Annotated in this window: 52 protein-coding genes, 1 pseudogene and 1 riboswitch (1 of these 54 running past the window's edge); of the genes and pseudogenes, 27 read left to right on the forward strand and 26 right to left on the reverse strand. The window is 69.4% G+C overall.

Annotated elements, in window-relative coordinates; all coding sequences use genetic code 11:
• Positions 1-188 precede the first annotated feature (188 nt).
• On the forward strand, positions 189-740 hold the full coding sequence (locus tag ACFV4K_RS06345) for a C40 family peptidase (protein ID WP_379272547.1): 552 nt from the start codon (positions 189-191) through the stop codon (positions 738-740).
• Positions 741-746: 6 nt separating this feature from the next.
• Here ACFV4K_RS06345 and ACFV4K_RS06350 read toward each other — a convergent pair whose 3' ends face one another.
• Positions 747-1,160, reverse strand: coding sequence for an organic hydroperoxide resistance protein (locus ACFV4K_RS06350; protein WP_379272548.1), 414 nt, complete (start codon positions 1,158-1,160; stop codon positions 747-749).
• Positions 1,161-1,272: 112 nt separating this feature from the next.
• On the opposite strand from ACFV4K_RS06350, the gene ACFV4K_RS06355 reads away from it, so the two are divergent.
• Positions 1,273-1,812: a TetR/AcrR family transcriptional regulator gene (locus ACFV4K_RS06355; RefSeq protein ID WP_379272550.1), complete on the forward strand. Its 540-nt coding sequence runs from the start codon at positions 1,273-1,275 to the stop codon at positions 1,810-1,812.
• Here ACFV4K_RS06355 and ACFV4K_RS06360 read toward each other — a convergent pair.
• Positions 1,809-2,843 (reverse strand): hypothetical protein, encoded by a 1,035-nt coding sequence (locus ACFV4K_RS06360; protein ID WP_379272551.1) that lies wholly within the window; start codon positions 2,841-2,843, stop codon positions 1,809-1,811. The genes ACFV4K_RS06355 and ACFV4K_RS06360 overlap by 4 nt on opposite strands.
• Before the next feature lie 55 nt (positions 2,844-2,898).
• Between ACFV4K_RS06360 and ACFV4K_RS06365 the strand changes: the two genes are divergently transcribed.
• A complete protein-coding gene (locus ACFV4K_RS06365) occupies positions 2,899-3,345 on the forward strand; it encodes a MarR family winged helix-turn-helix transcriptional regulator (RefSeq protein ID WP_379272553.1) in 447 nt (148 codons plus the stop codon).
• 41 nt (positions 3,346-3,386) lie between these two features.
• Here the strand turns inward: ACFV4K_RS06365 and ACFV4K_RS06370 are convergent, their stop codons facing one another.
• Positions 3,387-4,472 (reverse strand): alpha/beta hydrolase, encoded by a 1,086-nt coding sequence (locus ACFV4K_RS06370; RefSeq protein ID WP_379272611.1) that lies wholly within the window; start codon positions 4,470-4,472, stop codon positions 3,387-3,389.
• A gap of 196 nt (positions 4,473-4,668) precedes the next feature.
• Positions 4,669-5,547 (reverse strand): UTP--glucose-1-phosphate uridylyltransferase, encoded by an 879-nt coding sequence (locus ACFV4K_RS06375; protein WP_379272555.1) that lies wholly within the window; start codon positions 5,545-5,547, stop codon positions 4,669-4,671.
• A gap of 230 nt (positions 5,548-5,777) precedes the next feature.
• Between ACFV4K_RS06375 and ACFV4K_RS06380 the strand changes: the two genes are divergently transcribed.
• From ACFV4K_RS06380 to ACFV4K_RS06390, 3 genes are all read left to right on the forward strand, one after another.
• Complete coding sequence (locus tag ACFV4K_RS06380) at positions 5,778-7,100, forward strand: DNA polymerase IV (protein WP_379272613.1); 1,323 nt, start codon at positions 5,778-5,780, stop codon at positions 7,098-7,100.
• 174 nt (positions 7,101-7,274) lie between these two features.
• Entirely contained in the window at positions 7,275-7,775 is a 501-nt protein-coding gene (locus ACFV4K_RS06385) for a hypothetical protein (RefSeq protein ID WP_379272556.1), read from the forward strand.
• Between the two features lie 92 nt (positions 7,776-7,867).
• A complete protein-coding gene (locus ACFV4K_RS06390) occupies positions 7,868-11,167 on the forward strand; it encodes an arabinosyltransferase domain-containing protein (protein WP_379272558.1) in 3,300 nt (1,099 codons plus the stop codon).
• Positions 11,168-11,300: 133 nt separating this feature from the next.
• On the opposite strand, the gene ACFV4K_RS06395 is transcribed toward ACFV4K_RS06390, so the two are convergent.
• On the reverse strand, positions 11,301-12,014 hold the full coding sequence (locus tag ACFV4K_RS06395; RefSeq protein ID WP_379272560.1) for a hypothetical protein: 714 nt from the start codon (positions 12,012-12,014) through the stop codon (positions 11,301-11,303).
• Positions 12,015-12,153: 139 nt separating this feature from the next.
• Positions 12,154-12,210, reverse strand: a pseudogene (locus ACFV4K_RS06400) (hypothetical protein); the annotation flags it as partial.
• 958 nt (positions 12,211-13,168) lie between these two features.
• On the opposite strand from ACFV4K_RS06400, the gene lspA reads away from it, so the two are divergent.
• Genes lspA through ACFV4K_RS06415 form a run of 3 tightly spaced genes read left to right on the forward strand, consistent with a single transcriptional unit; the run spans position 13,169 to position 15,450 of the window.
• A complete protein-coding gene (gene lspA / locus ACFV4K_RS06405) occupies positions 13,169-13,828 on the forward strand; it encodes a signal peptidase II (RefSeq protein WP_379272561.1) in 660 nt (219 codons plus the stop codon).
• A complete protein-coding gene (locus ACFV4K_RS06410; protein ID WP_357095098.1) occupies positions 13,825-14,751 on the forward strand; it encodes an RluA family pseudouridine synthase in 927 nt (308 codons plus the stop codon). Before lspA ends, ACFV4K_RS06410 begins: the two co-directional genes overlap by 4 nt.
• A 12-nt stretch (positions 14,752-14,763) precedes the next feature.
• A complete protein-coding gene (locus ACFV4K_RS06415) occupies positions 14,764-15,450 on the forward strand; it encodes a hypothetical protein (protein WP_379272563.1) in 687 nt (228 codons plus the stop codon).
• Between the two features lie 477 nt (positions 15,451-15,927).
• On the opposite strand, the gene ACFV4K_RS06420 is transcribed toward ACFV4K_RS06415, so the two are convergent.
• A complete protein-coding gene (locus ACFV4K_RS06420; RefSeq protein WP_379272565.1) occupies positions 15,928-16,521 on the reverse strand; it encodes a pyridoxamine 5'-phosphate oxidase family protein in 594 nt (197 codons plus the stop codon).
• Complete coding sequence (locus tag ACFV4K_RS06425) at positions 16,521-17,315, reverse strand: acyl-[acyl-carrier-protein] thioesterase (RefSeq protein ID WP_379272566.1); 795 nt, start codon at positions 17,313-17,315, stop codon at positions 16,521-16,523. Before ACFV4K_RS06425 ends, ACFV4K_RS06420 begins: the two co-directional genes overlap by 1 nt.
• A gap of 219 nt (positions 17,316-17,534) precedes the next feature.
• Between ACFV4K_RS06425 and ACFV4K_RS06430 the strand changes: the two genes are divergently transcribed.
• Positions 17,535-18,446 carry an ADP-ribosylglycohydrolase family protein gene (locus tag ACFV4K_RS06430; RefSeq protein WP_379272567.1) on the forward strand — a complete coding sequence of 304 codons (912 nt, stop codon included), beginning with the start codon at positions 17,535-17,537 and terminating at the stop codon, positions 18,444-18,446.
• An 8-nt stretch (positions 18,447-18,454) separates the two neighbouring features.
• Here ACFV4K_RS06430 and ACFV4K_RS06435 read toward each other — a convergent pair whose 3' ends face one another.
• A complete protein-coding gene (locus ACFV4K_RS06435; protein ID WP_357095111.1) occupies positions 18,455-19,282 on the reverse strand; it encodes a PhzF family phenazine biosynthesis protein in 828 nt (275 codons plus the stop codon).
• Between the two features lie 138 nt (positions 19,283-19,420).
• Complete coding sequence (locus tag ACFV4K_RS06440; protein WP_379272569.1) at positions 19,421-21,892, reverse strand: HAD-IC family P-type ATPase; 2,472 nt, start codon at positions 21,890-21,892, stop codon at positions 19,421-19,423.
• Positions 21,893-22,223: 331 nt separating this feature from the next.
• Between ACFV4K_RS06440 and rarD the strand changes: the two genes are divergently transcribed.
• A complete protein-coding gene (gene rarD, locus ACFV4K_RS06445; RefSeq protein ID WP_379272614.1) occupies positions 22,224-23,150 on the forward strand; it encodes an EamA family transporter RarD in 927 nt (308 codons plus the stop codon).
• A 49-nt stretch (positions 23,151-23,199) separates the two neighbouring features.
• Here rarD and ACFV4K_RS06450 read toward each other — a convergent pair whose 3' ends face one another.
• The gene (locus ACFV4K_RS06450; protein ID WP_379272570.1) at positions 23,200-24,252 is read right to left on the reverse strand and encodes an ABC transporter substrate-binding protein; all 1,053 of its coding nucleotides are present in this window, start codon (positions 24,250-24,252) and stop codon (positions 23,200-23,202) included.
• 3 nt (positions 24,253-24,255) lie between these two features.
• Positions 24,256-24,672: an ABC transporter permease gene (locus tag ACFV4K_RS06455; protein WP_379272572.1), complete on the reverse strand. Its 417-nt coding sequence runs from the start codon at positions 24,670-24,672 to the stop codon at positions 24,256-24,258.
• Here ACFV4K_RS06455 and ACFV4K_RS06460 point away from each other — a divergent pair.
• The 3 genes from ACFV4K_RS06460 (at position 24,662) to ACFV4K_RS06470 (ending at position 27,248) form a co-directional block, all read left to right on the forward strand.
• Complete coding sequence (locus ACFV4K_RS06460; RefSeq protein WP_379272574.1) at positions 24,662-26,026, forward strand: ATP-binding protein; 1,365 nt, start codon at positions 24,662-24,664, stop codon at positions 26,024-26,026. The two genes, ACFV4K_RS06455 and ACFV4K_RS06460, sit on opposite strands and share 11 nt — an antisense overlap.
• A complete protein-coding gene (locus tag ACFV4K_RS06465; protein WP_379272575.1) occupies positions 26,008-26,691 on the forward strand; it encodes a response regulator in 684 nt (227 codons plus the stop codon). The genes ACFV4K_RS06460 and ACFV4K_RS06465 overlap by 19 nt, the downstream gene beginning before the upstream one ends.
• Before the next feature lie 152 nt (positions 26,692-26,843).
• Positions 26,844-27,248 carry a VOC family protein gene (locus ACFV4K_RS06470; protein ID WP_379272615.1) on the forward strand — a complete coding sequence of 135 codons (405 nt, stop codon included), beginning with the start codon at positions 26,844-26,846 and terminating at the stop codon, positions 27,246-27,248.
• A 3-nt stretch (positions 27,249-27,251) separates the two neighbouring features.
• Here the strand turns inward: ACFV4K_RS06470 and ACFV4K_RS06475 are convergent, their stop codons facing one another.
• Together ACFV4K_RS06475 and ACFV4K_RS06480 are read right to left on the reverse strand one after the other, a co-directional pair.
• Positions 27,252-27,866, reverse strand: a complete 615-nt coding sequence (locus ACFV4K_RS06475) for a class I SAM-dependent methyltransferase (protein ID WP_379272577.1) — start codon at positions 27,864-27,866, stop codon at positions 27,252-27,254.
• Between the two features lie 71 nt (positions 27,867-27,937).
• Positions 27,938-29,332 (reverse strand): alpha/beta hydrolase family protein, encoded by a 1,395-nt coding sequence (locus ACFV4K_RS06480; RefSeq protein WP_379272578.1) that lies wholly within the window; start codon positions 29,330-29,332, stop codon positions 27,938-27,940.
• 168 nt (positions 29,333-29,500) lie between these two features.
• Between ACFV4K_RS06480 and ACFV4K_RS06485 the strand changes: the two genes are divergently transcribed.
• A complete protein-coding gene (locus ACFV4K_RS06485) occupies positions 29,501-30,745 on the forward strand; it encodes a serine hydrolase domain-containing protein (protein WP_379272579.1) in 1,245 nt (414 codons plus the stop codon).
• Positions 30,746-30,926: 181 nt separating this feature from the next.
• Positions 30,927-34,478, forward strand: coding sequence for a DNA polymerase III subunit alpha (gene dnaE, locus ACFV4K_RS06490; protein WP_379272580.1), 3,552 nt, complete (start codon positions 30,927-30,929; stop codon positions 34,476-34,478).
• A gap of 60 nt (positions 34,479-34,538) precedes the next feature.
• On the opposite strand, the gene ACFV4K_RS06495 is transcribed toward dnaE, so the two are convergent.
• Both ACFV4K_RS06495 and ACFV4K_RS06500 read right to left on the reverse strand, forming a co-directional pair.
• A complete protein-coding gene (locus tag ACFV4K_RS06495; protein ID WP_379272582.1) occupies positions 34,539-35,156 on the reverse strand; it encodes an MspA family porin in 618 nt (205 codons plus the stop codon).
• 87 nt (positions 35,157-35,243) lie between these two features.
• Positions 35,244-35,465, reverse strand: coding sequence for a hypothetical protein (locus tag ACFV4K_RS06500; protein ID WP_379272583.1), 222 nt, complete (start codon positions 35,463-35,465; stop codon positions 35,244-35,246).
• Positions 35,466-35,552: 87 nt separating this feature from the next.
• Between ACFV4K_RS06500 and ACFV4K_RS06505 the strand changes: the two genes are divergently transcribed.
• The 4 genes from ACFV4K_RS06505 (at position 35,553) to ACFV4K_RS06520 (ending at position 39,736) form a co-directional block, all read left to right on the forward strand.
• Positions 35,553-35,990 (forward strand): nitroreductase family deazaflavin-dependent oxidoreductase, encoded by a 438-nt coding sequence (locus tag ACFV4K_RS06505; protein ID WP_357095143.1) that lies wholly within the window; start codon positions 35,553-35,555, stop codon positions 35,988-35,990.
• A 110-nt stretch (positions 35,991-36,100) separates the two neighbouring features.
• Positions 36,101-37,426, forward strand: coding sequence for a threonine ammonia-lyase IlvA (gene ilvA / locus ACFV4K_RS06510; protein WP_379272616.1), 1,326 nt, complete (start codon positions 36,101-36,103; stop codon positions 37,424-37,426).
• Positions 37,427-37,697: 271 nt separating this feature from the next.
• Complete coding sequence (locus ACFV4K_RS06515; protein ID WP_379272584.1) at positions 37,698-37,991, forward strand: hypothetical protein; 294 nt, start codon at positions 37,698-37,700, stop codon at positions 37,989-37,991.
• Between the two features lie 74 nt (positions 37,992-38,065).
• Positions 38,066-39,736, forward strand: coding sequence for a serine/threonine-protein kinase (locus tag ACFV4K_RS06520; RefSeq protein WP_379272585.1), 1,671 nt, complete (start codon positions 38,066-38,068; stop codon positions 39,734-39,736).
• A gap of 18 nt (positions 39,737-39,754) precedes the next feature.
• Here the strand turns inward: ACFV4K_RS06520 and treY are convergent, their stop codons facing one another.
• Genes treY through ACFV4K_RS06545 form a run of 5 tightly spaced genes read right to left on the reverse strand, consistent with a single transcriptional unit; the run spans position 39,755 to position 47,008 of the window.
• Complete coding sequence (gene treY, locus ACFV4K_RS06525; RefSeq protein WP_379272618.1) at positions 39,755-42,118, reverse strand: malto-oligosyltrehalose synthase; 2,364 nt, start codon at positions 42,116-42,118, stop codon at positions 39,755-39,757.
• A 56-nt stretch (positions 42,119-42,174) separates the two neighbouring features.
• On the reverse strand, positions 42,175-44,286 hold the full coding sequence (glgX, locus tag ACFV4K_RS06530) for a glycogen debranching protein GlgX (RefSeq protein WP_379272587.1): 2,112 nt from the start codon (positions 44,284-44,286) through the stop codon (positions 42,175-42,177).
• Between the two features lie 10 nt (positions 44,287-44,296).
• Positions 44,297-44,437 (reverse strand): hypothetical protein, encoded by a 141-nt coding sequence (locus ACFV4K_RS06535; protein WP_379272588.1) that lies wholly within the window; start codon positions 44,435-44,437, stop codon positions 44,297-44,299.
• 8 nt (positions 44,438-44,445) lie between these two features.
• Positions 44,446-46,371, reverse strand: a complete 1,926-nt coding sequence (locus ACFV4K_RS06540; RefSeq protein ID WP_379272590.1) for an N-6 DNA methylase — start codon at positions 46,369-46,371, stop codon at positions 44,446-44,448.
• Positions 46,364-47,008, reverse strand: coding sequence for a hypothetical protein (locus tag ACFV4K_RS06545; RefSeq protein WP_379272592.1), 645 nt, complete (start codon positions 47,006-47,008; stop codon positions 46,364-46,366). Before ACFV4K_RS06545 ends, ACFV4K_RS06540 begins: the two co-directional genes overlap by 8 nt.
• Positions 47,009-47,312: 304 nt before the next feature.
• On the opposite strand from ACFV4K_RS06545, the gene ACFV4K_RS06550 reads away from it, so the two are divergent.
• Positions 47,313-48,605 carry an adenosylmethionine--8-amino-7-oxononanoate transaminase gene (locus ACFV4K_RS06550; protein ID WP_379272593.1) on the forward strand — a complete coding sequence of 431 codons (1,293 nt, stop codon included), beginning with the start codon at positions 47,313-47,315 and terminating at the stop codon, positions 48,603-48,605.
• A gap of 29 nt (positions 48,606-48,634) precedes the next feature.
• Here ACFV4K_RS06550 and ACFV4K_RS06555 read toward each other — a convergent pair whose 3' ends face one another.
• Positions 48,635-48,928: a hypothetical protein gene (locus ACFV4K_RS06555; protein WP_379272595.1), complete on the reverse strand. Its 294-nt coding sequence runs from the start codon at positions 48,926-48,928 to the stop codon at positions 48,635-48,637.
• Between the two features lie 105 nt (positions 48,929-49,033).
• Between ACFV4K_RS06555 and ACFV4K_RS06560 the strand changes: the two genes are divergently transcribed.
• From ACFV4K_RS06560 to ACFV4K_RS06580, 5 genes are all read left to right on the forward strand, one after another.
• Entirely contained in the window at positions 49,034-50,188 is a 1,155-nt protein-coding gene (locus tag ACFV4K_RS06560; protein WP_379272596.1) for an 8-amino-7-oxononanoate synthase, read from the forward strand.
• On the forward strand, positions 50,185-50,874 hold the full coding sequence (bioD, locus tag ACFV4K_RS06565) for a dethiobiotin synthase (protein ID WP_379272598.1): 690 nt from the start codon (positions 50,185-50,187) through the stop codon (positions 50,872-50,874). The genes ACFV4K_RS06560 and bioD overlap by 4 nt, the downstream gene beginning before the upstream one ends.
• An 80-nt stretch (positions 50,875-50,954) precedes the next feature.
• Positions 50,955-51,542 carry a sensor histidine kinase gene (locus ACFV4K_RS06570; protein ID WP_379272600.1) on the forward strand — a complete coding sequence of 196 codons (588 nt, stop codon included), beginning with the start codon at positions 50,955-50,957 and terminating at the stop codon, positions 51,540-51,542.
• A 31-nt stretch (positions 51,543-51,573) separates the two neighbouring features.
• Positions 51,574-52,041 (forward strand): SRPBCC family protein, encoded by a 468-nt coding sequence (locus ACFV4K_RS06575; protein ID WP_379272601.1) that lies wholly within the window; start codon positions 51,574-51,576, stop codon positions 52,039-52,041.
• Between the two features lie 95 nt (positions 52,042-52,136).
• A complete protein-coding gene (locus ACFV4K_RS06580) occupies positions 52,137-53,288 on the forward strand; it encodes an alpha/beta fold hydrolase (RefSeq protein ID WP_379272603.1) in 1,152 nt (383 codons plus the stop codon).
• 34 nt (positions 53,289-53,322) lie between these two features.
• On the opposite strand, the gene ACFV4K_RS06585 is transcribed toward ACFV4K_RS06580, so the two are convergent.
• The 4 genes from ACFV4K_RS06585 to ACFV4K_RS06600 form a co-directional block, all read right to left on the reverse strand.
• Entirely contained in the window at positions 53,323-54,342 is a 1,020-nt protein-coding gene (locus ACFV4K_RS06585) for an ABC transporter substrate-binding protein (RefSeq protein ID WP_379272605.1), read from the reverse strand.
• A 16-nt stretch (positions 54,343-54,358) separates the two neighbouring features.
• A complete protein-coding gene (locus tag ACFV4K_RS06590) occupies positions 54,359-55,174 on the reverse strand; it encodes an ABC transporter ATP-binding protein (protein WP_379272607.1) in 816 nt (271 codons plus the stop codon).
• Positions 55,171-56,202 (reverse strand): FecCD family ABC transporter permease, encoded by a 1,032-nt coding sequence (locus tag ACFV4K_RS06595; RefSeq protein ID WP_379272608.1) that lies wholly within the window; start codon positions 56,200-56,202, stop codon positions 55,171-55,173. The genes ACFV4K_RS06590 and ACFV4K_RS06595 overlap by 4 nt, the downstream gene beginning before the upstream one ends.
• Positions 56,203-56,235: 33 nt before the next feature.
• A riboswitch (cobalamin riboswitch) is annotated at positions 56,236-56,370 on the reverse strand.
• 41 nt (positions 56,371-56,411) lie between these two features.
• The gene (locus ACFV4K_RS06600) at positions 56,412-56,996 is read right to left on the reverse strand and encodes a TetR/AcrR family transcriptional regulator C-terminal domain-containing protein (RefSeq protein WP_357095181.1); all 585 of its coding nucleotides are present in this window, start codon (positions 56,994-56,996) and stop codon (positions 56,412-56,414) included.
• A 110-nt stretch (positions 56,997-57,106) separates the two neighbouring features.
• On the opposite strand from ACFV4K_RS06600, the gene bioB reads away from it, so the two are divergent.
• Positions 57,107-57,671: the 5' portion of a biotin synthase BioB gene (gene bioB, locus ACFV4K_RS06605; RefSeq protein ID WP_379272610.1), read on the forward strand. 473 nt of this gene lie beyond the right edge of the window; the window shows 565 of its 1,038 coding nt (coding positions 1-565); its start codon is at positions 57,107-57,109; its stop codon lies off the right edge, out of view.

Genomic DNA, 57,671 nt, shown 5'->3' on the forward strand with positions numbered 1-57,671 from the left:
CTCTTCTTGTTATGTGGGGTCTGGATCGATTGACCAGGAGTTTCTTTGGGGGAGGCATCAGCGGTTCGAGACACGCCAGCCCTGGTTCCCTTGTGGCTGCTGTGGCAGGTGCGATAGAACGGCTATCAGCTAGCTAACCTATCTTGTCCACAGCTGTTCCCGCGGTACCACCGATGAAGGGGCGCCCCATGGCTCGCAAGCGACTCGGCAGGCTCAGAACCTTGGCCACGACGGTGGCCGCGATGGCGATGACAGGGGCGATGTGGGCGGGCGTCGCGCACGCCGACACCGGGTCGGGAGGCTCGGGCTCCGCGTCCGGATCCTCCTCCGGCAGTGGAACCGGATCGTTCTCCGGAAGTGCCAGCGGCTCGGCGCAATTGCCGATCGCGAGCCCACGGGCCATGGCCGCGCTGGCGCTGGCCGGCACCCAGACCGGCAAGCCCTACCAGTGGGGCGGTACCGGTCCGGATGCCTGGGACTGCTCGGGATTGGTGCAGTGGGCGTTCCGCAGCGTCGGCATCAATCTGCCGCGCACCACCTGGCAGCAGGCCGAGGTCGGCCTCGAGGTGCCGTTCGGGGCGCTGCAGCCCGGCGATGTGCTGATCCTCAACGATGACGCCTCCCACGAAGGGATCTACGCGGGCGGCGGCAATGTCTTGAACGCGTACAACTGGGGTGTGCCCGTCGGACTGACGCCCCTGAGCGAGTTCGACATCTACACCATTCGCCGATTCTTCTGAATCGCCTTACTCGACAACCAGTTCCACGGGGATATTGCCCCGGGTGGCCTTGGAGTACGGGCACACCTGGTGGGCGGCCTCGACCAGCGCGTGGCCCTGCTCGTTCTGCAGCTCCGCGGGCAGTTCCACGTGCAGCACCACGGAGATGCCGAAACCGGTCTCGTCGTCCTTGTTCAGGGTGACGTCGGCGGTCACCGAGGTGTCGCCGAGCTTCACGCCCTGGTTGCGGGCCACCGCCTGCAGCGCGCCGGCGAAGCAGGCCGAGTAGCCCATGGCGAAGAGCTGCTCGGGGTTGGTGCCGTCACCGCTGCCGCCCGCCTCCTTGGGCTGGGCGAGCTTGAGGTCGAGGTAGCCGTCGGAGCTGACCGAGCGGCCCTCGCGGCCGACGGAGGTGGCGGATGAGGTGAAGAGTGCGGGCATTGATATCTCCTAGACAGACTTGTCTGTTCACGTCCGAGCCCCAGGGTAGACAGATCTGTCTGCTATCGTCAATACATAGCCCCGATCAGGGAGAAGGAGAGCAGGTCAAGCCATGAGCGAAGCCCGCGAGCGCCTGCTGGACACTGCGACCCGGCTGTTCTACGCCGAGGGGATCCACACGGTCGGCATCGACCGGATCATCGCCGAGGCCGGGATCGCGAAGGCCACCTTCTACCGGCACTTCAAGACCAAGGAAGATCTCGTCGTCGCCTACCTGGTCCGCGAATACGGCCGTCAGCGCGAGACCTTGGAGGCCATCCCCGGTTCGGGTTCCGAGTCCATCGTCGGCATCTTCGAGCGGCTCGGTGAGCTCAGCCGCGGCCCGGGGTTCCGGGGCTGCCCGTTCCTCAATGCCGCCGTGGAGTTCCCGAACTCCGACCACGCCGTGCGCAAGGTCGTCGACGAGTACCGCGCCTGGTTCCGCGACCTGATGGCCGAGCGGCTGCGCGCCGCCGGGCACCCGCAGGTCGAGGACGCCGCCCGCGCGCTGCTGCTGACCCGCGACGGCGTGACCATCAGCGGGGGAGTGGGCGACGCGGAGACGGTCCGGGTGGGCATCCGGACCGCCTTGTCGCAGTGGGGTATTCGCTAGACCCCGACCGCCTCCTCCATCTCCGCCTCGGCGGCGTCGCCCGCGGCGGGCGCGGGCGCGGCGTGCTCCGGCGCGGCCTGCCGCTGCTCGGCGAGGCCCGCGGCGGCCATGAGCGCCACGCCCGCGGCCAGCCATAGCGCCAGGCTCGCCATCCGGCTGCCCAGTCCGATGCCGTCGAAGTAGAGCAGGCTGCGCGCGCCCTCCACGAATCCCGCGCCGTTCCAGAACCGGTGCAGCGTGCCGAAGAAGTCGTTCTGCAGCCACGGGCTGTAGACGCCGCCGGAGCTGGTGAAGTTCAGCATCACGAACAGCACCATCATGGCCAGGGTGGTCCAGCGCTTCAGGAAGGTGTGCAGGCCGATACCGATGCTCAGGATGCCCGCCGAGTACAGCCACGACATGCCCCAGATCGCGCCCAGATCGTGGTCGACGATGTGGAAGACCGGGCCCGCGAGCGCCAGGCCGATCAGGCTCACCAGCAGTGAGGTGATCAGACCGATGATCCCGCGCTGCCACAGCGGCAGGCCCGCGCCCGCGGCGCTGATGGCGGCCACGCTGCCGTAGGAGCCGATGCTCAGCGCGACCAGCAGGAAGAAGATGCCCTGCGCGGTGGGGTCGCCGGAGCTGGGGGTGGTGACGTCGGTGACGGTGAGCGGCGTGTTCTGCAATCCGGCGACCTGCCCGAACACGGCCTCGGCGGCCATGGCGGTGGTGTCGGATCCGGCCTTGGCGACCAGCAGTTCGGGCTTGTTCGGGTCGGGCACGTACGCCCCGGCCAGCTCGCGGTGGCGCAGCTTGTCGACGGCGTCGCCGCGGGTGGGCACGGTGATCACGTCGAGGGCGTTGCCGCCCTTGTCCTTCAGGGACTGGGCCAGCACCTTGACCTGTGCGTTGTCGCCGACCACGGCCACCGCGAGGTGGTTGGGCTCGGGCTGGTGGAACGCGCCCAGGTAGGCCAGGCCCATGCCGAGGCACATGAGCAGCGGGGTGAGCAGGTGCGCGGCGACGTGCCGGATCTGTTGGGTGGCCATGAAGTCTTCTCCAATAGTTGGTAAATACAACCAAGCGAGGTTGTAGTCTACAACCATGAAGAGTGAATCCGCATTCCCCGGCCGCGCCGATGCGATCGAGGTCATACAGCGCGAGCTCACCGCCTTCGCCCGCCGCGCCCGCGGCCGGGCCAGTGAACTCCACCCGGAACTGTCGCTGGTGGCCTCCAGCATCCTGGACCTGGTGATCGAGCGGAACGGCTGCCTGGCCGCCGATCTCGCCGGGCACTTCCACCTCGACAAGTCCACGGTCAGCCGCCAGGTGGCCGCCCTCGAACGCGACGGCTACCTGGAACGCGAAGTGGATCCGACGAACCGCCGCAACCTGGTGCTGCACGCCACCGCCGAGGGCCGCCGGGTGGCGCGCGCGGCGGCCCGCAGCCGCGCCGCCGCCTTCACCGAACGCTTCCAGGACTGGGACGACGCCGATGTGGAGCGGCTGGCGGGATACCTGGTGCGCTACAACGCCGCCGACGCGGGCTAGGCCCGAACCCGGTCCGGCTCAATCGGTTCCGTCGGAGTACCTCAGTTGGTTCCGTCCGAGCGCGCGGTCTCGGGCGCCCATTCCTCGTCCGGCAGGCCCATGCCCTTGGCGAGCACCGGCCACGAGGAGCGCAGCGCGTCCTGCCAGTACCCCCAGGAGTGCGTCCCCGCCTGGGTGATGTCGAAGGTCGCGGGAATGCTCATGTCCCGCAGCCGCGTCCGCAGATTCCGCGCGCACCAGTCGCTGGCCGCCTCCAGGATGCCGCCCACCAGGATCTGCTGCGGCAGACCGCCGTCGGCCGGGCCCAGGCTGCGCACATCGGCCACATTGTCGTGCTTGCCGGGCAGGCCGCTGCCATTGGAGACGTAGATCTCCATGCCGCGCAGGGCTTCCGCGTGCACGTAGGGGTCGTTGGCGGCCCACTCCGGATCGTCCATCGGCCCGTACATGTTCACCGGATTGCCGCCGCCGATGGTGATCACCAGGTTCGCGAACTTCTGCCCGACCGGATCGGAGATCTGCGCGCACCCGCTGTAGGCGGCGACCGCCCGGTACAGACCCGGCGCGGCGATGGCCAGTTGCAGCACCGAGGTGCCCGACATGGACATGCCGGCGATGGCGTGCGTGCCGTCGGTGTCGAGCGCCGCGTCCACCAGCGGCGGCAGTTCCTCGGTGAGGAAGGTCTTCCACATGGGCTGGCCCAGTTTGGGATCGGCGCTGCGCCAGTCCGTGTAGTAGGTGAACGCGCCGCCGATGGGCATCACCACATTCACGTTCTTGTCCATGAAGAACTGGGTGGCGTCGGTATTGCGCTTCCAGGTCGCGGTGTCCTGGCCGCCGCCCGCGCCGTTGAGCATGTACAGCACCGGTCGCGGTCGCGAGGGATCGGCGGGCCGCTGCACCTCCACGGTGATGTCGGCGTCCATGGCGGCCGAGTGCACCAGCAGAGTGAGGTTGCGCGCGTCGTGGATCTCGAAGCTCTCGATCGACGATCCGTCCTCGGACACCGTTGTCGCCGCGAGTGCGGCGCTGCCGGTTATCGGGTCGGGAGGGGCGGCGAAGGCCGGGCCCGCGGGCACGACCGTGGTGAACGTAGTGACAAGAGAACAACTTGCCGCCGCGAGCAGTGCTGCCCGAGTGCCCAATCCGCCTAGCAAAACCGACCTTCGATCCACAGGGTGTCCCGACCCATGCGCATGATCGCCGACTCGTGCCCCAATGTTTCAGGTTTCGACAATATCGGGGTCGGCGTGCTTGTGGCGCACGGCACTTGTGCGCCGGGCTATGCGGATCCGCTGTGGTTCAGTGCGTGTCGCGGTTCTCCTACTCGGCGACCAGGCTGCGCAGCAGCGGACCGTACTCCGGGTCGGCGAGCGCGGTGGCGAATTGCGCGGTCAGGTAGTCGGCCGGGTTACCGGTGTCGTACCAGCGACCCCGGATCACCTGGCCGTACACCGGGTTCTCGGCGGCGAAGATATTGATCGCGTCGGTCAGGTACACCTCGCCGGTGCGGTGGGTGTACCAGAGGTCGACCTGGCGGCGCAGCTCGGCGATGATGCCGGGCGTGACCACGTAGCCGCCGATCGCGGCGAACTCCGACGGCGCGTCGGCGGGCTTGGGCTTCTCCTTGAGGCCGCTGATCCGCATCAGGCCGTTGCCCTCGGTCTCCTCGACCACCGGCACGCCGTAGCGCGAGGATTCGGCCGGGTCCATCGGCATCAGGGCCAGCACCGGCGCGTCGGTCTTGGCGTAGGCGTCGACGAGCTGCTGGGCGCGCGGCACCTCGGCGACGAAGACGTCGTCGGGCCACAGCACCAGCATGGGCTCGTCGCCCAGGTGGCGGGCCGCGTTCAGCACCGGCGTGCCGTTGCCGTAGGGACCGTGCTGGTCCAGGTAGGTGATGTGGCCCGCCCGGCTCAGCTCGCCGACCTCCTCCACCGCGTCGGCGTAGGCGGTCTTGCCGTCGGCGCGCAGCTGCGCGACCAGCGCCGGATTGGGGCGGAAGTGGTCCTGGATCAACGACTTTCCACCGCTGACCACGATGGTGATGTCGGTGACGCCGGAGGCCACGAGTTCGCGGACGGTGTGCTCGATGACCGGCTTGTCGCCCACCGGGAGCATTTCCTTCGGGATCGCCTTGGTCAACGGCAGCAGGCGCGAGCCGATGCCCGCAGCGGGAATCACGGCCTTGCGAATCGTCATGGACGAATTCTCACACAGGTTCCTGCCCGTACCTGTCGGTAGCGGCTTGTAGATTTCCCTCTGTGACCATCTCCGCCGGCCCCGCGAACCCGGGCATCGCGCCTGGTGAGGCCGGTTGTGCTGGGGCGTCGGCGTCGGGCGTCGGGCCGGTGGGGGCCGTGGCGGATTCACGGCAACCCCCCAGGCCCGCGGGAGGCCGGGGCCAGCGGCGCTGGGTGCTGCACATCGATATGGACGCCTTCTTCGCCTCGGTCGAACAGCTCACCCGGCCGACCCTGCGCGGGCGACCGGTGCTGGTCGGCGGCATGGGCGGGCGCGGCGTGGTGGCCGGGGCCAGTTACGAGGCGCGGGTGTTCGGCGCGCGGTCGGCCATGCCCATGCATCAGGCGCGACGGCTGGTCGGCGCGTCGGCGGTGGTGATACCACCGCGCGGCGCGGTGTACGGGGAACTGAGCGGGCAGGTGTTCGAGGCATTGCGGTCGCGGATCCCGGTGCTGGAGACGCTGTCGTTCGACGAGGCCTTCGGGGAACCGGCGGAACTGGCGGGGGCGACGCCGGAGCGGGTGCTCGAATTCTGCGAGGAGCTGCGCACGGCGGTGCGTGAGCGCACGGGGCTGGTGGCCTCGGTCGGGGCGGGCAGCGGCAAGCAGCTCGCCAAGATCGCCTCCGGCCTGGCCAAACCCGATGGGGTGCGGGTGATTCCGGCGGTCGAGCAGGACGGCTTCCTGTCCGCGTTGCCGGTGCGCAAGCTGTGGGGGATCGGCCCGGTGGCCGAGAGTCGTTTGCGCTCCTTGGGAATCGAGACGGTGGGGGCGCTGGCGGCGCTGCCGGAATCGGAGGCGGCCTCGATCCTGGGCGGCAGCATCGGGGTGGCGCTGCACCGGCTGGCCCGCGGTATCGACGACCGTCCGGTGGCCGAGCGCGCCGAGGCCAAGCAGATCAGCGCCGAAACCACCTACGAGACCGACATTCTCACCCTCGCCCAGCTGCGCCCGGCCATCGACGCCATGGCGGCCTCGGCGCACCGGCGGCTGAGCGCGGACGGGCGCGCGGCGCGCACGGTGGTGCTCAAGCTGAAGAAGACCGATATGAGCATCGTGACCCGATCCTCCACGCTGCCCTACGCCACCGAGGACCTGGTCACCCTGACCGCCGCCGCGCAGCGCTCGGCCCTGGACCCGGTCGAGATCGGTCCGATTCGCTTGGTGGGCGTGGGTTTCGCCGGGCTGTCGGAGATTCGGCAGGAATCGCTGTTCCCGGAACTGGATCAGACGGTGGACGCCGACGCGGTCGCCGAGGAGCCCACGCTGTCCGTGCCCGGCGGCCCGGATCCGCTGGTACCGCCCGCGACTCGCTCCTTCGCGATCGGAACCTGGTATCCGGGACTGGATGTCGAGCACCCGGATTTCGGCCACGGCTGGGTGCAGGGCGCGGGGCACGGGGTGGTGACGGTCCGCTTCGAGACCCGTTCCACCGGACCGGGTCCCACACGCACCTTCGCCGCCGCGGATCCGGCTCTCACCAGGGCGGATCCATTGGGCAGCCTGCGCTGAAGGCGTTAAGACCCGAATGCGCGAATTATGAGGATTCGGCCTGAATATGTCGCGCCACCGCCCTCGGAGGCGGTTTCCGCGACCGGGCGTTGGTAGTGTCGCCAGTCGGGCAGCGCCGCCGCGGTGTAGCTGTCACTTGTCGAACGGACCTACTCGAACGCAAAGGACGAGCAGTTGAAGCTTCAGAAGACTGGACGTATCGCGGTCGCCACCCTGGCTGTCGTGACCGTACTCGGGCTGTCGGCGTGTGGCAGCGGTGACAAGAAGGAGACCAAGCCCACCAAGGCCACCACCTCCAAGGTCACCGGCGCGCAGAACAACTACCCGGCGACTCCGTCCGTGGCGGACCTGAATGCCGAGCTGCAGAAGGCGCTGGATCCGAACATCCCGGACGCGCAGAAGCTGGACATGATGCAGGGCGCCAACGCCGACCCGGCCCTGCCCGGCCGCCTGGCCGAGGCCTACCGGCAGAACAACGCGACCATCACCGTCACCAATGTGACCGACCTCGGCAACGGCACCATCACCGCCGACGCCCAGTTCGCCGTCAACGGTGGCGCGCCGCAGCAGGCCGTCGTGCCGTTCGTGGCCGAGGACGGCAAGTGGAAGGTCCAGAAGGACTGGGTCTGCAACGCCCTCTCTCTGGTCAACCAGACCTCCCCGGCCTGCGGCTAGTCGTCTCGAGCGGACCCGGCATCCCCTAGTGGAATGCCGGGTTCGTCCTCTTCTTGGCGGTCGATGATGAGGACCGCTTAGGATCTGCGGTCGTGACGGACGTGTTGGAGAAGGCGGGGCCGGATGCCGCCGGGAGTGCTGGTGCCGAACCCGAGAGACGGACTCGAGGGGGCTGGGCGCGCCCTGTCGCCCTGATCGCCGGCTTGACCGCGGTGCTCGCGGCGCTGGCGGTGCCGTTCCTGCCGGTGCGTGTGGACCACACCACTCTGACCTGGCCGCAGGGCAATTCGACGCAGAGCATCGAAGCCCCGCTGATCACGTACGCGCCGCAGAGCTTCGACGCCACCATTCCCTGCGCCGCCGTGGCCCAGCTGGGCACGAAGGGCGGCACCCTGGCCGCCACCGGACCCAACGGCGCGCCGGACCTCGAGAAGTACGGATTCGTGGCCCGCGTCACCGCGGCGACCACCGCCGACGGCGTCACCACGCCCGGCAAGCTGGAAGCGATCCTGCACCACAAGACGCTGCTCAGCGTGCCCGTGGACCAGCTGGGCGCGGGCTGCGCGCTCACCGTGCACTCGGACTTCACCTCCTCCACCGCGACGCTGACCGGTTCCTCGGTCGAGCCGGTCACCCTCGACGGTGACTACCGGCCGCAGCTGGTCGGGATCTTCAGCGATCTGACCGTCTCCGACGGCGCGAAGGTCACCGCGGCGGTGGACAGCCGTTTCACCTCCACCCCGGGCCCGCTCAAGCGGATCGCCATCTGGACGGCCATCGTCGGCACCCTCGTCGTGCTGGGCGCCCTGTTCCGGCTGGACCGTCTCGACGGCCGCCGCAGCCGCCGCTTCCTGCCCAAGCACTGGTGGACCTTCCAGCCGGTCGACGCCGTGGTGCTGGGCACGCTGGTGCTGTGGCACTTCATCGGCGCCACCACCTCCGACGACGGATACCAGTTCGGCATGGGCCGCGCGTCCCTGCACGCCGGATATATGGCCAACTACTTCGGCTACTTCGGCGTCCCCGAAACCCCGGTCGGCACACCGTATTACGACCTGATCGGCCATATGGCGCAGGTCAGCCCGGCGAGCGTGTGGATGCGCCTGCCCGCGCTGGCGGCGGGCGTGCTGATCTGGCTGGTGCTCAGCCGTGAGGTGATCCCGCGCCTGGGCGCGCGGGTGCGCCGCGACCGGATCGCGGTGTGGACCGGGGCGCTGGGCTTCCTGGCCGTGTGGCTGGCCTACAACAACGGTCTGCGGCCGGAGCCGCTGGTGGCTCTCGGTGTGCTGCTCACCTGGGTGTCGGTGGAGCGGGCCATCGCGACCGGGCGGTTGCTGCCCTACGGCATCGCCGTCAGCATCGGCGCGTTCACCTGTACCGTCGGCCCGTCCGGCATCATCTGTTTCGCTCCGCTGCTGGCGGGCATCCGGCCGATCTGGCGGATTCTCAACCGGCGCGCAACGGAATTGGGCAAGCCGACCCCGCCCGGCGCGAGCGCGCTCACCATTCTGAAGGCCCGCTTCGGCGCGTACCTCGCGTTGGCTGCTCCGGTGGCCGCGGCCGGCGCCGTGGTGCTGGCGGTCATGTTCTGCGATCAGCCGCTGGCCTCGATGTTCGAGATGAGCCGGGTGCACACCGCGGTCGGCCCGGATGTGCACTGGGACGGCGAATACATTCGCTACCAGTACCTTTTCATGCCCACCATCGACGGTTCGCTGGCGCGGCGCTTCGGCATGTTCGTGTTCTGGATCGGCCTGGCGGTGTGCGCGGCGGTGCTGCTGCGCAAGGGCGGCCGCATCCCGTTCACCGCCTCGGGCCCGGCCCGGCGCGTGCTGGGCACCGGCGTCGGCGTCATCCTGCTGATGATGCTGACCCCCACCAAGTGGACCCACCACAACGGCATCTACGCCGGACTGGCCGGTGTGGTCGCGGTGCTCACCGCGGTCGCGGTCGGCCCCCGGGTGATGCGCTCGCCGCGCAACCGGGCGCTGTTCGCGGCGGTGGTGGCGTTCGCGCTGGCCGCCGCGTTCGCCAGCATCAACGGCTGGTGGTACGTCTCGAACTGGTCGATCTCCTGGAACGACAAGCCGGTGGTGCTGGCCGGGTTCCTGGTCTCCAAGATCTTCCTGGGCATCGCGCTGGCCTTGCTCGCGCTCGCCGGCTGGTTCCACGTGCGCGCGCCCGAAAAGCCGGGCCCGCACCGGATCTCGACGCTGGGCTGGCGGTTCATCGCGATCCCGCCGCTGACCGTGGCGGCCGCGTTCATGGTCGTGTTCGAGGTGGCCATGCTCGCCAAGGGCGCGGTCGTGCAGTACCCGGCGTACTCGCTGGCCCGGTCGAATATCGATGCCGTGCTGGGCAAGCCGTGCGGCCTGGCCCGCGACGTGCGGGTGGAGGAGCAGCCCAACGCGGGCATGCTGCCGCCGCTGACCGGCGACGCGCACAGCGCCTTCGGCGCCGAGGCCACCGGCTTCTCGCCCAAGGGCGTCGCCACCGATCTGCGCCCCGACGACGACCTCGACACCGGCGGCAGCGTCGCCAGCGCGGTCAGCGGGCGCAGCAGCGGCACCGCCGACGGAACCACCACCGCGCCACTGCCTTTCGGCCTGGACGCGAGCACCCCGGTGCTGGGCAGCTACAACAGCTCCGAGGCGATCTCCACCCTGACCACCGGCTGGTACATGCTGCCCGCGGCCCAGGATCGCTCCGGCATCATCGCGATCGCCGCCGCGGGCCGCATCCGCTCGGTCGACCAGGACGGCATCGTGACCCCCGGCCAGTCGGTCGAGGTCGAATACGGTGTGCCCGGCGCCGACGGTGTGCCGGTCGCGCAGGGCCGGGTGACGCCGATCGATATCGGTCCCGCCCCGACCTGGCGCAATCTGCGGACGCCACTGAGCGAGATCCCGGCCGCCGCCACCGCGATTCGCGTGGTCGCCACCGATCGCGACAGCGACCCCAAGCAGTGGGTGGCGCTCACCCCGCCGCGCATCCCGCACACGGTGACGCTGCAGGAGTACGTCGGCAGCGCCAAGCCGGTGCTGCTGGATTGGGAAGTGGGCCTGCAGTTCCCGTGCCAGCGGCCCTTCGATCACCTCGACGGCATCGCCGAGGTGCCCGAGTACCGCATCCTGCCCGACCGCGGCGGCGCGGCCATGACCACGCTGTGGCAGAGCCACGACGGCGGCGGCGCGCTGGGCTGGAGCTCGATGCTGTTGCGCCCGGTCACCATCGCCACCTTCCTGGACAACGACCCGCGCCGGGACTGGGGCGAGCTGCAGCGGTTCGAGCGGATCGACAGTTCCGCGCAGACCGCCAAGCCGTCGGTGACCGTCGAGAGTCACACGGGAATGTGGAATCCCGGGCCGATCAATGTGACCGGCTGGCAGTAGCTTCGGCCGTCACATCGTGACCGCGATCCGCCCCCGCTTCCGATCGGAAGCGGGGGCGGTGTCGTTCCGGGGGACTCAGCCCTGCATGGCCGCGGGGCCTGTCGCTCCTGCGCGCCCGCGGACAGGGCGGCACCTAGGGTCCCGCGGCTCCCCGCAGTTTCCGCACCTGGGCCGCGGTCATGGCGCTGAGTTGCTGCGGATCGGGCTCCTTGGCGTCGGAGTAGGCGATCTGCACGACTGTCGAGCCCACCAGCGTGATGCTCACGTCGGTGTAGAGGGTGAGGCCTTCGCTGGTGGTCCGGACCTGGAACGCGGTCGATCCGTCGCCGGCCTGCGGCTGATTCAAACCACCCAGCCGGAACTCGACCCTGGTGTTGTCGGCATCGGTGCCCGAGTACTTCGTGCACCCGGTCAGCAGCGACTGGGCGGCGGAGAAGGCCTGGGCCGCGCCGCCGTTCGCATAGGACGCCGCGTCGATGTCGACGCTGGCGAAGTTCATGCCGCCGAACTGGGCCGCCGCGCGCGCCGCCGCGCCGGGCGCCTGCACCGCGATGGCTTCCAGCACCTTCGCGCACTGCGCGGGATCGGTCTTCGCGCCCGCGCCGCCCGACGCGCCGGGCGGCGGGTCGTCCAGGGCGGTGAACCCCGCGGGCATGGCCGTCAGATCCAGCAGATCCGAGCGCAGCGTGTACTCGTCGAGAACCGGCGCGCCGCCGGGCGACTGCGTGGGCTGCACGGCGGGGCCCAGGCTGGGCAGCGGGTCCCCGGAGTCCTTGCTGTTCCCGCAGGCGGTGGCGGTCAGCGCCAGCGCGCCCGCCAGCAACGCCAGCCGTGTCAGGCTCCCCACTGCACCTCCGTGCGCAGCGTCTGGCGCAGGGTCACCGCGCTGCGCGGGTCGCGGTAGGTCTGGTTGCCGCCGACTTCGACCTGGCCGGAAACCGGCAGCGGCAGGCCCAGATCCACGGCGATGGTGCCGGTGCCGTGCATCAGGTAGTCGACGATCTCGAGCTGGCCCGCCTCGTTGGGCAGATGCCACACCGCGGACTTCGGGCTCTGCACCACGTTCAGTTCGATGGTGAGCTCGTTGCCCTCGCGGGCGGTGAGGGTGCAGGTGGTCACCTGCTCGAGCGGGACGCTCCCGGAAACCTGTTGCCGCACGGTCCATACCGCGCCCACGCCGACGGCCTCGGTCGGGAAGGCGATGGACTGGTACACGGCCTGATAGAACGACTGCTCCAGGGCGGCGCGCGCGGCGTCGGAGGTGGCCGGTTTGGGGGCCAGCTTGAGCGCGGTGATCGCGCCCAGCTCGCTCACGTCGAAACCGACGTGGGAGCCGTCGGCATGGGTGAGCGCCGCGGCCAGGGCCGGGTCGGGGGAGGTGACATTGCCGACGGTCAGTTCGACGCCGTCGGCCCCGGCCTGCGCGGTCAGCGGGATGGTGACCGCGGGCGGGGAGATGTCGCGCTGCGCCTGCTGATTGATCTGCTGCTCGATGTGGTGCTCGGTGCTCAGCGTCACCTGCTGGCTGGTGCCCGGCTCCAGGGTGCGGCGCAGCGGCGAGCGGGGTTCGGCGCCCGGGTTGACGACGGTGGTGGTCACGGCCTCGATGGGCATGGTGACCTCTTTGTTGATGCCCACCGGCTCGGTGCCGTCGCCCTCGGCCGTGGTCTCCGACGAGTCGCTGCAGCCGACGCCGAAGGCGGTCAGGGTGACCGCGAGGACCAGCAGCAGCACCCCGGAACGGTGGCCGCGGGCGCTCCCGCGGCGAGGCGGTCGCGGGGCTCCGGAACAGGGTGCGGTGGCGTTCGCCGAGCTGGGGGAGGAAGACAACACCGTCACGTCGAACAGGTTACGACGGGTTCCTGAAAAACAGCTGGGATCCTGTGCGGCCGCCGTTTCGGTCCGCCCGGGACGGGCCCCGGGTCCGCCCTCGCGGCGGTTCGGAGCCGCCCGGCCCGGACCGTTCGGAGTCCGCGGGCGTGGATAAGGAATGATGTCAGGGTGAGTACCGACCGGCCGCGCGAAACGGGCGCTGAGGAACCAGACAAGTCGCCAGGGGAGACCGTTCCCGCGATCGATGCCGAGGCTTCCCCCGCCGGCGAATCCGCCGAGTCGGGCAGCGCTCCCGCCGAGACCGCGTCGCAGCCGCTGCGCCTGCGCAATCTGCTGGTGCTCGCCGCCGTGGTGCTCGGCCTGGATCTGCTGACCAAGACGATCGTGGTCTCCACCATGACCCCCGGCAAGCCGATCTATCTGATCGGCGACTGGGCGCGGCTGTCCCTGGTCCGCAACCCGGGCGCGGCGTTCTCCATGGCCACCGGCATGACCTGGCTGCTGACCCTGATCGCCGCCGCCGTGGTGATCGGCGTGATCCGGATCGGTCGCACCCTGCGCTCGCTGCCGTGGGCCATCGGCCTGGGCCTGGTGCTGGGCGGCGCGCTCGGCAACCTCATCGATCGCCTGTTCCGCGCGCCCGGCCCGCTGCAGGGTCACGTGGTGGACTTCGTGGCGGTCGGCTGGTGGCCGGTGTTCAATGTGGCCGATTCGGCCATCGTGTGCGGCGCGATCCTGCTGGTGGCGTTGACGGTGTTCGGTTTCGAACCCGACGGCACCCGCATGCACCGCGCGTCCGCGACGACCGCGGAGGGGAAGGCGGCATGAGGGAGACCCGCAGCATGCCCGTGCCCGACGGCCTGGACGGCATGCGTGTCGACGCCGGGCTCTCGCGGCTGCTGGGCCTGTCCCGCACCGCGGTGGCGGCCATGACCGAGGACGGCTCGGTGCAGCTCGACGGCGTCGCGGCCGGAAAGTCGGATCGGCTCACCGCCGGCGCGTGGCTGGAGGTCGAATTCCCCGAGCCCAAGCGCGAACTCACCGTCGAGGCGACTCCCGTCGAGGGCATGAAGATCCTCTACGCCGACGACGACATCGTGGCCGTGGACAAGCCCGTCGGCGTGGCCGCGCACACCGGTGTCGGCTGGACCGGCCCCACCGTGGTCGGCGGTCTGGCCGCGATGGGCTACCGCATCTCCACCTCGGGCGCCCACGAGCGCCAGGGCATCGTGCACCGCCTCGACGTCGGCACCTCCGGCGTGATGGTGGTCGCGCAGTCCGAGCACGCCTACACCCAGCTCAAGCGCGCCTTCAAGTACCGCACCGTCGAGAAGCGCTATCACGCTCTGGTGCAAGGCCACCCGGATCCGTCGAGCGGCACCATCGACGCTCCGATCGGCCGGGCCCGCGGTAATGACTGGAAGTTCGCGGTCACCGCCGACGGCCGCCCGTCGGTCACCCACTACGACACGGTCGAGGCCTTCCAGGCCGCCAGCCTGCTCGACATCCACCTGGAGACCGGGCGCACCCACCAGATCCGTGTGCACTTCTCGGCCGTGCGCCATCCCTGCTGCGGTGACCTCACCTACGGCGCGGACCCGCGCCTGGCCGAACGGCTGGGTCTGGAACGGCAGTGGCTGCATGCCCGCCAGCTGGGCTTCAACCATCCCGCCGACGGCCGCTGGGTCGAGATCACCAGCGAATACCCGGCCGACCTGGAACACGCGCTCGACGTCCTGCGTCAGCACTGATCGGAGCTCCGAGTGGATGCACCGCGGCCCCGCGGCGTGGCGGGCTCGACCCTGCGCCGCGCCGGGATCGCCACGGCGGCGGTGCTTCTCGTCGTTCTGATCCTCGTGCTGGGCTGGGCGAACCCGCCGCGGCCGGGGATCATCGCGACCGACCGGCTGGGACCGGAAAGCGGTGAGCAGGTGGCCGATTACCTGACCCGCGCCCGGAAGTCCTTGGCGGGCAGCGACTCCGGAGGCCACTGGGCCCTGCTGTCCTTCACCGCCGGCGTCACCGCCGACCGCATCCCCGAATTCAGTGCGGGCCTGCGCGTCTCGGAGGTCGACTACCACGTGTGGGTGGACCGGGTCGCGACACCCATCATCGCGATCGGAGTGCCATCGGGCGAGGGCATCGCGGTCGCCTCGGTGAAATCCGCCGCCGCTCAGATGGAATCGACCACCACCTTCGACACCCGCTCCACGCAGGTCAAGGACCTCGTCGCCGCCCGGCTGCGCGCCGACTGCGCGTGCGTCGTGGGCGTCGTCGTCCACGGCTCCCTCTCCCAGCTGCGAACCGTGGCCACCCGTCCCGGAATCCGCGCTGTCGAAGCGCTACCGGCCGACGCTTCCGCCGCTGTCTTCGCCGTCTCGCCGCTCCTGCCCGAGCAACGTGAGGCCGCGGTCCCGGGCCCCGATGACGGCCCCGTCCCCGTCGGCTGACCGGTTCCCGGACGCTCGACTTTGCAGAATCTTCATCAACTAAATCTGCTCGCTCCGTCCGAATTGAATGATAGCCAGGAGTAAGCTCTCACCTGGCGTCGTTCCACATGACGTCCTGTCCGGTCAGGTCGATGCGGTAGCTCTCGGCCGGCCTCAATGCGCGTTCCGATCGGGACGTCGCATGTGCTTTACAAGGACTACTACTTCACCAAGGAGCCAATCGGGTGTCGCAGAGCCGATTCGGCGTGCGACGCGATCGCGGTCAGGTCCGGTAGCTCGGCAACGCAGCCTGGTAGACGCGGACATCACAAAAGCTCGTGGTAAGGAAGCAAAATGTCTAGAAAGATCATGAAAACCGTAGCGGCGACAGTATTTGCGGCGCCCTTGTTGGTCTTGGCCGCTCCCACGGCCGGCGCCGACGCCACTGCCGCGGCGCCGCCGGCGACCTCCGCCACTCCGATCGACGGATCGTTCGGATCAGCTGCGTGGTGCTTCGATCTCGGTAGCGTCTTCTGGTGCATCTGAGTGCTTCTGTGACAACGCCATCCCCCGGTGCGCGAACTGCCAGCGGGTTGCTCCGTGTGGATCGGTCAGCGCCACTCCGACGGCCGAGTGGATGGTGAAGCGGTACAGGTGCCATGGTGCGTGACCCGCACTCTGGGCGCTGTACGGGGCGGTGACCTCGTCTCCCGATCGTTCCGCGGGCCATCCGCCCGCGCGGTAGACAGCCGTGACGCGGTCGAGTTCGGCCGCGCCGGAGACTCGGTGAGCCTCCCCGGAGAGGACCAGGTCCACTCCGGGGAGGCGGAGTGAGAGTGTGCAATTCGGGTTCGAGGCCAGGTTCCGGGACTTCCTGGTGGCCGGTCCGCTCGTGAAGTAGAGGTGGCCGTCGGATTCGACGCAGCCGATACCGGCGGAGCTGGGCTTGCCGGAAGGGCCTACCGTGCTGAGGAATTCGGCCGTCTCGGGGAGGCCGATGGCCATGTCGAGGGCTTTCAGGACTCGGTCCCAGGGCAGGTCGGCCTGGCCGTAGATATTGAGATCCTCGGCGGAAACGGGGGTGGGGAGCATCAGTCGTCCTCCAGCGGGCGGAGTTGGGCGATGGCGCGCGTCTCCTGGTCGACGGTGAACCAGAGCGTGAGCGCGTCGGGGGTGTCGACGGCGTGGATGTCGAGGGGTTCACCGAAGCGGATCGGCTTGTTGTACTCGAGGATGTAGCGGTGCGGGCCGCGGGTGAGTCCGGGTGTGTCGGCGGCGAATTCGTGGACGGCGTGCCAGTACGCGGTATTGGTGATGTGCCGGAAGTGATCGGTGTCGGCGCGCCGGAAGGCGTACCGGCGGCCGTCCGCCGCGGGGGCGGGGGCGTCGAGCCACTGGCGCCAGCGCAGGCGGTGGTCGTCGGTGGTGGTGGCCATGAGGTCGAAGAAGTCGTCGGTGAGTCGGGAGGGGCTCATCGTCGCCTTGTTCATGTGAATCCAGAAGCCCTCGGTGTCGACGAGGCCGCCGGCATCGGAGTCGATGCGGACGCGCATGGTGCACCAGCGCGGGGAGATGCCGGAGCACCAGCGACGGACACGGAGCCGGGTGGGCCAGGCGATCGGGCGCAGCACGTCGATGACGGTGCGCCGCACGATCCAGTGCGGGTGGGATTCGAGCGAGCCGATGTGCATCAGATGGTCGACTCCGGCGTCCTGGAGATGACGGGCGATGCCGTCGATGCGCATGGTCCGGTTCTCGTCCATGTCGACGGTGCTCAGGCGGCGGTCGACGTCGAAGATGTGGCCGGAGCCCGGGACGGGGGCCAGGGGCGCGGACAGCAGCTCCGCGGCGGCCCGGTCGGCATGGCCGGCGAGCTGGTTCTTCATCGGCAGAACCTCCGGATCTTGCATCCGAGTGGCGGGAGGGAGTGCACGGAACAACAGCGGCGGCGACACTGCACCGGAGTGATTCCGAGGGTAGTCCAGAACCCGTGAAGACCGCGGATGCCCGGTTCGGCGTGGCCCCGGGGTGGGTAACGTCGTGGTGGATCGGATACGCGTGGCGGATCGATGCCGACGGCATCGGAGCGGAAGAGGCGATTGCGGATGGAATTGACGCCGGAGCAGGCTGATCGGGCCCGGGGCGTGCTGGTGGGGACCGCGGCGGGGGATGCGCTGGGTGCCGGGTACGAGTTCACCCATCCCGGTCCCGACGCGGAGATCCGGATGAAGGGCGGCGGCGCGTTCCGGTGGGCGCCGGGGGAGTGGACCGACGATACCGCCATGGCAGTCGCGGTGGCCCGCGCGGCGGCGGTGGCGGGCGACCTGTGCGGCCCCGAGGGGCTGGACGCGGTGGCCGCCGAATTCGTGGTGTGGTGGGACTCCAAGCCCGCCGATATCGGGAACCAGACGCGGCAGGTGCTCGAGCACCGCGATCGGACCGGCCGGGCCATGCAGCTGCGGGCGCACGATCTGCCGGGGCTCAAGGCGGGCAACGGGTCGCTCATGCGGACCGCCCCGGTCGCCCTCGCCTACCTCGACGATGCCGAGAAGTGCGGCAAGGCAGCCAAACTGGTGAGCTCCCTGACCCACTATGACATGCAGGCCATGCAGGCGTGCAAACTGTGGACCCTCGCCATCCGCCACGCCGTGCTGTTCGGCACCTACGACGGCCTGCGGGAGGCGCTGTCGCAGGTGGACACCGGCTTCTGGGAACCGTTGCTGGACAAGGCCGAGACCGGCGTCCCGGCCGACTTCGCCAAGAACGGCTGGGTGGTGCACGCCCTGCAGACCGCGTGGTGGGCGATCACCCACGCCGAAACCCTTCCGGCCGCATTGGAACTGGCGGTTCGCGCGGGCGGCGACACCGATACCACCGCGGCCATCGCGGGCGGCCTGCTCGGGGCCCGCTGGGGCGTGTCGGCCGTGCCCGCGGAGTGGCGGGAGATCATGCACGGTTACCCCGGCTACCGGGCCGACGATCTGGACACGCTCACCCGGCAGATCGTCGCGCGCTGACGCGGCTCTCAGTCCGGGATGCGGACGACGCCGTCGAGGTAGCGGCGGCAGCGGCCGGTCAGGCGGACCCGGTCGCCCGTCAGCGTGCAGCGCAGGGAGCCGCCGCGGCGGGAGAGCTGGCGGGCGGTGAGGCTGGTGCGGCCCAGTTCGCGGCTCCACAGCGGGGTGAGCTGGGCGTGCGCGGAACCGGTGACGGGGTCTTCGGGAATGCCCTGGCCGGGGGCGAAGACGCGGGAGACGAAGTCCACCTCGGTGCCCTCGGCGGTGAGGATGGCGGCGCGTTTCAGGTCGGGGAAGGCGGCGAAGTTCGGGCGGGATTCGCGCACTTCGTGTTCGGCGGTGACGACCAGCACCACGTCGGTGCCCTCGAACGCGCGCAGCGGCCGCACGCCGAGCGCCTCGGCGAGCCGGTGCGGAAGTTCCTCCTGCGCATCGATTTCCACCGACGCCACCGACGGCAGGTCCAGCACCAGGTCGTCGCGGTCGCGGTCGACGCGCAGCCAGCCGCTGCGGGTGTAGAAGTGCACCCGGTCGGCGCCGGGGTGCATATCGTCGAGGATCTGGGCGGCGGTGGCCATGGTGGCGTGCCCGCACAGGTCGACCTCCACGGTGGGGGTGAACCAGCGCAGGTGGAAGGCGGGCGAGTTGTCCGGCGGCACACCCGCTTCCACGGGTAGCGCGGAAGTGTAGAAGGCGGTCTCGGCGAGGTTGTTCTCCTCGGCCAGCCGCTGCAGCAGCTCGTCGGGCAGCCACGACAGCAGCGGCATGACCGCAGCGGGGTTGCCGGAGAACGGCGCGTCGGCGAATGCGTCGAGCTGATGCAGCAAGACCTCCATGGGGCACAAGGTACCTGCGATTTCGACCGCTGCCCAGGACGGCCGACCACCCGGCGAGCCAAACCATGCGACCAGTTTGGAAACAGCGGAGCGGCGGCTCACCGTGGGGTGCGCCGCCGCTCCGGAACATTGTGCGATTCAGTCGTTTTCGTCCAGGACCGCTGGTGCGTTGTGCGGAGTGTCGCCGAGATACTTGGCGCTGAGCCACCACGCCACCTCGACCAGCACCACGCCGATCGCGCCGCACACCACCGCCGAGGTGGTCAGCGCGACATTGGACGGATCCAGTTTGAAGAAGTGCCGCGTGAACGGCACCGCGAACAGGATCAGGTATCCCGCAACGGAACCCGCGACCAGCAGGATCTTCCACCAGTTCCACGGCCGGGCCACGATGGCCAGCACCCACACCGCGATGATCAGCAGCGTGATCAGCGCGGTCGTGCCGGCCTGCACCTTCGCGGTCTCCCCGGCGTCGGGTCCCCGGTAGGCGATCAGGTAGGAGATGAACGTCATCACGCCGATCACCACGCCGGACGGGATCGCCAAACGCATGACGCGGCCGACGAATCCGGTGCGGGCGCGCTCGTTGTTGGGCGCGAGCGACAGGATGAAGGCCGGGATGCCGATGGTGAACCAGGCGGCGATCGTCACGTGGCGGGGCAGGAACGGGTAGCCGATCGCCTTGTAGTGGAAGATCTGCGACCCGATGCCCGCGATGCCGACCAGGAACGCCAGCACCACCGAGTAGACGGTCTTGGTGAGGAACAGGTTCGAGACCCGCTCAATATTGCCGATCACCCGGCGGCCCTCGGCCACCACGTACGGCAGGGTCGCGAACTTGTTGTCCAGCAGCACGATCTGCGCCACCGAGCGGGTGGCGGGGCTGCCCGAGCCCATGGCGACGCCGATGTCGGCGTCCTTGAGGGCGAGCACGTCGTTGACGCCGTCGCCGGTCATGGCGACGGTGTGCCCGCGCGACTGCAGCGCTCCGACCATGGCGCGCTTCTGATCCGGGCGGACCCGGCCGAAGACGGTCTTCTCGTCGAGCACGTCCGCGAGCTCGTTCTGGTCGGTCGGCAGCGTGCGCGCGTCGACCGGATCGTCGCCGCCGCTCAGCCCGAGCGAGGACGCGACCGCGCCGACCGACACCGCGTTGTCGCCGGAGATGACCTTGGTCGAAACATGCTGCGAGGCGAAGTATTCGAGGGTGCCCTTGGCGTCGGGCCGCACCTTCTGCTCCAGCACCACCAGCGCCGCCGGGGTGACCTGGCCGGGCGCGTCGGGCGCGTCGACCGGGCGGTCGCTGCGGGCCAGCAGCAGCACGCGCAGGCCCTTCGCCCCGATCTCCTGTGCGGTGGCGGCGATCTCGGTGTCCGGGTCCAGCAGCACGTCGGGCGCGCCCATCAGCCAGTTGCCGTGCTCGCCGTAGGACATGCCGCTCCACTTCTTGGCGGAGGAGAACGGCGCGAGACCGGTGGACTGCCAGCCGGGGGCGTCCGGCAGGGCTTCCTTGATGGCGAGGACGGACGCGTTGGGGCGCGGGTCGTCGGCGGCGAGGGCGGCCAGCACGCGGCGCAACTCCTCGGGGGCCTGGCCGTCGTTCGCCGGGTCCACCGCGCGCCCGCTGTCGTCGACCGGCCGGATCTCGGCCAGCCGCATGCCGTTCTCGGTGAGCGTGCCGGTCTTGTCGGCGCACACCACGTCCACCCGGGCCAGGCCCTCGATGGCGGGCAGCTCCTGCACCAGGCACTTGCGCGCGCCGAGCCGGACCACGCCGACGGCGAAGGCGATGGAGGTCATCAGCACCAGGCCCTCGGGCACCATCGGCACCAGGGCGGCGACCATGCCGTTGACCGCGGGCCGCCAGGACTCCTTGGAGGAGAACAGCTGGTTGTAGATGGACAGCAGGCCCGCCGGAATCAGCAGGTAGGTAATGACTTTCAGGATGGTGTCGATACCGCTGCGCAGCTCGGACTTGACCAGGGTGAACTTGCTGGCCTCGTCGGCGAGTTTGGCGGCGTAGGCGTCCTTGCCGACCTTGGTGGCCCGGTACGCGCCGCTGCCGGACACCACGAAGCTGCCCGACATGATCTGCGCGCCACGGGTTTTGTCGATCGGGTCGGCCTCACCGGTGAGCAGTGACTCGTCGACCTCGAGGAGTTCGGTCTCGATCACCTCGCCGTCGACGACGATCTGGTCGCCGGGGCCGAGTTCGATGATGTCGTCGAGCACGACCTCCTGCGGCGTGACCGCGGTGGCCTGCCCGTCGCGGCGCACCACCGGTTTGGCCTGTCCGACGATGGCCAGCTTGTCGAGGGTGTTCTTGGCCCGGATCTCCTGGATGATGCCCACCGCGCTGTTGGCGACGATCAGCAGGCCGAACATGCCGTCGATGATCGATCCGGTGGCCAGCACCAGGATGAACAGCACGCCGAGGATGGCGTTGATCCGGGTGAAGACGTTCGCCCTGACGATCTCCTTGACCGACCGGCTGGCCCGCTCCGGCACGTCATTGGTCAGCCCGTCCCGCCGCCGCTGCGCCACCTCGGCGGAGGTGAGCCCCAGTGCGGGTGGGCTCGGCGGACTCGCTGCCTGCGCGGTGATCGACATGCCGACCAGGCTAGCCCTTCCGAGCTGTTAACCCAGGTGTAGCTGAAATCGACGGTGTCGAAAATGTGCGCTGTGCCAGGTCAAAGGCAAACTCCGACAAATCGGACATCACGAAGGGGGTGGGCGAGGACACGGACAACCGGGGGACAGGGCGGCGCGTGACATCCGGCGTCGTCGAGGTGCGGGGGCGGTGGGACCGTGCGCGGTGGTGGCGGGGTGCGGCGGGATCGCGGCGAAAGGGACTTGTTGCGCACGCTAACGTAATTGAGTGGCCGAAGGACATCAGCATCCGAAGTCCCCCGCCCCGCACCCGGCCGCGGGCGCCGCGACGGTGACGGCCGAGCGCGGGTGGCGTGGCCGGTTCGCGCGGCACGACGGGGAACGGGACACCGGGATCGCTTTCGGGATCGGCGCGTACTTCCTCTGGGGTCTGTTCCCGGCGTTCTTCGGTTTGCTGTCCTTCGCGAGTGCGGGGGAGGTGCTGGCCGAGCGGATCCTGTGGACCCTGGTCGTCGCGCTGCTGGCGCTGCTGGTCGCCGGGCGGCTCGGGGAACTGCGGCGGATCGACGCGCGGACCTGGCGGCTGGCGGCGGTGGCCTCGGCCGCCATCTCGCTGAACTGGGGCACCTATGTGTACGGGGTCATCTCGCATCACGTGGTGGAGTGCGCGCTCGGCTATTTCATCAACCCGCTGGTGACGGTGGCGTTCGGCGTCCTCATCTTCCGCGAGAAGCTGCGCACCCCGCAGTGGGTGGCGCTCGGGCTGGGCGCGACCGCGGTGATCGTGCTGACCGTCGACTACGGGCGGCCGCCGTGGATCGCCTTGATCCTGGCCTGCTCGTTCGCCACCTACGGTCTGGTCAAGAAGGTGATCCGGCTGGACGCGCTGCCCGGGCTGGCGGCGGAGGGGCTGGCGGCCGCACCGTTCGCGTTGATCGCGGTCATCGTCATCGCGCTCACCGGCAACGCGACCTTCGGCTCCTCGGCCGGGCACACCGGACTGCTCATGCTGACCGGTCCGGTGACCCTGGTCCCGCTGGTGCTGTTCGCGCTGGCCGCGCCGCGAGTCCCGTTGTCCACCATGGGAATCCTGCAGTACCTGACGCCCGCGCTCCAGCTGACCTGGGGCGTCGCGGTCGGCCACGAACCGATGCCCGCCTCCCGCTGGGCGGGTTTCGCGCTGATCTGGCTGGCGCTGGCCATCTTCACCGCCGACGCCCTGCGCCGCTCCCGCCGCGCCGCGAAGACCTCCGCCTAGCGCGGAACCGCACACCCCCTCATGCGGTGTGCGGTTCCGGGCGGCCGGGTCAGGGTCGGCGTGCGCCCTGGGCCTTGCCGACGAACTCGTTGGTGTAGGTGGCGTCCAGGTCGATACGGTCCTTGACGGGCGCCACATTGCGGGAGTATTGGCCGAGGATGCGCAGGACGTTCTCCGCGCCTTCGCGTTTCATCAGGCCGTCACCGTTGAACATGCTGATCGAGTCGGTGATGGACTTGACGTACAGCTTCGGATCGCCGCCCGCGTACTGGGCGGGCATCTCGGCGGCGACCTCCTCGGGGGAGTGGGTCGCGAGCCAGCGCAGCGTCTCCACGAACGCGTTCGCGAGCTTCTGCACGATGTCCGGATGCGCCTGCACGGTCTCGCACCGCATGTACAGCGACGCGGCCGGATACAATCCGCCGAGCGCCGCCCGGGTGCCCTGCTCGTTGCGCATGTCCACCAGCACCCGGGCGTCCCCGGAGGAGACCATCTTGGCGACAGTCGGATCGGTGGTCATGCCCGCGTCGATGCCGTCGTGGTTCATGCCCGCGATGAAGGTCTGTCCCGCACCGACTTTCACCCGCGTGTAGTCGGAGGTCCCCAGCCCGGCCTGCCCGGCCAGCGCCTGGGTGAGGAAGTCGGTGGACGAACCCAGCGACGTGATACCCAGATTCCGACCCTTGAAGTCCGCCGGCGACTTGATGGCGGCGGCGTCGTCCTTGGACACCAGCTCCACCTCGCCGGGCACGTCCGCGAACTGCACCACCGTCTTCAGGCACTGGTCCTTGGCCTGCAGGTCGATGGTGTGGTCGTAGAAGCCGACCACGGCCTGCACGTCGCCGGTGAGCAGCGCGGTCTCGGCGTTCGCGCCGGACTGCTCGCCCAGCAGGTGCACGTCGAGGTCGTTGGCCCGGAAGAAGCCGAGCCGTTCGGTCAGCATGGCGGGCAGGTAGATGACCTTCTCCAGGCCGCCCACCATGATGGTGATCTGCGGCCGCCCGTTCGCGGTCGGAATGGTGCGGGAGTCGCGGCAGCCGGTCGCCAGCAGTAGCGAGCTGACGGCGAGCAGGATCACGGCGATATGCTTGCGGTACTTCATGGCTCAGATCCCGTGTCCCGAACCGGCCTGCGACGGACGCCATTTCAGCAGCCGGTTCTCCGCGAGCCCGATCAGCCATTCGGCGATCAGCGCCACCACGGTGATGATGATCATGCCCGCGTAGATGCCCGCCGCGTCGAACGTGCCCTGGGCATTGCTGATCAGCAGGCCCAAACCCTTGCCGGCGCCGGCGTACTCGCCGACCACCGCGCCGATCAGCGCGAAACCGAACGCCGTGTGCAGCGACGACAGGATCCAGGTGGTGGCGCTGGGCAGCACGATCGAGCCCAGCACCTGACGGCGGCTCGCGCCCAGGATGCGGGCATTGTCGATGACATTGCCGTCCACCTCACGCGCGCCGGTGAAGGTCGCGGGACCGGCCCACCCCGACCGCGCCCGCCTCGGCGAGATGGTCAGCACCGATCCCTCCGGCGCCCTGGGCGGCGGCGAGGTCGTGATCCAGGAACAGGGCACCCTCGGCGAATCGGTCCGGGCGAAAGTTCCGGTCCTGCAACCGGATCCGCAGGGCTCGCCGGGCGGGCAGTCGGGTCCCGGCCGGGTCGTGGGCGAGGTGAGCGTCGGCATCTCGACCGCGGCCGTGCACGAACAGCTGCTGCGGGATCTGCGCCGGGCCGGTCTGCTGGTCGGCGGCGCGCTGCTGGCGGGCATTGCCGGATCGGTGTTGCTAGCCCGTCGCTGGCACGGCCTGACCCTCGGTCTCGAACCCGCCGATCTGGCCGACCTCGTTCGCGAGCAGGACGCCGTGCTGCACGGCATCGGCGAGGGCGTGGTCGCCGCCGACGCGAAATCCCGGATCACCGTCGTCAACGACGAGGCCCGCCGCCTGCTCGGCATCGATCCCGCGCCCGGCAGCGGTATCGACTCCATCGGCCTGACTCCCCGTGTCCTGCAAGCCTTCCGCGCCGCCGACGGCACCCCGGTCCAGGCCGCCGTCGGCGACCGCATCGTGGTCGTCACCGCCCGCACCGTCACCCGCGACACCCGCGCCCTCGGCGCGGTCCTGTCCGTCCGCGACCGCACCGACGTCGAATCCCTCACCCGCCAGCTCGACGCCGTCTCCACCATGGGCACGGTCCTGCGCGCCCAGCGCCACGAATTCGCCAACCGCCTCCACCTCCTCAACGGCCTCCTCCACACCGGCCGCCCCGACGAGGCCGCCCGCTACCTCGAGGAGTTGCTGGGATCCGGACCCCTCGGCACCACGTTGCCAGGCATCGACACCATCGGAGACCCCTACCTGCAAGCCTTCCTGGCCGCCAAGGCCGCCCACGCCCGCGAACAGGGCGTCCACCTGCGCCTCGGCCCCAACACCTGGGTCGACGCGAATCTCGCCGCCCCCGTGGACGTCACGACGGTGCTCGGCAATCTCGTCGACAACGCCATCGACGCGGCGGGCAGCGGCCCGGCCCCCGGCCGCGAACCCGTGGTGGAGGTCGAGTTGGTGCGCGACGGCGACACCTTGCACCTCGCGGTGGCCGACAGCGGGGCGGGTGTACCGCCCGAGCTCGCGGATTCGATCTTCGCCGAAGGAGTCTCGACCAAATCCGGAGGCGGACCCGGCGGACGCGGCCTGGGCCTGGCACTCGCGCGCCAGGTGGCGCGCGCCCGCGGCGGCGAGGTACTGCTCGGCGACCCCGGTGGGGTGGGCGACGATTCAGGGGACGAGGAGTCCCGGCTGCGGGGAGCGGAGTTCATCGCCCGCATGCCGGGCGTACTGACCGAGGAGGAGCCGGCGTGGGCCGAGGAGAACTGACCGTCCTGGTGGTCGACGACGACTTCCGGGTCGCCAACCTGCACGCCGGAATCGTCTCCGCGCTGCCCGGATTCGCGGTCGGAGCCACCGTGAACTCGATCGCCGCCGCCCGCGCCGCACTGGCCGAGGACACCTTCGAGCTGGCGCTGGTGGACGTCTACCTGCCCGACGGCTCCGGCGTCGACCTGGTCCGCGAGCTCACCTGCGACGCCATGATGCTCACCGCCGCAACGGAATCGGCCACGGTGCGGGCCGCGCTGTCGGCCGGTGCCCTCGGCTATCTGGTGAAGCCGTTCGATCATGCGGCGCTCGCCACCCGGCTGGCCGGTTACGCGCGCTATCGGCGACTGCTCTCGGGTCCGGAGGTGACCGCCGCGGATGTCGATGCCGCGCTGGCGGCGCTGCGCCCCGCGGCGTCCCCGGCCGGCGTGTCGACCGGCGCGGCGGTGGCCGCCTCGCCGACGAAAGATCTGGTGCTGCAAGCGGTCCGCGACGCCGACGCGGCCATGTCGGCGGCTCAGGTGGCGGCCGCCATCGGCATCTCCCGCGCCACCGCGCAACGCTATCTGGCGAACCTGGTCGGTGCCGGTGACCTGCGAATGCGGCTGCGCTACGGCAGCACCGGCCGCCCGGAACAGGAGTACTCCGCGCCCCGGCGCGCATGACCGTCCGGGCGCGGACGCCGCGTGTGATGGTCGCCACATCGCCCTTGGTGAATTCTCGGGCATCTGGTTAACGTCGAACCAGTGGCGGTGCTCCTGTCGGCCGACTTGTACCGGTCCAGGGTCGGGATCGCCACGAACACAGGAGAATTCCTATCACTATCCAGTTCAACCACACCATTGTCGCGTGCACGGACAGCCGCGTTTCCGCCGAATTCTGGGCGGACATTCTCGGGGTGGAGGTGGGCAAGCAATGGGGACCGTTCATTCCGATCACCGTGTCGAACGGTGTCACCTTCGACTTCGCCGATCTGCCACCGGATTTCGCGGGTGAGCCGCCGACGCAGCACTACGCCTTCCTGGTGTCCGAGGACGAATTCGACTCGGCCTACGAGAAGATCAAGCGGTACGGGCTCACCTACTGGGCCGATCCGCGCAAGCAGGGTGTCAACGAGATCAACCACAATGACGGGGGCCGGGGGATCTATTTCCTCGATCCCTCCGGCCACGCCATGGAATTGATCACCGTCCCCTACGGCGGCTGGCCGCAGGCGGAGTAACCGTCACGGGGCGACCGCGGTGCCCAGGGAGAACGCCACCCAGGGCTTCGGGCCCTGCTGGTAGTACCGATCGATATCGCGGATCTCGAAACCCGCGCCTTCGATCAATCCGGGGATATCGCGGTTGAGATGGCAGCCACCGGCGATCTTCTGCTCGAGGGGGTCCAGCCGGTGCTGCCATTTCCGGACACCCGGATCCGGCGCCAAACCGTGCTCGACGAAATGGAAAGTGCCGCCCGGCACCAATACCCGGCGCACTTCGGCGAGCGCGGCCTCGACATCGGGAATCGTGCACAGCGTCCACGTCGACAGCGCGGAATCGAAACTGTTGTCGGCGAACGGCAGTGCCTGCCCGTCCAGCCCGGCGCGTTCGACCGGAATCGTCGACGCGGCCACTCGTCCGGCGGCCATCCGCCAGCCGAGATCGGCGGGCTCGACCGCGCTCACCGACTTCACGGTCTCCGGATAGAACGGCACATTGCGCCCGGATCCGAAGCCGATCTCGACGACCCGGCCCTGGAGTCCGGCGCAGACCCGCTTGCGTTCGCCGTTCATGTTCTTCGCGCCGCAGCACAGGTCGACCAGCCGGGGCACGACTCGATCCTCGTAGAATCCCACGACACCACTCTCGCAATCGGTTGGCTCGTCCGCCACTCTTTCGGTCCATACGGGCGATTCGGGCGGGCGGTTCAGTGGCCGGGCGGGAAGCGCTGGGTCAGCCAGCCGGTCACGGTGGTCAGCACCTGCGGGTCGATGGTCGTCTCGATCCGGGCGTACTCATCCGGCGTGCCCTTGTCGGCGGGCTGCATCAGGTGATTGAGACCGTCGAACACCATCACGGTCGCGTCCGGATCCGCGGCCAGCAGCGTCCGCGCCGGGCCCTCGTTCTGGGCCGCCGGCACCTGGAGATCCTTGCCGCCGTAGAACGCCAGCACCGGAACCCGCAGCGCCGACAGCGCCGGGGCCGGGTCGTAACAGACCAGGGACGCCATGTACGGCGCCACCAGATCGTCCATGGCCTCCTCGGAGAGCCGCTCGTCCGCGGGGAGCGTGTCATTGTGCTGGCGCACATAGTCCTTGGCGGCCACCAGATCGCCCTTGCACAGCACCGACGACAGCGCCGAGGTGAATCCGACCTGCTTGCCGACCTGCTCCGGCGTCGCCCCCTGCGCGGCCAGGATCAGCCGATTCTGTTCCAGCAGCACCTCGGAACCGGGCACCGCCGGGCCCGCCATCATGATCACGAAGGCGACCCCGCTGTCGGACCGCCGCGCGTACAGCGGTGCGAGATACCCGCCCTCGCTGTGCCCGAGCAGGCCGATCCGCTGGGCGTCGATATCGGAACGGTTGCGCAGGAAGGTCATTCCGGCGGCGATGTCGTCGGTGAGATCGCTGTAGGTCGCGCTGTTCAGCCGCCCGCCGGTCTGCCCGACACCGCGCTTGTCGGTCCGCAACACCGCGTACCCCGCGCGGGTGAGGGTGTCGGCGAGCAGCAGGAACGGCTTGTGGCCCAGCAGTTCCTCATCGCGGTCATTGGCTCCGCTGCCGTTGATGAGCAGCACCGCCGGAAACGGCCCGCCCGACCGCGGCTCGGTCAGCGTCCCCGCGATCGTGATGTCGCCGCTGGGATAACTGACATCCTCGGACTTGTACGGGTACGGCGGTTTCGGTTCCTGCGTGCGCGGCGGCCCCTCGACTTTGCCGTGGGTCAGGGTCAGCGGGAACGACTGCCCGGACTGGGTGAACTGGCCCTTGATGCTGTCCGAGCCCTTGTCGTAGACGCCCTGGAACGACGGCCGGCCCGGGATCTTGGTGATCGTCCAGGTCACGGCATCCGCGCCGGTCCGCACCTCGCTCAACGGCGCGTCCACCACCCCCTGCGCCGGAATGTCGATGGTGGCCGTGCCGTCCGCGGTGAAACTGACCCCCACCGCCAGCGGCTGATCGGGCACCTCGATAGTCCCGCGCCAATCCCCGGTCACCGTGATCGGTGGGGCGCTTTCCTGATGTGACGACGAGCATCCGGTGACCAGCGCGGCGATCACGACCAGCGCCGCCGCAACCATCGACCACGGCTTCCGCATTGCCCCAGCCTACCGATCCAGTGTCGTCACCCGCTGATCTCGATAAGCCCCCGCGCGGATAACGCCGGAGTCACCGCCCGGTCACGCGGAATAACCACTGGGTCAACGGCAATAACTTCCCGGTGTCGTCATTGCCCAGCCCGACTGGTCGCTCGTACCGTGGAATCCGTGAGCAATGACGCTACGGGGCCCGTCGGCCTGCCCACCACGGTGGGCGGTTACGCGGCCGCCGAATTCGGCCAGCTGGTCCGCACGTTCGCCCGCATGGTCGGCGGTCACCCGGGCGCGGGCGGCGCGCTCACGGTGCACCTGCGCGGGGAGCCGCTGGTGCGGATCTGGACCGGCGAAGCCGCGCCGGGCCGGGCCTGGGACGCCGATACCGGGGCCATCGTCTTCTCCGCCACCAAGGGGATCGCGGCCACCGTCATCCACCGGCTCGCCGACCGCGGTCTCATCGACTACGACGCCCCCGTCGCGCATTACTGGCCGGAATTCGCGGCCAACGGCAAGGGTCGAATCACGGTGCGGCAGTTGCTGTCCCATCGCGCCGGGCTGTACGGGCTGCCCGCGATCGCCCGCGGCCTCGACGACGTGCTCGACCACCGGATGATGGAAGACAACCTGGCCGCGGCGAAACCCGATCATCTGCTGGGCGTCCCGACCTATCACGCGCTCACCTTCGGCTGGCTGCTCGCCGGTCTGGCCCGCGCCGTCACCGGGCGCGGTATGGCCGAACTGTTCCGCACCGAGGTCGCCGAACCGCTCGGCGCGGAGGGCATCCATCTGGGCCTGCCGCCGGCCGGATCGCCGACCAGCGCCGCGGTGCTGAGCGGCAACAAGCTGTCGGCGGTCGGCACGAATTACGTCTCGCTGGCGCTGGGTCGCGCGTATTCACTGCCCGGCGCGGTCGGGGCGGCGGCGCGGGCGCTGTTCCTGCCCGGGTTGGATCAACTCCTCGAAGGCGAGAACCCGCCGATCCTGCACACCGAACTGGGCGCGGGCAACGGCGTGTGCACCGCCACCGGACTGGCCACCGTGTACGGGGCGCTCGCCAACGGGGGCATGCACGAGGGCCGCCGGTTCCTGTCGCCGGAGACCATCGCGGCCATGCGGCGTGTCGAGACCTATCATCTCGACCGGGCGCTGTTCTACATCCCGATGATGTGGCACATGGGCTATCACTCGCTGCCGGTGCCGGGGGCGCACGCCGGCTTCGGGCACATCGGATTGGGCGGGTCCTTCGGCTGGGCGGAACCCCGCCTGGGCCTGTCGGTCGGATTCGTCCACAATCGGCTCGGTATCGGGGCCATGAGCCTGGACCAGATCGCGTCGGCATGGGTGCTGCCGCTGGCGGTGCGGGGCGCCAACGCGGCGCGCCGCACCACAACCCTCGCCCGGCCCGCCGCCGCCTGAAACCGAACCGGTCGCGGCCCGAACCTGATCCGCGCGGTGATGGCCGCGGCCGGTTCGCGGTGACCTCCACCACGACACGCGGAAGCCGCCACGCCGTTAGCCCATGTCAGTTTCCTGGGCCGACCCGGCGACACCCCGCGCGCCTTCGAAGGGTGTCGGGCGGTCCGCATAAACTGCCCGTGTGTCAGCCTCGTCGGGATCATTCGTCCATCTCCACAATCACACCGAGTACTCGATGCTCGACGGCGCGGCGAAGATCACGCCCTTGTTCAAAGAGGCGACCCGGCTGGGAATGACCGCCGTCGGCATGTCCGACCACGGCAATATGTACGGCGCCTCGGAGTTCTACAACTCGGCCAAGAAGCAGGGCATCAAGCCCATCATCGGCATCGAGGCCTACATCGCGCCCGAGTCCCGGTTCAACACCAAGCGCGTGCTGTGGGGCGACCCGTCGCAGAAGGGCGACGACGTCTCCGGTTCGGGTTCCTACACCCACATGACCATGGTCGCCGAGAACGCGACCGGTCTGCGCAACCTGTTCAAACTGTCCAGCCTCGCCTCCATCGAAGGCCAGCTGGGCAAGTGGGCGCGGATGGACGCCGACATCATCGCCGAGCACGCCGAGGGCATCATCGCGACCACCGGCTGCCCGTCGGGTGAGGTGCAGACCCGCCTGCGCCTGGGCCATGAGCGCGAAGCCCTCGAGGCCGCCGCCAAATGGCAGGAGATCTTCGGTCCGGAGAACTTCTTCCTCGAGATCATGGACCACGGCCTGTCCATCGAGCGCCGGGTCCGCGAGGGCCTGCTGGACGTCGGCAAGAAGCTGGGCATCCCGCCGCTGGCCACCAACGACTGCCACTACGTGCACGAGCACGACGCGGGCAATCACGAAGCGCTGCTGTGCATTCAGACCGGCAAGACCCTGTCCGACCCCACCCGCTTCAAGTTCGACGGCTCGGGCTACTACCTCAAGTCGGCCGAGGAGATGCGCGCCATCTGGGACGCGGAAGTCCCCGGCGCCTGCGACAACACGGTCCTCATCGGCGAGCGCGTCCAGTCCTACGACGACGTCTGGGCGCACCGCGACCGCATGCCGGTCTTCCCGGTGCCCGAGGGCTACACCCAGGCCACCTGGCTCGAGCACGAGGTGATGAAGGGCCTGGACCGCCGCTTCCCGAGCGGGCCGCCGCACGAGTACATCACCCGCGCCCAGTACGAGCTCGGCGTCATCAACGAAATGGGCTTCCCCGCCTACTTCCTCGTCGTCGGTGACCTCATCACCTACGCCCGCTCGGTCGGCATCAATGTCGGTCCGGGCCGTGGTTCGGCGGCCGGCTCGCTGGTCGCCTACGCCATGGGCATCACGAACATCGACCCGATTCCGCACGGTCTGCTGTTCGAGCGCTTCCTCAATCCGGAGCGCGTGTCCATGCCCGATATCGATATCGACTTCGACGATCGCCGTCGCGGTGAGATGGTCCGCTACGCCACCGAGAAGTGGGGCAGTGATCGTGTCGCCCAGGTGATCACCTTCGGCACGATTAAGACCAAAGCGGCGCTGAAGGACTCGGCCCGTGTCCAGTTCGGCCAGCCCGGCTTCGCGATCGCCGACCAGATCTCGAAGGCGCTGCCGCCGCCGATCATGGCCAAGGACATTCCGCTCTCGGGCATCATGGATCCCGAGCACGAGCGGTACAAGGAAGCCGCCGAGGTTCGTGAACTCATCAATACGAATCCGGACGTCAACAAGATCTATGAAACCGCGCGCGGTCTCGAAGGTCTGATCCGCAACGCCGGTGTGCACGCCTGTGCCGTCATCATGTCCAGCGAGCCGCTGACCGACGCGATCCCGGTGTGGAAACGCGCGCAGGACGGCGCCATCATCACCGGCTGGGACTATCCGTCGTGTGAGGCCATCGGCCTGCTGAAGATGGACTTCCTGGGTCTGCGCAACCTGACGGTCATCGGTGACTGCCTGCAGAACATGAAGGCCAACCGCGGCATCGACCTGGACCTCGATACGCTTCCGCTGGAAGACGCCGCCACCTACGAATTGCTCGCGCGCGGTGACACTCTCGGCGTGTTCCAGCTCGACGGTGGCGCCATGCGAGATCTGCTGCGCCGTATGCAGCCCACCGGCTTCGAGGACATCGTCGCCGTGCTCGCGCTGTATCGCCCCGGCCCGATGGGCATGAACGCGCACAACGACTACGCCGACCGCAAGAACGGGCGGCAAGAGGTCAAGCCGATTCACCCCGAATTGGAAGAGCCGCTGAAGGACATCCTGCGTGATACCTACGGCCTGATCGTGTATCAGGAGCAGATCATGCAGATCGCGCAGAAGGTCGCCGGGTACTCCCTCGGCCGAGCCGACATTCTGCGCCGCGCCATGGGTAAGAAGAAGGCCGAAGTCCTCGAGGCCGAATTCGAGGGCTTCGAGAAGGGCATGCTGGAGAACGGTTTCACCAAGCCCGCCATCAAGGCGCTGTGGGACACGATTCTCCCGTTCGCCGGTTACGCGTTCAACAAGTCGCACGCCGCCGGCTACGGCCTGGTGTCGTTCTGGACCGCGTACCTCAAGGCCAACTATCCCGCCGAGTACATGGCCGGTCTGCTCACCTCCGTCGGTGACGACAAGGACAAGGCCGCCGTCTATCTGGCCGACTGCCGCCGCCTGGGCATCCAGGTGCTGCCGCCCGACGTCAACGAGTCCGAACTCGAATTCGCCTCGGTGGGCAATGACATTCGCTTCGGCATGGGCGCGGTCCGCAATGTCGGCGCGAACGTGGTGGCCTCGATCATCGCGGCGCGCAAGGAGAAGTCGAAGTTCACCGACTTCTCCGACTACCTGAACAAGATCGACGCCATCGCCTGCACCAAGAAGGTCACCGAATCCCTCATCAAGGCAGGTGCTTTCGACTCGCTCGGGCATCCGCGCAAGGGCCTGCTGCTGGTGCACTCCGACGCCATCGACGCCTGCATGTCGACCAAGAAGGCGGAGGCCATCGGCCAGTTCGACCTCTTCGGCGGCCTGGACGAGGGTGACGACTCGATCGCGAGCGTCTTCAATGTGAAGGTCCCCGACGACGAATGGGAGACCAAGCACAAGCTCGCCCTGGAGCGGGAAATGCTGGGCCTCTACGTGTCCGGGCATCCGCTCAACGGCGTCGAGCACGTGCTGACGGCGCAGTCGGACACCAATATCCCGGCCATCCTCGAAGGCGACATCAAAGACGGCTCGCAGGTCACCATCGGCGGCATCTTCGCCAATGTCACCCGCCGCGTGAACAAGAACGGCCTGCCCTGGGCCTCGGCGCAGCTCGAGGACCTGACCGGTGGCATCGAGGTGCTGTTCTTCCCGCAGTCCTACTCGGTCTACGGCATGGACGTCACCGAGGACGCCATCGTGCTGGTGAAGGCCCGCGTCAACGCCCGCGACGACCGGGTCTCGCTGATCGCCAACGACCTTGTGGTGCCGGATCTCTCGTCGATCGGCGTCGACAAGCCGCTGCAGGTCGTCATCCCCACCCGCCTGTGCACCCCCGACAAGATCGGCGAGCTCAAGCGCGTCCTGTCCCGCCACCCCGGCACCGCGGACGTGCACATCAAGCACGTCGGTTCCCGTGACCGCACCACCAAGCTGAAGGTCGCCGACAACCTGCGCGTCTCGCCGTCCTCGGCCCTCATGGGTGACCTCAAGGCCCTGCTCGGCCCGGGCTGCCTCGCCGGCTGACGGTTACCCACCCTTTCCAGCCCTGTGTGCCTCTCGCGTCGGCGAGGGGCACACGAGATTTCACAGCCAGGTCGGGTCGCCGAAAACCGCGCCGCTGTCATCGGTTTCGGGTGACTTGGCGTAGATGTAGGTGTACTGCCGGATCGAGACCGGTCCGGCGCACTGGTTCACGGCGATGTGGTAGTCGCGGACGATGATCTGCACGGTCTTGCCCGGCAGCAGGTCCTTGTCGGCCACGGGAACGTCCTTGACCTCACCAGGGGCCAGATTGACGCTCAACGGCACCTCGACATTGGGGCCGATGATGATCAGTGAGGGATCCACCTGGCTCGCGTTCACGGTGGGGACGTACACCTGGGGGATGACCCCGAGATTGCCGTTGGGCAGGGTGACCGAGCAGCCGACATGGAAGCCGGTCTTGATCTGGCCGCCCGCGATCCCGTCCACGCGCGCGTAGACCGTGCTGGTGGCCAGCGCCTCGCGCGTGGTGCCCACCTGATTCAGCGGTGCGATCCGGTTGATGGTCTCGTCGCGCGCTCCGACGGTGAAGCTGCCGAAGGTGGACTGGTAGGTCCGTTCATGGGGAGTCAGGGTGACGATATCGGCGTGAGCAGGCCGTGCGCAGGTGAGTGCGGCGGCGACGGACAACACGAAAATGCCGAGGTGGGACGTCCGCATGCGAATCACGGTAATTGAGGGCCCCGATGAATGGGCCGACCAACACGGATGAACGTCCAGTTCGAAACAGGGGAACTTCGGAGCGAATCAGCGCCGAATGGAGCCGGCGATCCACCACAGGGCCGCGATCACGGCCGCGCCGAGCACGGCGGCCTGCGCGGACCCGGTGATCAGGGCGAGGGTCAGGGCGACCACCACACCGGCGAACAAGGCTTCCAGCTTGTAGACCGGCCACGCCGTCCCGGCGATATCCACGGCGGCGACGCGCGCGACCACGCGTTCGGTGTTCGTAGGGTGAACCACTGCCATATGGTCAGGGTAGACGTCGAACCAAAGTTCGGGCAACCGAAACTTTCTGTCGGGAACAACACGCGATCCCGGGCCGTTGCTGGTCGTATGCCACTTCACGGAGAGTACGAACCCAGCACGTCCGATTGGGCACGCGAGCAGGCCGAGAAGTACGAGAACTCCGGGGGAGCCACAGGCACCACCTTGCAGGGTGTGCCGGTCATCCTGCTGACCACCCGCGGCAACAAGTCCGGCAAACTCCGCAAGACCCCGCTCATGCGCGTCGAGCACGACGGCGAGTACGCGGTGGTCGCCTCGCTGGGCGGCGCGCCCAAGCATCCGGTCTGGTACTGGAACATCAAGGCCGATCCGCACGTGGAACTGCGCGACCGCGACGTGGTCAAGGACTACGACGCGCGCGAGGTCACCGGCGACGAGAAGGCGGTGTGGTGGAAGCGGGCAGCCGAGGTCTGGCCGGATTACGACGCCTATCAGAAGAAGACGGACCGCGAGATCCCGCTGTTCGTCCTCACGCCGCGCGCCTGACAGGCCGTCCCGATCCCGGAGGCGGCCCCGAAATGGGCGCTGCCTCCACCGGCGCGGATGCGCCCGGCTAGCATGTTCGGGTGTCTGATCCGCTTGCTGTAGCAGAGAAAGTGTCCGGTCCGCTGCCCGAATTGACGGCGGACGAGATCGATGCGGCGGCCAAGCGAATTTCGAACATTATCGAGCCGACGCCGCTGCAGCGGATTCCGCGGCTGTCGGCGCTGACCGGTGCGGAGGTCTACCTCAAGCGTGAGGACCTCACCGCCGTCCGGTCCTACAAGCTGCGCGGCGCCTACAACCTGATGGCGCAGCTCACCGACGACGAGAAGGCCGTCGGCGTGGTCACCGCCAGCGCCGGAAACCACGCCCAGGGCGTGGCTTTCGCGTGCAAGGCGATGGGCGTGCGCGGGCGCATCTACGTGCCGCGCACCACCCCGAAGCAGAAGCGCGACCGGATCCGCGTGCACGGCGCGGAGTTCGTGGAACTCATCGCGGTCGGCGACACCTACGACGCGGCCGCCGCGGCCGCCGCCGACGATGTGGCCCGCACCGGGGCCACCATGGTCCCGCCCTTCGACGATCCGCGCACCGCGGCCGGGCAGGGCACCATCGCCGCCGAATTCCTCGAACAGCTCGGCCGCGCGCCGGATCTGGTGATCGTGCCGGTGGGTGGCGGCGGCTGCCTGGCCGGGGTCGGCACCTATCTGCGCGAGCGGTCGCCGCAGACCGCGATCTTGGGTGTGGAGCCCACGGGCGCGGCGTCCATGACCGCCGCGCTGGTGGCGGGCGGCCCGGTCACGCTGCCCGAGATCGATCCGTTCGTGGACGGCGCGGCCGTGCGCCGTATCGGCGCGGTGCCCTACACCGCGGTGTCGCGCTTCGGCGGCCTGGTTCGTTCGCACGCCTCGCTGCCTTTACTGACCAGCACCGAAACCGAGTCCGGCGCGGGCACTTTCCGCATGATGCACGTGGACGAGGGCGCGATCTGCACGGCTATGCTGGAGCTGTACCAGAACGAGGGCGTGGTGGCCGAGCCGGCGGGCGCGCTGTCGGTGGCGGCGCTGCGCGAGATCGACGTGGCGCCGGGTTCGACGGTGGTGTGCCTGCTGTCGGGCGGCAACAACGACATCTCCCGCTACGGCGAGGTGATCGAGCGCTCGCTGGTGCATCAGGGCCTGAAACACTATTTCCTGGTGGACTTCCCGCAGGAGCCCGGTGCGCTGCGCCGCTTCCTCGACGAGGTGCTCGGTCCCGACGACGACATCACCCTGTTCGAGTACGTCAAGCGCAACAACCGGGAGACCGGGGCCGCACTGGTCGGCATCGAACTGGGCAGCCCGGACTGCCTGGAGCCGCTGATCGCGCGGCTGGAGGCCTCGCCGATCCAGGGTCAGCGGCTGGACCCGAACTCGCCCGCGTACCGGTACCTGACCTGACCCGGTGACCCCGTGTGATCCGACCCCTCGTTCGGATCACACGGGACCGGTTGCCCCCGTGGGGTTTTCAGACTCGCGCATCGTCATGCTCAGCGGCACGCCAGCACGCCGTGGCGGCGGACGCGGCGCCGGCGATCGACCACCAGGTCCCCGATGGTGAGCGGGGGCGTCGGCTGGGGCCTCGCCGGTGGGGACATGGGCTCACGGTGCCACGCCGATCGTGAACGATTCATGATCGATCGCGGCGGAACCCGGCGTGTCAACGGCGCTGGTGCGGGTAGTTATGGGGGCGCGCGCGGGGTTAACGGGCGCGCGGCGGGGCCGCGATTATCCGAGTAGTTCGCACTCGTGGCGCAAACTGCTGCAGCCCGGCGACCAGGACAGCTTCCTGGCCTCCACCGTCGAGGAGCGAAAAGGCTACCGCCCGAACAATATTCGGCGCTGGTGCGAGCGTCGCCCCGGCCCCGTCCCGCCGGAGTTGATCGAGACGGTCGACCTGGTTCCGCTGCCCCGGCATCCGGCGAGCATCGACGAGGGTAGCGGGTCGGCGGAATCCGCCGCCTGATAATGGGCTGCCGGACCGCCGTGACGGCGCTATCCTCCTCGAATCGGCGGGCTCCGGGAGGAGGTGCGCGGACGGTGGACGCAACCGAGCTGGCCGCGGGGTCGGTCTTCGCCGGATACATCATCGAGCGCCGGCTCGGCGCGGGCGGGATGGGCACTGTCTACCTGGCCCGGCACCGGGCGCTGGACATGCCCGTCGCGCTGAAACTGCTCACCCCCATGAAGACCGGCACCGCGGGCACCGCCCAGTTCCGCCGCGAGGCGCAGTTGGTGGCCAATCTGCAACACCCGAACATCGTGGACGTCAAGGACTTCGGCGACGTTGAGGGCACGCTGTGGATGGCCATGCAGTACGTTCCCGGCGGAGACCTGGCCGACCTCATCGAGGCCAACCCCCTCGGCATCGACCCCGACCGCGCGGTCCGCATGGTCCTCGACGTCGCCGCCGCCCTCGACTACGCGCACGCCCACCAGGTCATCCACCGGGACGTCAAGCCCGCCAATATCTTCCGCACCACCGGCACCGCGGGCGCGGACTGGGTCCTGATCGGTGACTTCGGCATCGCCCGCAGCCTCGCCGCCGAGGAAACCCGGACCGCCACCGGCCGCTGGGCCTTCTCCCAGCCCTACGCCCCACCCGAACAGTGCGCGGGCCGCACCGTCGGCCCGCGCGCCGACGTCCACGCCCTGGCCGTCACCCTCTACCAGCTCACCACCGGCCACCTCCCGCGCGAGATCCCGATCCCCGCAACGGATCCGAGCCTCCCCGGCCTGCTCGGCGTGGTGCTGGCCAAGGGCACCGCCTGGCGACCGGCCGACCGGTACCCCGGCTGCGGCGACTTCGCCGCCGCCGCGAAAGCCGCGCTACGCCTGCGCGACTCCGACCGGCCACCCCTGGCGTTCGCCCCGGCCGCCCCCGACCGCGCGGACGTACTCGACACCGCCCCCGCCGAATCGAGCCCGGACCGCCTCGAATCGACGCCGGTGCGACTCGACGACGCCGACATCGCCCGGCTGCCGGCCGCGGATTCGGCGGAGACCGTGGACGCGAGCACCGCCCCGAATGCCCATAGCCCACAGGGCGAGAACGGCACCGGGTCGCCGGGCGAGGACGCCGCTGGGCCGACGGATATCGCAACGGCCGATGCCACCCGCACCCGCGTGAGCGACCCGGCCGACGAGGATCCGGACGAGCCCTGGGACGGCGACGGCGAGACGGCGAACCCCGAAGCGAGCGCACTCGCGTACCGTTCGCACCGATCGGCCTGGTGGCGCATCGCCGCCACCGGAGCGGTCGGCGCGGTGGCGGGCGCCGCGGTGATCGCCGGTGTGCTGCGCTGGGATTCGGACTCGGCCCGCCCCGAAGCCACCGCGCCCCCCGCCGCCATCACCGCCCGCTGCCAGTACACGGCCGCCGTCCCCCAGACCCCCGACCGCCCCGTCATCGTCCCCGCGACCGCGGACGGCGGCCGCCGCTGCGTGCTCTCCATCAAGGACGCCGCCCAGGGCCCGCTGGCCGGCGTCACCACCCTGCAAGCCGCCCTACGGGTCTGCTATCAAGCCGAAATCAACGACCCCGAAGGCATTTACGGTCCCGACACCAAGCGTGCCGTCCTTGTCGCCCAGGACCGTCACACCGTCACCAAGGACGGCGTTTTCGGTCCCCAGACCTCCGCTGCCATGACCTGGCCCACCACCGCCGGGGACGGCACTCCCCGACCGCCCTGCCGCACAGTCGGTATCTGAGCGACACCGACGGGGGTGTCAGCGCACCAGCAGGGCGACCGGGAGGCGGGCGAAGAGTTTCTCGAGGCGGGCGCGGCCGGAGAAGGTATGGCCGGTGAGGCGGTCGGTCCAGTGGCCCTGGGGGAGGTCGAGGACGGTGTCGCCCCAGCCGCCGGCCTCGTCGAGGCGGATGCTGTGGCGGGTGACCGCGACGATGATCTCGGGGATTTCGCCGGTGCGGCCGCGGGCATAGGAGAGCAGGTGGTGTTCGCGGTCGCCGGAGGCGAAGAGGGGGGTGTAGGTGCCGCCGACGAAGCAGTCGGGGCGTTCGCGGCGCAGCCACAGGGCGTAGGCGGCGATCCACATCTTGACCGCGCCGGTGGGGTCGAGATCGGGGGTGCCGGTGAGGGATTGGAGCAGCAGGGAGCGGTGGGTGAAGTCGACCGGGCGGCGGTTGTCGGGGTCGACGAGGGAGTCCTCCCACAGTTCGCAGCCCTGGTAGATGTCGGGGATACCGGGGCCGCACAGCTGCAGCAGCTTCTGGGCCAGGGAGTCGGTCCAGGCGTGGATGGCGAGATCGTTGACGAATTCGCCGAGTTCCGCACCGACCGGTCCGTCGACGACGGCGTCGATCCAGCGGTGCACCGCCGTCTCGAAATCGATATCGGGTTCCTCCCACGAGGATTGGGTGCCCGCCTCGCGGACCGCCTTCTCCGCGAACTGGTGCAGCCGCTCCCGCAGCCCGGGCACGCTCGCGGCGGGCCGTCCGTCGGCGGGCCACACGCCGAACATGTTCTGCAGCAGGAACAGTGTGGTCGCTCCGTCGGGCCCGGGCGCGATCTCCTCCCAGGTGCTCACCGACCGCGCCCAGATGTCGGGCACCTGCGACAGCATGCCGATGCGGGCGCGCACGTCCTCGCCGCGCTTGGTGTCGTGGGTGGACAGCGCGGTCATGGTGGCGGGCCAGCGGGCCGCGCGTTCGGCGTTGGCGAGATGGAATTCGATGGGGGAGCAGCCGAACCGGGCCGGATCGGCGCCCATCTCCTGCAGCGACACCAGCCGGGCGGCGCGGTAGAACATGGTGTCCTCCACCGCTTTCGCGCTGATCGCCCCGCCCACCTGGTGGAAGCGGGTGGCGGCCTCGCCGCCCACGGCGAGCGCGGTCACCAGCACCTGCAGCGGCGCGGTGAGTTCGGCATTGCGGCGGGCCACCTCCGCGACCACCGCGCCGACCATCCCGGCCAGCGGCGCGTAGTCGGTGCGGTACACCGGCATGAACGACAGCACCTCGATGGCGGCGTTGGTGAGCGCCATGGTGTCGAACACGTCGGCGCGGGCGTCGCGTTTGACCGCCGCCACCAGCCGCCGCACCTCCGGCACCAGCATGGTCTCGGCGACGGCGCGGCGAATCCGGTGCTCCTGCTCGATGAACCAGGCCCGGTCGCTGCCGTGCCCGGTGAACTGCCGCGACAGGTCGGTGAGCTGCTTCTCCCCGTCCGGGTCGATGAGCACCCCGCCGATGTCGGCGAGCGCGTCGTAGCCGGTGGTGCCGTCGATGGGCAGGGTGGCGTCGAGGGGCTCACGGTTGGAGAGCACCTTCTCCACCAGCAGCAGTCGCTGCGGCCCGATCAGCCGCCGCAATCGGCGCAGGTATTGCGCGGGTTCGGCCAGCCCGTCGGGATGGTCCACGCGCACACCGTCGATGAGGTCGTGCTCGCACCAGGCGGCCAGTTCGCGGTGGGTGGCCTCGAAGACCGCCGGGTCCTCCTGGCGCAGCGCGGCCAGCCCACCGACGGTGAAGTAGCGCCGGTACCCGCACAGCCCGGCTTTCCAGTTGACCAGCCGATAGTGCTGTTTGTCGTGGATGCGCAGCGCGTTCTCGCCGTCGGTGCCCGGCGCGATGGGGAAGCGCATATCGTGCAGCGCCAGCATGGGTTCGGGCCCGGACCGGTCCACGGTCAGCGCGGCCGGATCGTTCTCCCCGGCCAGCACCGGCAGCGCGATCCGCCCGCCCGCGCCGTTGCCGGAGGTCCAGTCGATGTCGAACCAGGTGGCGTACGGCGAGTCCCTGCCGTCCCGCAGCACCTCCCACCACCACTGGTTCTGCCGCGGATCGGCCACCGACACGTGGTTGGGCACCAGGTCGACGATGAGTCCCATACCGCGGCTGCGCACCTCGTCGGCGAGGGCCTTGAGCCCGGTCGGCCCGCCCAGCCCCGCCGACACCGCGGTCGGGTCGGTGACGTCGTAGCCGTGGGTGGAGCCGCGGGCCGCGCTCATGACGGGTGACAGGTACAGATGCGAAATGCCCAGCTGTTGCAGGTATTCGGCGATACCGCGCGCGTCGGCGAAGGTGAGCGCGTCGGGCCGCAGCTGCAGGCGGTAGGTGCTGCGCACGGGCATCTGGCGGGCGATGGGGCCGGTGGTGTGTTCGGGCGAGCTGGTCATGTCGCTATCGATCATGCCGTACGGCGCAGTACGACGAGACAGCGTGCGGGCACTTGCACCGTGGCCGACGCGCCGTGACGGTCGCTGCCTGCCGGTTCGCCGGTCGGGGTGGAGCAGTCGAGCGCCACCGTCCAGGCCTGGCCGTGTCGGCCGTCGGGCAGGGTGAAGTCGAGGGCCGCGTCGTGGGCGTTGAAGCACAGCAGGAACGAGTCGTCGGTGACGCGCTGCCCGCGCGGGCCCGGTTCGCCGATGCCGTCGCCGTTGAGGAACACCGCGAGCGAGCGCGCGAAACCGGTCTCCCAGTGGGCGTCGGTCATGGCCGCGCCGCCGGGGGTGTACCAGGCGATGTCACCGGGCCCGTCCGGCGCGGGCGCGGGATCGAAGAAGCGCCGCCGCCGGAACACCGGGTGCGCGGCGCGCAGGGCGACGGTGCGCCTGGTGAATTCGAGCAGCTCTGCCTCGGTGTCCATGCGGGTCCAGTCCATCCACGACAGCGGCGAATCCTGACAGTAGACATTGTTGTTGCCGTGCTGGGTGCGGCCGAACTCGTCGCCGTGCAACAACATCGGGGTGCCCTGCGAGAGCATCAGGGTGGCGAGCAGGTTGCGGCGCTGCCGGGCCCGCAGGGCCAGGATCTCCGGGTCGTCGGTGGGGCCTTCGACGCCGCAGTTCCAGGAGCGATTGTAGGTTTCGCCGTCCTGGTTGCCCTCGCCGTTGGCGTCATTGTGTTTCTCGTTGTAGGACACCAGGTCCGTGAGGGTGAAGCCGTCGTGCGCGGTGACGAAGTTGATGCTGGCGCTGGGGCGGCGGCCGGTGGCCTCGTACAGGTCCGAGGAGCCGGTGAGCCGGGATGCGAACTCGCCCAGGGTGGCCGGTTGCCCGCGCCAGTAATCCCGCACGGTGTCACGGTATTTGCCGTTCCATTCGGTCCAGGCGACCGGGAAGTTGCCGACCTGGTAGCCGCCCTCCCCGACATCCCAGGGTTCGGCGATCAGCTTGACCTGACTCACCACCGGATCCTGATGCACCAGGTCGAAGAAGGTGGAAAGCCGGTCCACGTCGTGCAATTCGCGTGCCAGGGTGGCGGCCAGGTCGAAGCGGAAACCGTCCACGTGCATATCGAGCACCCAGTACCGCAGCGAGTCCATGATCAGCTGCAAGGCGTGCGGATGCCGCATGTTGAAGCTGTTGCCGGTGCCGGTGTAGTCCATGTAGTGCTGCGGATCGCCGTCCACCAGACGGTAGTACGCGGCATTGTCGAGGCCGCGGAAACTGAGCGTCGGCCCGAACTCGTTGCCCTCGGCGGTGTGGTTGTGGACCACGTCCAGGATCACCTCGATGCCCGCGGCGTGGAAGGCGCGCACCATGGCCTTGAATTCGGGGACCGCGGCGGCGGGGGAGGCGCCGGCGGCGTAGCCCCGGTGCGGTGCGAAGTAGCCGAAACTGTTGTAGCCCCAGTAGTTCCGCAGTCCCCGGTCCAGCAGGATGCGGTCGTCGAGGAACTGGTGCACCGGCATGAGTTCCACGGCCGTGACGCCGAGTCCGCGCAGGTGGTCGATGATCGCGGGATGCGCCATGCCCGCGAAGGTGCCGCGCAGCTCCGGCGGCACCTCGGGGTGGGTGACGGTCATGCCCTTCACGTGCGCCTCGTAGATGACCGTTTCGTGGTACGGCCGTTTCGGCGCGCGGTCGTCGGCCCAGTCGAACCATGGGTTGATCACCACCCCGGTCATGGTGTGCCCGAGCGAGTTCTGCCCGTAGTTGTAGGGCGCGATCGCGGTGCCGAAGTCGCCCTCGAACGCCTTGCCGTACGGGTCGAGCAGCAGTTTGCTCGGATCGCAGCGCAGCCCCTCGGCCGGTTCGAAGGGGCCGTGCACCCGGAAGCCGTAGCGCTGCCCGGGGCCGATCCCGGGCAGGTAGGCGTGCCAGACGTACCCATCGACCTCCTCGAGCTCGATCCGGGTCTCCCGGTGTTCGGCGTCGATGAGACACAGCTCCACCCGCCGGGCCACCTCGGAGAAGACCGAGAAGTTCGTTCCGGCGCCGTCGTAGGTCGCGCCCAGGGGGTAGGCGGTCCCGGGCCAGACACCGAGCCCGGTGGTGCCGGGAGTCGCGGGAGCCATACCCGGAACCCTATCGGCCCGCGTCCAGCTCCGATCCGAGTGCCCGCCGCCAGGTCCGCCCGACCAGATCCACCCCGCAGCTGTGGTGCGGATTCGATTCGACCAGTTCGAATCCCGCGCGGTGATAGATGCGGCGCGCGGCGTAGAGCATCGCGTTGCTCAGCCGGTCGAATCGACCTCTGTGGCCGCGACATGCCCGGACAGTAGCAAGTTCATCGCTGCTTCCCTGGCGGTGAACATGGTCGCGCGGATTCGATCGTGGGCCTCGAGCTGCCGGTCGAAGCTGCTGGCCGCGCGGCCGATCGCGGCCTGTTCGGGCAGCGGGGGAAGCCGGACAGGAAGTTGTTTGAGAGTCTTCGCATTGATGCTCATGATGGCGGTGCCCTCGGCCCGGTCACGGATCCATTCCTGGGCCTCGGCCCCGGCGAGGTACGAGTGCAGGTACAGAGGATCGATGCCTTCGACGCAGGGTCGTAGACGGATCAGGCCGGTGCTGAACAGCCAACCGTCCTGGTCTGCCGTAACGACGGCGCTGCGGCCGACAGTTCCCGTTCGGCTGCACAACAGATCGCCGACCGCGATTCGGTATGTCGAACGTCGCTCAGCCTCTTGCGGATTCGTGTGATCGGACGGCGGTGTGACCCGTCCCCTGGCAAGATCCTTCGGTTTGACGACTGGCGTCGTGCCATCCGGATCGACCTCGATAGATGCGCCGGGGGTGATGGAGCAGATGTCCCCCAATACAGTCATCGGCCACTCCGGGTGCCTGCCGGTGGACGTGATCAGAGCCGATAGAATCATGTCTACGGTGGAGTCGGCCCGGCGTCCGGCCTGCTGATCGGTCGTGAGGCGTGCGGCAGTTCGGCGGAGGACCGTCAGAGTGGATTTCGGGTCTCGAGCACCCAGACTGGCGCGCAGATAGACAGCCGGAGTGAGCCTGTACTGATGCTCACGGATTGTGGAGATGTCGACCGAAATGGCATTTGGCTCTCCCTCGATCCGCCGTTCAGCACGCCACGTCTTGACGATCGTTCCAATTCGCTCGATGTCCCGAGGGGCGAGAGTTCGTAGCGTGCGGTCGATGTTTGTTCCGTTCTGGGACGCGTCGATAAATAGGACATCGGAGGATTCGGACGGAGCGCGTAGTAGCCAGACGCAAACCGGAATACCGGTGTGTCGAAAGAGTTTCGACGGCAGCGAGATCAGCGCTTCGACGCACCCGTCCTCGACCATATTGCGGCGGATACTCTCTTCAGCGCTGCTCGTGAGTGTGCTATTCGGCATGATCACCGCCGCGCGACCGGTGGATGTGAGGGCTTCGACCGCCTGCTGAAGCCAGGCATAGTTCGCGTTGTACCGTGGCGGAACCCCGTACCTCCATGAGCGAGAGTCATCCGTGGTCGATCGCATGTTGAACGGTGGGTTGGTCAGAACGAACGTCGCTTGTCCTGTGGGCCACTCGGACTCGGGCCAATCGGCCTGCACTCCGGAGCCGTCCGCGCCGTGCACGGCGAGGTTCATTCGCGCTATCGCGACAGAGCTCGTTGTCGGTGCAGTACCGATGAATCGTGGGAGTGGTTTCGGCGTTGTCGGATTCGCCATGTGCGCGGCAACGGCCGCCAAGAACTCACCGGTGCCGCAAGATGGATCGAAGACCTGCCCACTCTCCGCGGGATCGAGGCAGCTGACAAGCAAATCGGTCACACCGCGAGGGGTGAAGAACTCACTACTCCGGCGATCCGGCGTGAGCACGTCCAATGTGGTGAGGAAGGCATCGCCTGCGGTCTCTGTACTCATCAGACGATCGACCGCCTCGAGGAGTTTTCGCGCCGCGGGCATCTGACGTGGTCCGATGGCCGGAATGTTCTCGTCCCGAAGCTCCGGCACTTGGTCTCGCGCGTATTCGATCGCGGCCGCCCAGAAGTCTTCGTCGGCAGACTCGGAGTCGGCTCGAGAATTGCCCCGGGCCCTCGAGTAGATGAGGACGAGAGTGAGGATACGGACTTGTTCGAGGCGGAATCCCTCATCCCTGAGTCCAGACGCCGCGTCCCACAATGCAGCCGTCGCCGCTCCGGACTCAGGCATGCTGATCAGCCTGGGGGCGCAGCGCCAAGACCGAGGGGACGCGGTCCACAGTCCGCAGCCACGGCTTGATCTCGGGGCCGAGGCAATCGAGCAACGCGTAGATTTTGGCGTGGTCGGCGGCCAGCCCGCGGTGGTGAATCGGTTCGTGGTGCATTATCCGATTGCGGAACAGGCGCATGGTGTCGAGGTCCCTGCGCAGTTGCTCGCGGGGACCTCTGTAATGCGGAAATGCGTTGTGTAACGCGGGAACCCACAAATGACGGTCATACGCGCGGCTCAGTAGCGACACCCAAAGGCCGAAAGAGAGTTCGGCGACGACGTCGTCGGCGGAAGGGCACAGCTTGCGTTGCCGGACGTCGGCGGCGGCATTCTCGATGCGGGTCCGATGGTCCGGGCGCAAAGGTGCGACCGCCCACCAGTCCTCTTGCGAGAAGCGAGTCTTCAATTGATGGTGGATCGAGTTGCGGAGGCAGACCTCGAGGCAATGCAGTGGCACGTAAAATGCCTCGGACAGTTGAAGATTCCAGACATAGAGGTCGACCACGGGCACGTCTTCACGTAGCGCCGTGCGCAGGTACGGGGCAAGGCGGGGCACCGTGAATCGATCGACGAACCACAGTGGCGGATTATCGGACATGAACACCTCCGGCGAGTAGCACTGGTTCTCCGGCGGGGGTTTGGGCTAGACTGACTTCGTACGCCCCGGGTCCGCCTCTGCCTTGCATGCCGCCCGGGGCACAGTTCTGTCCGGCGTGCTTCCGGCGCGCCCGCTGCTCTTCCGTCATGCTTCCCCGGTGCTGTAAGTCACACGATCGTAGTTCCGAGGCGGTATCCCCCGCAAGTTGTACTGGCAATACAAAATTGGCCAGCAGGGTCCGGCGGTGCCGCTGTGATAACTTGAACGGCGTTCAAGCCCGCTCCTCGAAGGACCACCTGTGGCATTGACCGACCCTCTGACGGCATCGGCCGCGCTGTCGCCCGCCGAGATCACCGCCCTCGACGCCGCCCACGTGTGGCATCCCTACGGCGGCTTCCCGGCCGGCACCGAACCCCTGGTGGTGGCCTCGGCGTCGGGCGCCCGGCTCACCCTGGCCGACGGTCGGGAACTGGTGGACGGCATGAGTTCCTGGTGGGCGGCCGTGCACGGGTACCAGCACCCGGTGCTGGACGCCGCGCTGTTGGCGCAGTCGCGCAAGATGAGTCACGTCATGTTCGGCGGGCTCACCCACGAACCCGCCGTGCGGCTGTCGCGGCTGCTGGTCGAGCTCACCCCCGAGGGCCTGGACAAGGTGTTCCTCTGCGACTCCGGTTCGGTGTCGGTCGAGGTCGCGGTGAAGATGTGCCTGCAGTACCAGCGCGCGCTGGGCCGGCCCGGCAAGCACCGGCTGATGACCTGGCGCGGCGGCTACCACGGCGACACGTTCACCCCCATGAGCGTGTGCGACCCAGAGGGCGGCATGCACTCGCTGTGGTCGGATGTGCTGGTCCCGCAGATCTTCGCGAGCGCGCCCCCCGCGGACTTCCGGCCGGAGTACGTCGCCGAACTGGAACGGACCATCGCCGAGCACGCCCACGAATTGGCCGCTGTCATCGTGGAACCCGTGGTGCAGGGCGCGGGCGGCATGCGTTTCCACGACCCGCGCTACCTGACCGAACTGCGCCGCCTCTGCGACGAGCACGACGTCCTGCTGGTCTTCGACGAGATCGCCACCGGATTCGGCCGCACCGGAACGCTTTTCGCCGCCGACCAGGCCGGGGTCCGCCCCGACGTGATGTGCGTCGGCAAGGCCATCACCGGCGGCTACCTGACCCTGGCCGCCGCCCTGACCACCGCGGAGATCGCCGAGACCATCAGCCGCTCGCACGGCGGTCTCATGCACGGCCCGACCTTCATGGGCAACCCCCTCGCCTGCGCGGTGGCGGTCGCCTCGATCGAACTGCTGCTCTCGCGGGACTGGCAGGGCGAGGTCACCCGGATCGAGGCCGAGCTGAACTCCGGTCTGGCCCCGGCGCGGGACCTGCCCGGCGTCGCCGACGTGCGGGTGCGCGGTGCCATCGGGGTGATCGAGCTCGATCACCCGGTGGACATGCGCGCGGCGACGCACGCCGCCGTCGACGCGGGAGCCTGGCTGCGGCCCTTCCGCAACCTGGTCTATGCCATGCCCCCGTTCATCAGCACCTCGGAGGACGTCCGCCGGATCACCGCCGCCATGCTCGCGGCTGCCGCGGCCTGATCCTGGACTACCGCCGGGATGCCGAATTCCTAGCGGTTGGCCCGTTTCTCGCGTGCTTTGTCTGCATTGTCGCTGTCTGACAGGACTTCCCAGACCTTGAACACGCAGTGATAGTCATCGGACCAGCCACGTGCGATCAGCATGAAGGTGTCGCCGTCGCGCAGAATCGTGCGGCGGCTGATCAACTTCGGATGATCGGGAATGAATTTCGAGACGAGGCCAGGGACCTTCGCGAGAGCTTGTTCGCGGGTTCCCACCACCTCGGTGAGGATCTTCGGACTCCAGGTCTTGGAGTCGCCGAAGCCGGTCGTCTGCTCGACCACTATTGCCCATCGTGGCATCGCGCAGCCTCCTTACGATCCTCCAGCATAGCGCCGTCCACCGACACCCATGGCCTCCTGAACGGCGTTCAAGTATGCTTCCGAGCTGTGACTGCCGATCCCTTGAGCTGGCTCGACACCCGCGCCGCCGAACGCGTCGACGCGGGGCTGCGCCGTGAACTGCGACCCCGCACCTCCGACGCGGCGAGCATCGACCTGGCCTCCAACGACTACCTCGGGCTCGTCCGCCACCCCGAGGTCGTCGAGGGATCGGTCGCCTCCGTGCGGCACTGGGGCACCGGCTCCACCGGTTCGCGACTGGTCACCGGGACCACCGCCGAACACGAGCAGCTCGAGCGCGAACTCGCCGAATTCGTGGGCGCGGAAGCCGGATTGGTGTTCGCCTCCGGCTACGCCGCCAACCTCGGCGTGGTCACCGCGCTGGCCGGGCGTGGGGCGCTGGTGGTTTCGGACGAAGGCAGTCACGCCTCGCTGGTGGACGCCTGCCGCTTGTCGCGGGCGCGTGTGGAGATCGCGGCGCACAAGGATCCCGCCGCCGTGGATCGGCTGCTGTCGCAGCGCACCGAGGAACGCGCGCTGGTGCTCACCGATTCGGTGTTCAGCGCCGACGGCGACCTCGCCCCGCTGACCGAACTGCATCGCGTCACCCGGGCCAACGGCGCGGTCCTCATCGTTGACGAGGCGCACGGACTGGGTGTGCGCGGCGACGGCGGCCGCGGCCTGGTGCACGAGTGCGGGCTGGCCGGGGAACCCGACCTGATCATCACCGCGACCCTCTCCAAAGCCTTTGCCGCGCAGGGCGGTGTGGTGCTGGCCGGTGAGCGGGTGCGCGCGCACCTGATCGACGCGGCCCGCACCTTCATCTTCGACACCGGCCTGGCCCCGGCCGCCGTCGGCGCGGCCCGCGCGGCACTGGGGTTGCTGCGCCGCGAGCCCGAGATGGCCCAGCGGGTCCTCGACCGCGCCGCCGACCTGGCCCGCATCGCCGGTGTCGCGAACCCGGAGTCGGCGGTCGTCTCGGTCGTGCTCGGCGAGGCGCAGGTCGCCTACGACGCCGCCCAGGCCTGCCGGGCGCGCGGCCTGAGCGTCGGCTGCTTCCGGCCGCCGTCGGTGCCCGAGGGCACCTCGCGCCTGCGCCTGACCGCGCGCGCCGATCTCACCGAGGCCGAATTGGCCACCATCGCCACCGTTCTCGGCGAGGTGCTGGCCGAAGCCCGTGGGCGGGAGGTCGTTTCGGTATGACCACGAACCTGCTGTTCATCACCGGCACCTCGACCGACGTCGGCAAGACCATCGCGACCGCCGCGCTGGCGGCGACCGCCCGCGCCGCCGGAACCGAGGTCGCGGTGGTCAAGCCCGCGCAGACCGGCATGGCCCCCGGCGAGCCCGGCGACCTGGCCGACATCACCCGGCTCAGCGGCGTGACCCGCACCCTCGAATTCGCGCGTTACCCCGACCCGCTGGCCCCCGACACCGCCGCGCGCCGCTGCGGTCAGCCGCTGCTCACCCTGGCCGAGACGGTCGCCGGGATCGAGTCCTGCGCCGACGCCGACCTGATCCTGGTCGAGGGCGCGGGCGGGCTGCTGGTGCGCATGGGCGAGTTCACCCTGCTGGACCTGGCCCAGAAGATGAGCGCCCCGGTCCTGCTGGTGGCCGCCGCCGGGCTGGGCACCCTCAATCACAGCGAGCTCACCACCCGCACGCTGGCCGCGGCCGGTGTCGACTGCGCGGGCCTGGTCATCGGATCCTGGCCCGCCGCACCCGATCTCGCCTCCGAGTGCAATCGCACCGACCTGCCCGCCGTCACCGGCGTCGACCTGGTGGGTTCGCTGCCCGCGGGCGCCGGGGCCTGGGACCGGCCCGAGTTCACCGCGGCCGCGCCGGGCTGGTTCGACCCGGACTGGACCGATCGGTATCTGCGACCCTGACCGGTAGCCGCCCGCCCTAACGAGTTCCTCACGGGCGTTCTGCCACGGTGACGGCATGAGCGCGCCGGGAGTCGTGGCCGGTGGCCACCCTGCGCCTCTATCTCGATGCCGCGCTGCGGGATCCGGCCGACGCCCGCCGCGCCGTCACCGACGCGCGCTCGCTCACCGATCGCATGGGCCGCATGGTCGCCGGGCTGCTGGCCCGCACCCGCGCGGAAACCGGTGCGGGTGAACTGGATCGGCAGCGGCTGTTCCTGGATCAACTGGTGGAGGGCGTGGTCGCCGGCTGCGGCGGCGAGATCGGACTGAGCACCGAACCCACCGCGGTATGGGCGGACCCCGAGCTGCTGGCCCTGGCCGTGCGCAATCTCGTCGACAACGCGCTGGTGCACGGCGGCCCGCCGGTGCAGGTCCGGGTCGCGGCGGGGCAGGTGACCGTGCGCGATCACGGGCGCGGACTCGATCCCGCCCTCACCGACCCGTTCCGGCGCGGCGCGGTCGGCGCGGGCGGGCGGCACGGCATCGGACTGTCGCTGGTGCAGTGGGTGGCCGCGGTCCATTCCGGTTCGGTGACACTGGTTCCCGCGCCCGGCGGCGGCACCCTGGCCACCCTCACCCTGCCGGTCGCGCCGGACGACGCGGGCACCAATGCGCCGGGGCTGTCGTGATCTTGGTCACATCGAGCGTAGGGTGGCGCCCGTGCCTTCCACTCGAGTCGAGAAGTTCGTCGGCGCTCCGCGTCCCAGTGTCTTCCGCGCCCTCCTGGACGCGCATTCGGTCCGGACCTGGATGGTCCCCGACGGAATGACCAGCCGCATCCACGAATTCGATGCCCGCGTCGGCGGGCGGTTCCGCATCTCGCTGACCTACGACCTGCCCTCCGAGGCCGGCAAGACGAGCCCGCACACCGACACCTTCCACGGGGTCTTCGCCCGCGTCGTCCCCGACCGGGAGGTGGTGCAGACCATCGAGTTCGAGACCGACAATCCGGAACTGACCGGCGAGATGACGGTCACCTACACCCTCGACGACGCGCCCGGCGGCACCCGCGTCACCGCCCAGCACGACAATCTGCCGCCGGGGCTGTCCCCGGAGGACAACGAGGTCGGCTTCCGCACGGCCCTGCACAATCTCGCCGCCCTCGCCGAACGCGCTGAGGGACACTGATTCCGCTGCGGCACGCGCAGGTGATGCGCGCGATACCAGCGGATGACGCGCAGCACAAGCCTGGATGACGAGCCGGAAATTCGTACAGTGGATTGATGGCCCTGCCGGGGTTCCCGTATCCGTCCGGCGCCGCCGACTACGACGATCGGCGACGGCGCGCCCGCCTGCGGTCCACCCGGCTCGGAGCGCGCTGGGGTCGCTTCCGGCGGGCCCGGCTGCTGGCCCTGCGACTGGGCCTGGTTCCGCTGGTCGCGCTGGCCGCGTTCGTCGAGTACATCGGCCTGGACGTGCTGCCCGAACAGGATCGGCTGGCCCGCACCGAACCCTCGGTGCTGCCCATCGCCGCGCCCGCGGAACTGCAGGCCACCGACACCGCCGTCTTCGATCTGGTCGGGCTGGGCGTCCTCGACGCCGGGGACACCGCGCGGGCGCTGCCGTCGCTGTCGCGGCTGGGGTCGGTGTGGGCGGTCCGCTACGACAACACCGGTATCGACACCAAGGTGATCGCGGACCTCATCGTGAAGGTCACCGCCGCCGCCAAGGTGCCGAACGTGGTGCTGGCCGGGCACAGCATGGGCGGGGTCATCGCGCTCGAGATCGCCAAGCACCTGCATGAGGACAGCGACGGCACACGGGTGCGGGCGGTGATCCTGGACTGCACGCCGGTGGATCTGAACGCGGTGCGGCCCGAGAGCCGCGACCAGGGCGAGGAGATGCTGCGCTGGATGGGCTGGGTGCCCGGGGCGCGGGAGAGCCGCATGCTGCGGCTGGTCGTGGAAGTGTATGCGCGCCATGACCGTTTCATCGGCGGGCGCTACATGATCCGCGGCGGCGAGTTCCGGCGCGCGGTCGACGACGTGCTGCGGTCCAAGATCCTCAATACCGACGCCGCCGGCAACGGTCTGATCGAGGCGCAGTTCAAGGCCATCGTGGCGGGCGGCGCGGTGGACGACCTGCGCGCGCTGGCCAAACCCGCGGCGGGCAAGCCGCGCCCGGCCATCGTGTTCATCCGGCCGCACGACCCGTACGACGATCCGGTGGTGGACGTGGAGTACTCGCACCAGGTGCTCGTCGACCGGGTCGGCGGGGTGCGCGGGACCCTGCTGGTGGTGACCACGCGAACCACGGGGCACGCCAATCCGATCGAGCGGCCGCAGGAGTACAACACCGTCATCGAACAGCAGGTGGTGCCGTTCGTGCGGCAGCTGTGGCGGGACCAGTCCGAAGCCGCCGCGGTGGGCCACTGAGCGGGTCCGCGCCGGTGGGCTCGGCGTGGTCCGCCTAGCGCACCGCGTCGTCGGCGGCCGGACGAATGCCCGAGGCGGGCACCAGGTTCCAGCGTTCCAGCTGCGCCCGCACCTGCTCGGCGGCGTCGATGTTCAACGGCCCGCTGGTCCACAGCGCGTACGGCAGGTTCAGGAACCGGCCCTGCGTGACCGCCCGCAGATTCTGGATGCCCGGCTTGCCGCGCAGCAGATCCACCTTCTGCTGGAAGCTCTGCGGCGGATAGTCAACGAACACGATGGCGTCCGGGTCGGCCGCCGCCAGCCGCTCCCACGACACCGCCGTCCAGGTGTCGGCCACATCGGACAGCGCGTTGCGCGCGCCCGCCGCCTCCAGGATCGCCTGCGGCGCACCGTATTGCCCGCTGGAGAAGACGGTGTCGGAGGCGCTGTCGAAGAGGAACACCGTCGGCCGCCGCTCCGGCTGCGGCGCGGCCAACAGGGTGGACAGTCGGCGATCCAGATCCCCGGTGACCCGTGCCGCCTGGTCCGCGCGCCCGGTGATCGCCCCCAGCGCGGTCAGATCCGTGCGCAGCGCGGTCCAGGCGTCCACCACACCCCGCTCGCCGCCGGGCCGACGGCAGCTCTCGGTGAGCACGTACGGCGCGACGCCGGCCGCCCGCAACGACTCCGGCGTCAGATTCGCCGACTCCGAGTAGCCGTAGTTCCAGCCCGCCACCATCACGTCGGGTCGTTGGGCCAGCACCGTCTCCCGCGAGGGATAGTCGGGGGCAACGGAATTGAGCCGGTCCACGCCGTCCCCGTAATGCTTGCGCAGCGTGTCCGCGTCCCGCTTCAGGCTCGACACGGCGACCGTCTGGTCCTGCGCGCCCAGGGCCAGCACCATGGAGATCAGGTTCCCGTCATTGACGAACATGCGTTGCGCGGGCGACGGGAACCGCTGTTCCGCACCGCAATTGCGCACGGTCATGTTCCCGGTCGCCGCCTGCGGCGATCCGCACGCGGTGAGCACTCCCGCGATGGCGGTGACCGCGACGAGCGGAAAGATCCTGTTCAAGACCGTGCCTTTCGAGTCAAGACTGTGCCGTTCGAGCCGTGATGAGCAGATGGGAATCACCGGTGTCGGGATCCGGTATCCGGCGCGCCCGCACGCCGAACACCTCGTCGAGCACCTCGGGCCGCAGCGCGGTGCCGGGCGGTTCGAGGGGGCGGGCCCGGCCTTCGTCGAGCACCAGTACCCGGTCGCAGAACCGATCCGCGAGGGTCAGGTCGTGCAGGCTCATCACGACGGTCCGTTCCAATTCCCGGTTCAGCGCCAGCAATTCGAGCTGATGGGTGACATCCAGATGGTTGGTCGGCTCGTCCAGCAGCAGCACCGGCGTGTCCTGGGCGAGCGCCCGCGCCAGCAGCACCCGCTGCCGTTCCCCGCCGGACAGCCGCCCGACCGCGCGCCCCTCGAACCCGGCCAGATCCACCTGGCCCAGCGCCTGTTCGACCGCCGCCCGTTCGCCCGGCCCGCCCGCGCCCCACGGCGGCAGGTACGGCGTCCGGCCCAACGCCACCAGCTCACCCACCAGCAGATCGGTGGGCGGCACCTCGTCCTGCCCGACCAGACCCACCAGCCGCGCCCGCTCCCGCGCCGAAACCTGGTGCACCGGACGGCCATCCACCTCGACGCCACCCTCGACCGGTGCGATCAACCCCGCCAGGGTCCGCAACAGCGTGGTCTTGCCCGCGCCGTTCGGCCCGACGACGCCCACCGTCTCGCCCGGCGACACCGTGAAGTCGACCTGCGCGACCACCGTTCGCCGTCCCGCCGCGCAGGCCAGTCCGGCGGCCCGCAGCTCGCCCGCGCCCCGGTGGTGCGGCCCGGCCCGGCGGGGCCTCACGCCGGACCGAATCGGTAGGTGCGGCGGCCCATGAGGAGGAAGAATGCGGGGGCTCCGATGAGGCCGGTGAGGACGCCGACCGGGATCTCGGTGGGGCGGACCAGGACTCGGGTGGCGGCGTCGGCGACGACCAGGAAGGTGGCCCCGCACAGGGCGCTCGCGGGCAGCAGCACGCGGTGGCGCGGCCCGACCAGGAGTCGGGCGGCGTGCGGGACCACCAGCCCGACGAAACCGATGCCGCCGGAGACCGCCACCAGGACGCCGACCAGGACCGCCAGCAGGACGAACAGCGCGATGCGCAACTCGCGCACCGGAACTCCGATGGAGGCCGCCGTGTCCGGGCCCAGGTTCAGCGCGTCGAGCCAGTTGGCGGCGAGCAGCAGGGCCGTCAGGCAGGCCGCGACCACGCAGCCGGGCAACAGGATTCGGGTCCAGTCCGCGCCGGAGAGGCTGCCGAGCAGCCAGAAGAGCACCGACTGGGCGGCGGACGGGTCACTGCTGCGGAAGATCAGGTAGCTGCTGAAGGCGGCGAAGGCCGAGCCCAGCACCGTGCCGGTGAGCACGAGACGCAGTGGCGTGAGCCCGCCTTGGGCCAGGGCGATGAGGAATACCGCGGCCGCGGCGGCGAAGGCCCCGGCGAGCGCGCCCGCCGACAGCGCCCACAGTCCGGCCCCGGCGAATACCCCGGAGGTGATGACCGCCGCCGCGCCGACACCCGCGCCGGAGGACACGCCCAGCAGATAGGGGTCGGCGAGAGGATTGCGGACCAGGGTCTGCATGGCCGCCCCGGCGACCGCCAGGCCCGCGCCGACGATGGCCGCGAGAACGGTTCGCGGCACCCGCAATTGCCACACGATGGTGTCGAGCCCGAGATCGGTGTGCGCGGCGCCGGTCAGCCGGTCGCGCAGCACCGCGAGCACCTCGCGCACCGGGATCGTCTCCGCGCCGAATCCGGTCGCGACGATCATGGCCACGACCAGCAGCGCCCCCATGACGGGCAGGGCGAGTGAAGTCCGCGCGCGGCTCATCGCGGTAGCTCCTCGGGCATGACGCGGCCTCTCCAGAGTGTTGCGCGGCGGGGGAGGTCTGACTCGCACCGGGATCCGGTGCTCACAGTGGCGCGACCGCTCCGGATTCCCACCGGATTCCCGCACCCGCCGATACTGACGAGGGGAACCCTACCGTCCGGAACCTTCACCGGTTCCGGCTGGTCGGTTCATCCCGGTGTCCTCGAAGCTCAGCGGATCCGCGAACCGAGCAGATGCCGCACGCCGCTCACGAACAGCTGCAACCCGAAGTCGAATCGCGCGGTGGCGTCGGGCATGTCGTACAGCGGCGAGTTCTCCTCGGTGAGCGCGCCCGCGGAATCCATCTGGATGCGCGACTGCTCGTCCACGGTCTGCCCGAGCACGTAATACAGCAACGTGTAGGCGGCCAGCTCGGCTTCCTCACGCGTCATGCCCGCGCGAATCGCGGCGCTGGCCAGTCGTTCCCGGCCCTTGCTGGTGGTGAGGCGGGACGCGTAGGTGGCCGAGACCAGTTCGGCCCCGTCGCGGTAGGCGAGCAGGCTCTCGCGCAGCCGGTGCGCGAGTTCGGTCATCTGCTTGGACCATTCCTCGGCCCGGACCGGTTCGTCCATGGGCGCGAGAATGCGGTCGGCGACGGCGCCGAGCAGCGCCTGCTTGTTGGGGAAGTGCCAGTACAGCGCACCGGGCTGGACGTGCAGCGAGGTGGCCAGGCGGCGCATGGTGAGATCCGCCAGCCCGTACTGGTCGAGGATGGCGATGGCCCCGTCGACCACATCCGTGCGATGGAGTTGCACTGAAGAATCCGACCCTCTCGTGTTCCGGCTCACGTTCCGGGCTGCTAGCCTACCCTGAACACCGTTCAAGTTGCTCGGCCACGCGGCCGGACGAAGGGATTCCCGCGGACATGACCCAGGTAGCCGTCACCACCGTAGCCGGTACCAACGCAGGCGATGACATCCTCGCCATCGCTCGCGAGCAGGTGCTCGAGCGCGGCGTCGGCCTGACCCAGGAGCAGACCCTCGCGGTCCTGCGGCTCGGCGACGAGCGGCTCGAGGAGCTGCTCGGCCTGGCGCACGACGTCCGCATGAAGTGGTGCGGCCCCGAGGTCGAGGTCGAGGGCATCATCTCGCTCAAGACCGGCGGTTGCCCCGAGGACTGCCACTTCTGTTCGCAGTCCGGCCTTTTCCAGTCGCCGGTGCGCGCCGCTTGGCTCGACATCCCCTCGCTGGTGGAGGCGGCCAAGCAGACCGCCAAGACCGGCGCCACCGAGTTCTGCATCGTGGCCGCGGTGCGCGGTCCGGACGAGCGCCTGATGGCGCAGGTCGCCGCGGGCGTCGAGGCCATCCGCAACGAGGTCGACATCCAGGTCGCCTGCTCGCTGGGCATGCTGAACCAGGAGCAGGTGGACCAGCTGGCCGCCATGGGCGTGCACCGCTACAACCACAACCTGGAGACCGCGCGCTCGCACT

Source organism: Nocardia sp. NPDC059764 (genome assembly GCF_042732555.1).
Taxonomy (GTDB): domain Bacteria; phylum Actinomycetota; class Actinomycetes; order Mycobacteriales; family Mycobacteriaceae; genus Nocardia.

Coding starts and splice junctions, on each gene's coding strand:
- ACFV4K_RS06345 (WP_379272547.1), top strand. CDS start 189: ATGGCTCGCAAGCGACTCGGCAGGCTCAGAACCTTGGCCACGACGGTG.
- ACFV4K_RS06350 (WP_379272548.1), bottom strand. CDS start 1,160: ATGCCCGCACTCTTCACCTCATCCGCCACCTCCGTCGGCCGCGAGGGC.
- ACFV4K_RS06355 (WP_379272550.1), top strand. CDS start 1,273: ATGAGCGAAGCCCGCGAGCGCCTGCTGGACACTGCGACCCGGCTGTTC.
- ACFV4K_RS06360 (WP_379272551.1), bottom strand. CDS start 2,843: ATGGCCACCCAACAGATCCGGCACGTCGCCGCGCACCTGCTCACCCCG.
- ACFV4K_RS06365 (WP_379272553.1), top strand. CDS start 2,899: ATGAAGAGTGAATCCGCATTCCCCGGCCGCGCCGATGCGATCGAGGTC.
- ACFV4K_RS06375 (WP_379272555.1), bottom strand. CDS start 5,547: ATGACGATTCGCAAGGCCGTGATTCCCGCTGCGGGCATCGGCTCGCGC.
- ACFV4K_RS06380 (WP_379272613.1), top strand. CDS start 5,778: ATGGACGCCTTCTTCGCCTCGGTCGAACAGCTCACCCGGCCGACCCTG.
- ACFV4K_RS06410 (WP_357095098.1), top strand. CDS start 13,825: ATGAGGGAGACCCGCAGCATGCCCGTGCCCGACGGCCTGGACGGCATG.
- ACFV4K_RS06420 (WP_379272565.1), bottom strand. CDS start 16,521: ATGCTCCCCACCCCCGTTTCCGCCGAGGATCTCAATATCTACGGCCAG.
- ACFV4K_RS06425 (WP_379272566.1), bottom strand. CDS start 17,315: ATGAAGAACCAGCTCGCCGGCCATGCCGACCGGGCCGCCGCGGAGCTG.
- ACFV4K_RS06430 (WP_379272567.1), top strand. CDS start 17,535: ATGGAATTGACGCCGGAGCAGGCTGATCGGGCCCGGGGCGTGCTGGTG.
- ACFV4K_RS06435 (WP_357095111.1), bottom strand. CDS start 19,282: ATGGAGGTCTTGCTGCATCAGCTCGACGCATTCGCCGACGCGCCGTTC.
- ACFV4K_RS06440 (WP_379272569.1), bottom strand. CDS start 21,892: ATGTCGATCACCGCGCAGGCAGCGAGTCCGCCGAGCCCACCCGCACTG.
- ACFV4K_RS06450 (WP_379272570.1), bottom strand. CDS start 24,252: ATGAAGTACCGCAAGCATATCGCCGTGATCCTGCTCGCCGTCAGCTCG.
- ACFV4K_RS06460 (WP_379272574.1), top strand. CDS start 24,662: ATGGTCAGCACCGATCCCTCCGGCGCCCTGGGCGGCGGCGAGGTCGTG.
- ACFV4K_RS06480 (WP_379272578.1), bottom strand. CDS start 29,332: ATGCGGAAGCCGTGGTCGATGGTTGCGGCGGCGCTGGTCGTGATCGCC.
- ACFV4K_RS06495 (WP_379272582.1), bottom strand. CDS start 35,156: ATGCGGACGTCCCACCTCGGCATTTTCGTGTTGTCCGTCGCCGCCGCA.
- ACFV4K_RS06500 (WP_379272583.1), bottom strand. CDS start 35,465: ATGGCAGTGGTTCACCCTACGAACACCGAACGCGTGGTCGCGCGCGTC.
- ACFV4K_RS06505 (WP_357095143.1), top strand. CDS start 35,553: ATGCCACTTCACGGAGAGTACGAACCCAGCACGTCCGATTGGGCACGC.
- treY (WP_379272618.1), bottom strand. CDS start 42,118: ATGCCCGTGCGCAGCACCTACCGCCTGCAGCTGCGGCCCGACGCGCTC.
- glgX (WP_379272587.1), bottom strand. CDS start 44,286: ATGGCTCCCGCGACTCCCGGCACCACCGGGCTCGGTGTCTGGCCCGGG.
- ACFV4K_RS06535 (WP_379272588.1), bottom strand. CDS start 44,437: ATGCTCTACGCCGCGCGCCGCATCTATCACCGCGCGGGATTCGAACTG.
- ACFV4K_RS06540 (WP_379272590.1), bottom strand. CDS start 46,371: ATGCCTGAGTCCGGAGCGGCGACGGCTGCATTGTGGGACGCGGCGTCT.
- ACFV4K_RS06545 (WP_379272592.1), bottom strand. CDS start 47,008: ATGTCCGATAATCCGCCACTGTGGTTCGTCGATCGATTCACGGTGCCC.
- bioD (WP_379272598.1), top strand. CDS start 50,185: ATGACCACGAACCTGCTGTTCATCACCGGCACCTCGACCGACGTCGGC.
- ACFV4K_RS06580 (WP_379272603.1), top strand. CDS start 52,137: ATGGCCCTGCCGGGGTTCCCGTATCCGTCCGGCGCCGCCGACTACGAC.
- ACFV4K_RS06595 (WP_379272608.1), bottom strand. CDS start 56,202: ATGAGCCGCGCGCGGACTTCACTCGCCCTGCCCGTCATGGGGGCGCTG.